This window comes from Rhodococcus sp. 15-725-2-2b, from assembly GCF_002259075.1.
Classification (GTDB): domain Bacteria; phylum Actinomycetota; class Actinomycetes; order Mycobacteriales; family Mycobacteriaceae; genus Rhodococcoides.
On record NZ_NPFL01000006.1, the window covers coordinates 173,015 to 230,685 of the forward strand.

Annotated in this window: 53 protein-coding genes (2 of these 53 running past the window's edge); 28 read left to right on the forward strand and 25 right to left on the reverse strand. The window is 64.9% G+C overall.

Going from position 1 to position 57,671, the window contains the following annotated elements:
- Positions 1-816, reverse strand: the 5' portion of a protein-coding gene (locus CH306_RS06565; RefSeq protein ID WP_094646064.1) for an AI-2E family transporter. Its footprint begins 393 nt before the window's first position; only the first 816 of its 1,209 coding nucleotides appear in the window; its start codon is at positions 814-816; its stop codon lies off the left edge, out of view.
- A gap of 142 nt (positions 817-958) precedes the next feature.
- Here CH306_RS06565 and CH306_RS06570 point away from each other — a divergent pair, with 142 nt between their 5' ends.
- The 14 genes from CH306_RS06570 (at position 959) to CH306_RS06635 (ending at position 14,603) form a co-directional block, all read left to right on the forward strand.
- On the forward strand, positions 959-2,434 hold the full coding sequence (locus CH306_RS06570; protein ID WP_045200526.1) for an adenylate/guanylate cyclase domain-containing protein: 1,476 nt from the start codon (positions 959-961) through the stop codon (positions 2,432-2,434).
- 9 nt (positions 2,435-2,443) lie between these two features.
- Positions 2,444-3,574 carry a lysylphosphatidylglycerol synthase transmembrane domain-containing protein gene (locus tag CH306_RS06575; RefSeq protein WP_094646065.1) on the forward strand — a complete coding sequence of 377 codons (1,131 nt, stop codon included), beginning with the start codon at positions 2,444-2,446 and terminating at the stop codon, positions 3,572-3,574.
- A gap of 106 nt (positions 3,575-3,680) precedes the next feature.
- A complete protein-coding gene (locus CH306_RS06580; RefSeq protein ID WP_032396667.1) occupies positions 3,681-4,232 on the forward strand; it encodes a YceI family protein in 552 nt (183 codons plus the stop codon).
- 148 nt (positions 4,233-4,380) lie between these two features.
- Positions 4,381-4,764 carry a DUF3054 domain-containing protein gene (locus CH306_RS06585; RefSeq protein WP_176459091.1) on the forward strand — a complete coding sequence of 128 codons (384 nt, stop codon included), beginning with the start codon at positions 4,381-4,383 and terminating at the stop codon, positions 4,762-4,764.
- Positions 4,765-4,914: 150 nt separating this feature from the next.
- Complete coding sequence (gene nhaA, locus CH306_RS06590; protein WP_045197296.1) at positions 4,915-6,231, forward strand: Na+/H+ antiporter NhaA; 1,317 nt, start codon at positions 4,915-4,917, stop codon at positions 6,229-6,231.
- Between the two features lie 43 nt (positions 6,232-6,274).
- The gene (locus CH306_RS06595) at positions 6,275-7,372 is read left to right on the forward strand and encodes a serine hydrolase domain-containing protein (RefSeq protein ID WP_218829665.1); all 1,098 of its coding nucleotides are present in this window, start codon (positions 6,275-6,277) and stop codon (positions 7,370-7,372) included.
- Positions 7,373-7,487: 115 nt separating this feature from the next.
- Entirely contained in the window at positions 7,488-8,672 is a 1,185-nt protein-coding gene (locus tag CH306_RS06600; protein ID WP_094646407.1) for an APC family permease, read from the forward strand.
- A gap of 31 nt (positions 8,673-8,703) precedes the next feature.
- Positions 8,704-9,066 (forward strand): ArsR/SmtB family transcription factor, encoded by a 363-nt coding sequence (locus tag CH306_RS06605; protein ID WP_032396671.1) that lies wholly within the window; start codon positions 8,704-8,706, stop codon positions 9,064-9,066.
- Positions 9,063-10,151 carry an ACR3 family arsenite efflux transporter gene (arsB, locus tag CH306_RS06610; RefSeq protein WP_094646067.1) on the forward strand — a complete coding sequence of 363 codons (1,089 nt, stop codon included), beginning with the start codon at positions 9,063-9,065 and terminating at the stop codon, positions 10,149-10,151. The genes CH306_RS06605 and arsB overlap by 4 nt, the downstream gene beginning before the upstream one ends.
- Positions 10,151-10,573 (forward strand): arsenate reductase ArsC, encoded by a 423-nt coding sequence (locus CH306_RS06615; RefSeq protein WP_094646068.1) that lies wholly within the window; start codon positions 10,151-10,153, stop codon positions 10,571-10,573. The genes arsB and CH306_RS06615 overlap by 1 nt, the downstream gene beginning before the upstream one ends.
- Positions 10,570-10,986, forward strand: a complete 417-nt coding sequence (locus CH306_RS06620) for an arsenate-mycothiol transferase ArsC (RefSeq protein WP_094646069.1) — start codon at positions 10,570-10,572, stop codon at positions 10,984-10,986. Before CH306_RS06615 ends, CH306_RS06620 begins: the two co-directional genes overlap by 4 nt.
- A gap of 5 nt (positions 10,987-10,991) precedes the next feature.
- Complete coding sequence (locus CH306_RS06625) at positions 10,992-12,047, forward strand: ArsO family NAD(P)H-dependent flavin-containing monooxygenase (RefSeq protein ID WP_094646070.1); 1,056 nt, start codon at positions 10,992-10,994, stop codon at positions 12,045-12,047.
- Positions 12,044-13,378 (forward strand): FAD-dependent oxidoreductase, encoded by a 1,335-nt coding sequence (locus CH306_RS06630; RefSeq protein ID WP_094646071.1) that lies wholly within the window; start codon positions 12,044-12,046, stop codon positions 13,376-13,378. The genes CH306_RS06625 and CH306_RS06630 overlap by 4 nt, the downstream gene beginning before the upstream one ends.
- Positions 13,371-14,603: an MFS transporter gene (locus tag CH306_RS06635; protein ID WP_256981071.1), complete on the forward strand. Its 1,233-nt coding sequence runs from the start codon at positions 13,371-13,373 to the stop codon at positions 14,601-14,603. Before CH306_RS06630 ends, CH306_RS06635 begins: the two co-directional genes overlap by 8 nt.
- Here the strand turns inward: CH306_RS06635 and CH306_RS06640 are convergent.
- The 3 genes from CH306_RS06640 to CH306_RS06650 all read right to left on the reverse strand — a co-directional run bounded on the left by CH306_RS06640 (position 14,588) and on the right by CH306_RS06650 (position 18,965).
- A complete protein-coding gene (locus CH306_RS06640) occupies positions 14,588-15,334 on the reverse strand; it encodes a sulfite exporter TauE/SafE family protein (RefSeq protein ID WP_032396677.1) in 747 nt (248 codons plus the stop codon). The genes CH306_RS06635 and CH306_RS06640 overlap by 16 nt on opposite strands.
- A gap of 44 nt (positions 15,335-15,378) precedes the next feature.
- Positions 15,379-17,040 (reverse strand): NTF2-like N-terminal transpeptidase domain-containing protein, encoded by a 1,662-nt coding sequence (locus tag CH306_RS06645; protein WP_179272792.1) that lies wholly within the window; start codon positions 17,038-17,040, stop codon positions 15,379-15,381.
- 95 nt (positions 17,041-17,135) lie between these two features.
- Positions 17,136-18,965 carry a penicillin-binding transpeptidase domain-containing protein gene (locus tag CH306_RS06650; RefSeq protein WP_094646073.1) on the reverse strand — a complete coding sequence of 610 codons (1,830 nt, stop codon included), beginning with the start codon at positions 18,963-18,965 and terminating at the stop codon, positions 17,136-17,138.
- A gap of 91 nt (positions 18,966-19,056) precedes the next feature.
- Here CH306_RS06650 and CH306_RS06655 point away from each other — a divergent pair, with 91 nt between their 5' ends.
- From CH306_RS06655 to CH306_RS06665, 3 genes are all read left to right on the forward strand, one after another.
- Positions 19,057-19,602: a hypothetical protein gene (locus CH306_RS06655; protein ID WP_094646074.1), complete on the forward strand. Its 546-nt coding sequence runs from the start codon at positions 19,057-19,059 to the stop codon at positions 19,600-19,602.
- 133 nt (positions 19,603-19,735) lie between these two features.
- On the forward strand, positions 19,736-21,352 hold the full coding sequence (locus CH306_RS06660) for an ABC-F family ATP-binding cassette domain-containing protein (RefSeq protein ID WP_094646075.1): 1,617 nt from the start codon (positions 19,736-19,738) through the stop codon (positions 21,350-21,352).
- A 95-nt stretch (positions 21,353-21,447) separates the two neighbouring features.
- Positions 21,448-22,233: an alpha/beta fold hydrolase gene (locus CH306_RS06665; protein ID WP_094646409.1), complete on the forward strand. Its 786-nt coding sequence runs from the start codon at positions 21,448-21,450 to the stop codon at positions 22,231-22,233.
- Positions 22,234-22,301: 68 nt separating this feature from the next.
- Here CH306_RS06665 and CH306_RS06670 read toward each other — a convergent pair whose 3' ends face one another.
- The gene (locus tag CH306_RS06670; protein WP_371828379.1) at positions 22,302-24,017 is read right to left on the reverse strand and encodes an AMP-binding protein; all 1,716 of its coding nucleotides are present in this window, start codon (positions 24,015-24,017) and stop codon (positions 22,302-22,304) included.
- 77 nt (positions 24,018-24,094) lie between these two features.
- On the opposite strand from CH306_RS06670, the gene CH306_RS06675 reads away from it, so the two are divergent.
- Positions 24,095-24,568, forward strand: coding sequence for a DUF3995 domain-containing protein (locus CH306_RS06675; protein ID WP_094646076.1), 474 nt, complete (start codon positions 24,095-24,097; stop codon positions 24,566-24,568).
- Here the strand turns inward: CH306_RS06675 and CH306_RS06680 are convergent.
- The 5 genes from CH306_RS06680 to CH306_RS06700 are packed head-to-tail and all read right to left on the reverse strand — an operon-like array spanning position 24,565 to position 29,894.
- Positions 24,565-25,671: an ABC transporter ATP-binding protein gene (locus tag CH306_RS06680; protein WP_032396682.1), complete on the reverse strand. Its 1,107-nt coding sequence runs from the start codon at positions 25,669-25,671 to the stop codon at positions 24,565-24,567. The genes CH306_RS06675 and CH306_RS06680 overlap by 4 nt on opposite strands.
- 11 nt (positions 25,672-25,682) lie before the next feature.
- On the reverse strand, positions 25,683-26,567 hold the full coding sequence (locus CH306_RS06685) for a carbohydrate ABC transporter permease (RefSeq protein ID WP_094646077.1): 885 nt from the start codon (positions 26,565-26,567) through the stop codon (positions 25,683-25,685).
- Entirely contained in the window at positions 26,567-27,517 is a 951-nt protein-coding gene (locus CH306_RS06690) for a carbohydrate ABC transporter permease (protein WP_045197339.1), read from the reverse strand. The genes CH306_RS06685 and CH306_RS06690 overlap by 1 nt, the downstream gene beginning before the upstream one ends.
- Positions 27,514-28,866 (reverse strand): ABC transporter substrate-binding protein, encoded by a 1,353-nt coding sequence (locus CH306_RS06695; protein ID WP_441344292.1) that lies wholly within the window; start codon positions 28,864-28,866, stop codon positions 27,514-27,516. The genes CH306_RS06690 and CH306_RS06695 overlap by 4 nt, the downstream gene beginning before the upstream one ends.
- Positions 28,863-29,894 (reverse strand): sugar-binding transcriptional regulator, encoded by a 1,032-nt coding sequence (locus CH306_RS06700; protein ID WP_045197341.1) that lies wholly within the window; start codon positions 29,892-29,894, stop codon positions 28,863-28,865. The genes CH306_RS06695 and CH306_RS06700 overlap by 4 nt, the downstream gene beginning before the upstream one ends.
- A 117-nt stretch (positions 29,895-30,011) precedes the next feature.
- Between CH306_RS06700 and CH306_RS06705 the strand changes: the two genes are divergently transcribed.
- On the forward strand, positions 30,012-31,034 hold the full coding sequence (locus CH306_RS06705) for an NAD(P)-dependent alcohol dehydrogenase (RefSeq protein WP_094646078.1): 1,023 nt from the start codon (positions 30,012-30,014) through the stop codon (positions 31,032-31,034).
- Positions 31,031-32,506, forward strand: coding sequence for a mannitol dehydrogenase family protein (locus CH306_RS06710; protein WP_094646079.1), 1,476 nt, complete (start codon positions 31,031-31,033; stop codon positions 32,504-32,506). Before CH306_RS06705 ends, CH306_RS06710 begins: the two co-directional genes overlap by 4 nt.
- Here the strand turns inward: CH306_RS06710 and CH306_RS06715 are convergent.
- The 6 genes from CH306_RS06715 to CH306_RS06740 form a co-directional block, all read right to left on the reverse strand.
- Entirely contained in the window at positions 32,490-33,155 is a 666-nt protein-coding gene (locus CH306_RS06715) for a potassium channel family protein (RefSeq protein WP_032396689.1), read from the reverse strand. The genes CH306_RS06710 and CH306_RS06715 overlap by 17 nt on opposite strands.
- Entirely contained in the window at positions 33,148-34,461 is a 1,314-nt protein-coding gene (locus CH306_RS06720) for a TrkH family potassium uptake protein (RefSeq protein WP_094646080.1), read from the reverse strand. The genes CH306_RS06715 and CH306_RS06720 overlap by 8 nt, the downstream gene beginning before the upstream one ends.
- A gap of 150 nt (positions 34,462-34,611) precedes the next feature.
- Positions 34,612-35,811 carry an L-talarate/galactarate dehydratase gene (locus CH306_RS06725; protein ID WP_094646081.1) on the reverse strand — a complete coding sequence of 400 codons (1,200 nt, stop codon included), beginning with the start codon at positions 35,809-35,811 and terminating at the stop codon, positions 34,612-34,614.
- A 72-nt stretch (positions 35,812-35,883) separates the two neighbouring features.
- The gene (locus tag CH306_RS06730) at positions 35,884-36,837 is read right to left on the reverse strand and encodes a 2-hydroxyacid dehydrogenase (protein WP_094646410.1); all 954 of its coding nucleotides are present in this window, start codon (positions 36,835-36,837) and stop codon (positions 35,884-35,886) included.
- On the reverse strand, positions 36,834-38,180 hold the full coding sequence (locus CH306_RS06735) for an enolase C-terminal domain-like protein (protein ID WP_094646082.1): 1,347 nt from the start codon (positions 38,178-38,180) through the stop codon (positions 36,834-36,836). Before CH306_RS06735 ends, CH306_RS06730 begins: the two co-directional genes overlap by 4 nt.
- Positions 38,181-38,212: 32 nt before the next feature.
- Positions 38,213-39,556, reverse strand: coding sequence for an MFS transporter (locus CH306_RS06740; RefSeq protein ID WP_094646411.1), 1,344 nt, complete (start codon positions 39,554-39,556; stop codon positions 38,213-38,215).
- Between the two features lie 342 nt (positions 39,557-39,898).
- Here CH306_RS06740 and CH306_RS06745 point away from each other — a divergent pair, with 342 nt between their 5' ends.
- The 4 genes from CH306_RS06745 (at position 39,899) to CH306_RS06760 (ending at position 44,743) form a co-directional block, all read left to right on the forward strand.
- Positions 39,899-41,497 (forward strand): aldehyde dehydrogenase (NADP(+)), encoded by a 1,599-nt coding sequence (locus tag CH306_RS06745; RefSeq protein ID WP_094646083.1) that lies wholly within the window; start codon positions 39,899-39,901, stop codon positions 41,495-41,497.
- Between the two features lie 32 nt (positions 41,498-41,529).
- Positions 41,530-42,456 carry a 5-dehydro-4-deoxyglucarate dehydratase gene (locus CH306_RS06750; RefSeq protein WP_045197355.1) on the forward strand — a complete coding sequence of 309 codons (927 nt, stop codon included), beginning with the start codon at positions 41,530-41,532 and terminating at the stop codon, positions 42,454-42,456.
- Positions 42,456-43,724, forward strand: coding sequence for a glucarate dehydratase family protein (locus CH306_RS06755; protein WP_094646084.1), 1,269 nt, complete (start codon positions 42,456-42,458; stop codon positions 43,722-43,724). The genes CH306_RS06750 and CH306_RS06755 overlap by 1 nt, the downstream gene beginning before the upstream one ends.
- 104 nt (positions 43,725-43,828) lie before the next feature.
- The gene (locus CH306_RS06760; protein ID WP_143544424.1) at positions 43,829-44,743 is read left to right on the forward strand and encodes a GGDEF domain-containing protein; all 915 of its coding nucleotides are present in this window, start codon (positions 43,829-43,831) and stop codon (positions 44,741-44,743) included.
- Between the two features lies 1 nt (position 44,744).
- On the opposite strand, the gene CH306_RS06765 is transcribed toward CH306_RS06760, so the two are convergent.
- On the reverse strand, positions 44,745-45,293 hold the full coding sequence (locus CH306_RS06765; RefSeq protein WP_094630589.1) for a TetR/AcrR family transcriptional regulator: 549 nt from the start codon (positions 45,291-45,293) through the stop codon (positions 44,745-44,747).
- 83 nt (positions 45,294-45,376) lie between these two features.
- On the opposite strand from CH306_RS06765, the gene CH306_RS06770 reads away from it, so the two are divergent.
- Positions 45,377-46,303 carry an alpha/beta hydrolase gene (locus CH306_RS06770; RefSeq protein WP_094646086.1) on the forward strand — a complete coding sequence of 309 codons (927 nt, stop codon included), beginning with the start codon at positions 45,377-45,379 and terminating at the stop codon, positions 46,301-46,303.
- A 2-nt stretch (positions 46,304-46,305) separates the two neighbouring features.
- Here CH306_RS06770 and CH306_RS06775 read toward each other — a convergent pair whose 3' ends face one another.
- The 4 genes from CH306_RS06775 to CH306_RS06790 form a co-directional block, all read right to left on the reverse strand.
- Positions 46,306-46,971 carry a TetR/AcrR family transcriptional regulator gene (locus tag CH306_RS06775; RefSeq protein WP_094646087.1) on the reverse strand — a complete coding sequence of 222 codons (666 nt, stop codon included), beginning with the start codon at positions 46,969-46,971 and terminating at the stop codon, positions 46,306-46,308.
- The gene (locus CH306_RS06780) at positions 46,968-47,813 is read right to left on the reverse strand and encodes an SDR family NAD(P)-dependent oxidoreductase (RefSeq protein ID WP_094646088.1); all 846 of its coding nucleotides are present in this window, start codon (positions 47,811-47,813) and stop codon (positions 46,968-46,970) included. The genes CH306_RS06775 and CH306_RS06780 overlap by 4 nt, the downstream gene beginning before the upstream one ends.
- The gene (locus CH306_RS06785) at positions 47,810-49,300 is read right to left on the reverse strand and encodes a flavin-containing monooxygenase (protein ID WP_094646089.1); all 1,491 of its coding nucleotides are present in this window, start codon (positions 49,298-49,300) and stop codon (positions 47,810-47,812) included. Before CH306_RS06785 ends, CH306_RS06780 begins: the two co-directional genes overlap by 4 nt.
- Before the next feature lie 103 nt (positions 49,301-49,403).
- The gene (locus tag CH306_RS06790) at positions 49,404-49,952 is read right to left on the reverse strand and encodes a dihydrofolate reductase family protein (RefSeq protein ID WP_094646090.1); all 549 of its coding nucleotides are present in this window, start codon (positions 49,950-49,952) and stop codon (positions 49,404-49,406) included.
- Positions 49,953-50,093: 141 nt separating this feature from the next.
- Here CH306_RS06790 and CH306_RS06795 point away from each other — a divergent pair, with 141 nt between their 5' ends.
- Entirely contained in the window at positions 50,094-51,803 is a 1,710-nt protein-coding gene (locus tag CH306_RS06795; protein ID WP_045197367.1) for a ribonuclease J, read from the forward strand.
- Between the two features lie 214 nt (positions 51,804-52,017).
- Entirely contained in the window at positions 52,018-53,274 is a 1,257-nt protein-coding gene (locus tag CH306_RS06800; RefSeq protein ID WP_094646091.1) for a lipase family protein, read from the forward strand.
- Between the two features lie 8 nt (positions 53,275-53,282).
- Here CH306_RS06800 and CH306_RS06805 read toward each other — a convergent pair whose 3' ends face one another.
- Both CH306_RS06805 and CH306_RS06810 read right to left on the reverse strand, forming a co-directional pair.
- Positions 53,283-53,690, reverse strand: coding sequence for a MerR family transcriptional regulator (locus CH306_RS06805; protein WP_094646092.1), 408 nt, complete (start codon positions 53,688-53,690; stop codon positions 53,283-53,285).
- Positions 53,691-53,724: 34 nt separating this feature from the next.
- Positions 53,725-55,233, reverse strand: a complete 1,509-nt coding sequence (locus CH306_RS06810; RefSeq protein ID WP_256981073.1) for a SulP family inorganic anion transporter — start codon at positions 55,231-55,233, stop codon at positions 53,725-53,727.
- Between the two features lie 172 nt (positions 55,234-55,405).
- On the opposite strand from CH306_RS06810, the gene CH306_RS06815 reads away from it, so the two are divergent.
- Positions 55,406-56,299: a LysR substrate-binding domain-containing protein gene (locus tag CH306_RS06815; protein ID WP_032396712.1), complete on the forward strand. Its 894-nt coding sequence runs from the start codon at positions 55,406-55,408 to the stop codon at positions 56,297-56,299.
- A gap of 176 nt (positions 56,300-56,475) precedes the next feature.
- Here CH306_RS06815 and CH306_RS06820 read toward each other — a convergent pair whose 3' ends face one another.
- Positions 56,476-56,871 carry a universal stress protein gene (locus CH306_RS06820; RefSeq protein WP_094646094.1) on the reverse strand — a complete coding sequence of 132 codons (396 nt, stop codon included), beginning with the start codon at positions 56,869-56,871 and terminating at the stop codon, positions 56,476-56,478.
- On the reverse strand, positions 56,868-57,671 hold the 3' portion of the coding sequence (locus CH306_RS06825; protein WP_082073834.1) for a 2-hydroxyacid dehydrogenase. 192 nt of this gene lie beyond the right edge of the window; only the last 804 of its 996 coding nucleotides appear in the window; its start codon lies beyond the right edge, outside the window; the stop codon is at positions 56,868-56,870. The genes CH306_RS06820 and CH306_RS06825 overlap by 4 nt, the downstream gene beginning before the upstream one ends.

Below are 57,671 nucleotides of genomic sequence, written 5' to 3' on the forward strand. Positions count from 1 at the left end.
CACCGCGGTGATCAGGCCCTTGGTGACCAGTGCGATGAACACCGCGACGAATCCGGTCAGCACCGCACCGATGATGGGGATGAATGCTCCGATGAACACCAACGAGGCCAATGGAAGAGCCAGTGGCACACCGAGAATGGCCAGACCGGCACCGATCCCGACGGCATCGGCGGCTGCGACGGCAACCGTCGCCCTGACGTATCCCACCAGGGACCCGAAGCCCTGGATGCCGGCGGTGCGGATTCTTCTGCGGGCCGCGGTCGGCGCCAGTCGGGTGACGAACTGCCAGATCTGATCGCCGCCGTACAGGAAGAAGATGAGGGTGAACAGTGTCAGCAGTGCGCCGGTGAGAATTTCACCGATCACCGCTGCGGTCGTCAGGGCTCCGCTCGTAACGGCTTCCTGATTATCCTGAATGACCTTGACGAGGCTGTCGGTGGCCTGCCTGATCTGATCCTCGCTGATGTGCAAGGGACCGTTGCTGAGCCATTCTTCGATGCCGTTGATGGACTGGGTGAACTGGTCACCCACCTGCGGCAGGCCTTCGATGAACTGCTCGACGATGAAGGTCATGATCCCGGCGACTACGCCGATGCTGGCGATGATCACGACGATCACCGCGACGGCACGTGGCACTCCGCGTCGGTGCATCCAATCGACGACGGGAACGAGCATCGCCGACGCCAGGAGCGCCAGGCCCAACGGAATGACGACGGTGCTGAGCTTGGCCACCACCAGGCAGAACGTGATGAATCCGGCAAACAGGACAAGCAGTCGCCACGTCCATTCCGCGCTGACCCGCACCAGCGGATGCACCGAATCCGCAGCCGAAGTGGGGCCCGGGGACGCCCCCGTACCTTGCGCCCGCAACTCGTCGGTGCTCACCCGCTAAATTTAACCCGTGCTGGCATCTTTCCGAGCGGTCTCGCTCACCCTGAAGAGTCGCTGGCCGCTCTATATGCTCTCGATGCTCATCGCCAATGTCTTCGGTGCGGTCCTCGTGTTCGCCTTCGTGCGATACGGCCTGCCCATCCCCGAATCGCAATCGATCGTCGCCGACCGCGTGCGCAACGTGTACATCTTCGGGGCGTACCTACTGGTGGCCCTGGTCGTCAGCCTGATCTATGCGTACTTCCTCCTGCGGTCGGTGATCAGGTGGCAGCTCCGCGGCGGCCCACCCACCCGCAAGGAACAGATGACGACGCTGCACGCGCCGTTGCGTCAGGCGATCGTGCACCTCATCCTCTGGATCATCGGCGGCATCATCTTCGTGCTGCTGACCATCGCGGAGATGCCGTCGCTGTCCATCGCCGTCATCGTCACCGTCGGTATGGCCGCCACCGTGACGTTCGGATTCACGTACATGCTCGGCGAACGGATCCTGCGACCGGTCGCAGCACTGGCGTTGAGCGAGGGCCGATTCGACCGCACCATGACGCCCGGCGTCGGCACCCGCATGGCCATGACGTGGGGACTGGGCACCTTGATGCCCGTCATCGGCATCATCCTGCTGTGCGCCACGCAGATCACCACCGATCTGGTGTTCTCTCCCAACGCGCTCGCGGTGGCCATCATCCTGCTCAGCGTGCTGGCGATCGTGCAGGCGTTCGTGCTCTCGATGCTCACCGCGAGCCAGATCTCCGACCCGATCAGCCAGCTGCACCGCGCAATCGAGCGCGTTCAGCGCGGCGAGACCGACGTCGAGGTCGACGTGTTCGACGGCTCCGAGATCGGACGCCTACAGGTGGGCTTCAACCGAATGATGGAGGAATCGGCCGAACGACGCGTCCTGCGAGAGCTGTTCGGCCAACACGTCGGTGAGGACGTGGCGCGTCGGGCATTGCAGTTCGGAACCGAACTCGGCGGCGAGACACGATTCGTCGCAGTGCTGTTCGTCGACATGGTCGGCTCCACGGCCACCGCCTCCGAGCGCCCACCGGGCGAGGTCGTGGTGCTGCTCAACGAGTTCTTCCGAGTGGTCGTCGACGTCGTGGGACGTCATCACGGCTTCGTCAACAAATTCATGGGCGACGCGGCCCTCGCGATCTTCGGTGCCCCACTCGATCGTCCCGACGCCCCGACCGCCGCGCTCGCCGCCGCGCGCGAACTCAGATTCGCGCTCGACGAGATCACCGGCCTCGACATCGGCATCGGTGTATCCGCGGGTCTGGCCGTCGCCGGAAACATCGGTGCGTCGGAGCGCTTCGAGTACACGGTCATCGGAGACCCGGTCAACGAGGCCTCGCGACTCACCGAGCTCGCCAAACTGCGTCCCGGACGCGTCCTGGCGTCGACCTCGGCCCTGTACTTCGCCGACGACGAGGAACAGGAACAGTGGGAGCTGGGAGACCAGGTGCAACTGCGTGGTCGACGACGGGCCACCCACCTGGCCTGGCCGGTGGACTATCCCGATTCCTCATCGCGCGACAGTTAGTCTGACAGGGTGCCCGACCCCAGCTCCACCCGCGGACCCGCAGTGCGGCGTCCGCGAAACCGACTGCGGTGGGTCAAGTGGATCGCCGGAATCGCCCTGGTGGCGCTCCTGGTCGGCGAGGCAATCTATCTGTGGCCGCGGCTGCACGAATCCTGGACAGCCGTCCGCGAGATCCACTGGGGTTGGCTGGCGGCCTGCATAGTCGCTCAAGCGGTGTCGCTGAGCGCTTTCGGCAGGGTGCAGAAGCAGTTGCTCGACGCAGGCGGAGTGAAGGTGCGTCAGCGCAAGTCCGTGGCGGTCATCTACGGCAGTACCGCGATGGCGCTCACCCTGCCCGCAGGCCAGGTGTTCTCCACGGCGTTCACCTATCGCGAGACACGCCGCTGGGGAGCGAGCCCGGTCGTTGCGTCCTGGCAGTTGGCGATCTCCGGCGTCATCGCCGCGGCAGGACTGGCCGTGCTCGGCGTTGCGGGCGGACTGGTGGTCGGCAGCTCGTTCAACACGTTCACCGTGGTGCTTCCGATCGCAGGCGTCATCGCCATCGTCGCCGCCGTTCGCTACATCTCCGATCACCCCGAGTCGATCAAGACCGTCGCGCGCTGGGGACTGCGGAGATACAACGCGTTCCGCAACCACGAGCTCGACGCGGGTGCCGAGGGGATCGACAAGATCATCGGCCAGATCCAGTCCGTTCAGCTCGGCAAACGCGACGGGGCGCTCACCCTCTCGTGGTCGGCCGTGCATCGACTCGGCGACGTCGCCTGCCTGGCGTTCGCGTGCTTCGCCGTCGGCGCAGATCCGCGACTGTCCGGTTTGCTCATCGCTTTCGCGGCGGGCAAAGCCGTCGGATCCGTTCCCCTCGCACCCGGTGGCCTCGTCGTCGTCGACGCCACCCTCATCGCGTTCCTCACCAGCGCTGCCTCGATCAGCGCATCGCAGGCCGTCGCCTCGGCCCTGGTGTACCGCGGCGTGAGTTTCATCCTCGTCGCCATCGTCGGGTGGATCGTGTTTCTCGTGCTGTTCCGCAAGCACCAGCACGCCGATCTCGAGTTCGACATCGCACTCGAGCAGCAGGAGACCGCCGAGCTGCGACGTACCGAGGACATCCGCGACGCCAAGGGCGATCCGGAGACCGCGTAGCGTCACGAGCTGTGTTGTCCGTCACCTTCTGTTCACTCGGAATATATACGGACCCTGGTCCGCTTGTGTACTATCAGCATTGAAACTTCAACCCTTAGGAGTCCCCATGACCACCGCGATCGCACTTCCCGAGCTCACCGCAGGCACCTGGGTCATCGACCCGGCGCACTCCACCGTTGGATTCACCGTCCGCCACCTGGTGGTCAGCAAGGTCCGTGGCCGTTTCCAGACCTTCAGCGGCACCATCACCGTTGCCGAGGACGGCACGCCGTCGGTCGACGCCGAAATCGACGTGGCGTCCATCACCACCGACAACGAGCAGCGCGACGGCCACCTCAAGACCGCCGACTTCTTCGAGGTCGAGAAGTTCCCCACCGCGACGTTCAAGTCCACCTCGGTCAAGGCCGACGGCGGAGACTTCGTCGTCACGGGCGACTTCACCCTCCACGGCGTCACCAACTCCATCGATCTCAAGCTCGAGTTCAACGGCGTCAACGCAGGCATGGGCAACGGACCGGTCGCCGGCTTCGAGGCCAGCACCGTCATCAACCGCAAGGACTTCGGCATCAGCATCGACATGCCCCTCGAAGGCGGTGGCGCTGTCGTCGGCGACAAGATCACGCTGAACCTCGAAATCGAGGCCGGACTGCAGGCGTAAGTCCGCCTCGCTTCGTCCCCCTCTTCCGGATCAATGCGACTTCGTTGCAGTCCACGCGACTGACACCCACATCGATCCGCACCGGTTGGTCCCCCGAACGGCCCGCACCGCATTCGTCGGTGCGGGCCGTTCGCTGTCGGTGTCTACAGTGGTGCGCGTGAAGTTTCGTTCCCCAGTAGTTGCTGCCGTCATCGACCTGCTCATGGTCGTGCTGTTCGCCGCGATCGGTCGGCGCAGTCACGCCGAGGCCACCGCACTGTCCGGCCTGTTCCACACCGCCTGGCCGTTCGTCGTCGGTGCCGCCATCGGCTGGATCATCGCGTTCGCCTTGTACCGCAACAAGTTCGACGCTTTCCTCATCGTCCCGACGGGCATCGTCGTGTGGGTGATGACGGTCGCGGTGGGCATGGTGTTGCGTGCGGTGACCGGGCAGGGAACAGCCGGATCGTTCATCGTCGTCGCAACGCTGTCCACCGCAGTTCTGCTGCTGGGTTGGCGAGCGCTGGCGAAGTTCGTGCCGAGCGTTCGTTGACTGCAGAGTTCGTCGAGAACGGCCTCGGCGCGATAGGATGATCCACGGTGCGCCGGGAAGTCTGGTCGGCAACAACTCTGTGCTGCGTACCCACTGCCTGACATTCGGTCGGTTCGCAGCTCGACGAAGCTACCGAAAGGCGTTCTCACCGTGACAGATTCATCGACTCCACCCACACGATTGCCGCTGTTCTCCCGCGGCTCCTGGTCCGAGGCCGACCGCGTCGCGCAGATCCTTCGCAAGGAGACCGTCGGTGGAGCACTGCTTCTCGTCGCCACCCTCGTCGCACTGATCTGGGCCAACTCGCCCTGGTCCGCGGCATACGACTCGCTGATGAGCACCCGGGTCGGCCCCTCGGCGCTCCATCTCGATCTGACGCTCTCGACGTGGGCCGCCGACGGGCTGCTGGCCATCTTCTTCTTCGTCGTCGGACTCGAGCTCAAGCGAGAATTCGTCGCAGGCGACCTGCGCGATCCGGCACGCGCCGCGTTACCGGTGGCTGCGGCGGTCGGCGGAATGGCAGTTCCTGCAGTCATTTTCGTCCTGATCAACCTCGGCACCGGAGACGGAGCTCTGCTCGGCTGGGCCATCCCGACGGCAACCGACATCGCGTTCGCCGTCGCCGTTCTCGCCGTGATCAGCACCCACCTGCCGACTGCATTGCGAACCTTTCTGCTGACTCTGGCCGTGGTCGACGACCTGCTGGCCGTCAGCGTCATCGCAATCTTCTACACCGACGACATCAACTTCGTCGCGCTCGGCCTGACGCTGATTCCGCTCGCGCTGTTCGCCGTGGCCGTACAGATGCGCGTTCGCTCCTGGTGGATCCTGATCCCACTGGCTGTCGTGACGTGGGTTCTCATGCACGAGTCCGGCGTTCACGCCACCGTCGCGGGCGTGCTGCTCGGCTTCGCTGTTCCGGTCATGCGCAGCAAGGCCAACGGTGGCCCCGAAGCAGGCCCCGGACTCGCCGAGCACTTCGAGCACAAGATCCGGCCCATCTCCGCGGGCATCGCGGTTCCCCTGTTCGCATTCTGTGCGGCCGGTGTGACCGTCGGCGGATTCTCCGGCCTGCGAAGCGCTCTCACCGATCCGATCGCCATCGGCATCATCGCCGGCCTCGTCATCGGCAAGGCCGTCGGCATCTTCGGCACCACCTACCTCGTCTCGCGGTTCACTCGGGCCACACTGGATGCCGGACTGAAATGGCTCGACGTCCTGGGCGTCTCGATGCTCGCGGGTATCGGATTCACCGTCTCGCTGCTGATCGGCGACCTTGCCTTCGGCGAAGGAACCGAGCGCGACGACCACGTCAAGGTCGGCGTCCTGACCGGTTCGATCATCGCGGCATCGTTGGCCGCCATCATCCTGCGCAGCCGCAACAAGGCCTACCGGGACTTCCACATCGAAGAAACCCGCGACGACGACCACGACGGCATCCCGGACGTGTACCAGAACCGGAAGTAGCGACCGTTGGAATCCCGACCGCTCCGGTGACACGATGAGTTCCGTGAGCGGAACCGTGCGAGAGCTGTTGACCCGGCACATCGAGGACGGGCTGATGCCGGGGGCAACAGCGTTACTGGGTGGCCCTGACGCAGAACCCGTCGCGGTCGGATCATCGGCGGTCGGCGGCCCACCGATGGCAGTCGACGCCATCGTCCGGATCCAGTCGATGACCAAGATCGTCACCAGCGTGGCCGCCCTGCGTCTCGTGGAGGCGGGCCGACTGACGCTGGACGACGATGTCGTGCCCTGGCTTCCCGAACTCGCCGGCCTGCCGGTGCTCACCCGCCCCGACGCTGCACTCGACGACACCGTCGCTCGAGAGGGACCGATCACGTTGCGGCACTTGCTGACCAACACCAGTGGGTACGGAATTCAGATGGGAGACACCCCGCTGGCCCGGGCCATGAGGGACAACGACACCGAAGCAGGCCCCGCGCCGTCTCCGCTCGGCGCGGACGAGTGGTTGGCACGCATGACCGAACTTCCTCTGGCGTTCCAGCCCGGTACCGGGTGGCGCTACCACCACGGCTTCGCGATCCTCGGCATCCTCGTCTCTCGCATCGTCGGCCGGTCTCTGCAGGACCACCTCCGGGACGACCTGTTCACGCCACTCGACATGCCCGACACCGGGCTGTGGGTACCGACCGACCGATGCCACCGCCTGACGGCGGCCTACCGGTTGGAGAACGGGTCCTTGATCGAAACCGAACCCGCCGCAGGCGGGCCCTACGCGGGACCGCCCCCTGTCGACGTCAGTCACGGCGAGCTGGTGTCGACGGCGACCGATTTTCACCGCTTCCTTCGTGCGATCGAGACGTCGGTGTCGACCGAGCACCTGGAGCTGATGACACACGACCAGGTGCCTGCGTCGATCAAGACCGACGAGAGTTTCTACCCCGGCTTCTGGCCGGGAACGGGGTGGGGATTCGGCGTCTCGGTCGTCACCGACGGTGACCATCTCGGCCGGTACGGCTGGTCCGGCGGGCAGGGCACCGACTTCTTCGTCGACCCGGACGGGACCATCGGCATCCTGCTGACGCAGACCGAATTGTGCGAGGCCTCCTTCGCGCTGCTGTCGGAGTTCCAGGAACTGCGCTGAGTCGATTCGCAGCGCCTACAGTTGTCGCCGTGAGCGAGAACCGGCTTCGGGCGTGACACAGCCGCTGGCCCGTCGCCTCGGTCTTGTCGACGCCGTCGTCATCGGTGTCGGTTCGATGGTCGGGGCCGGGGTGTTCGCGTCGTTCGCTCCCGCATCGGCCGTCGCAGGGGCGGGCCTGCTCATCGGTTTGGCCGTCGCTGCGGTCGTCGCATTCTGCAACGCCACCTCCTCGGCCCAGCTGGCCGCGCAGTATCCGACGTCGGGCGGCACGTACGTCTACGGCCGTGAGCGGCTCGGCGAGTGGCCGGGCTTTGCGGCCGGGTGGACGTTCGTGATCGGTAAGACCGCGAGTTCGGCGGCCATGGCTTTGGTGTTCGCAGCCTATGTCGCACCTGCCGGTTACACCGAACTCGTTGCGATACTTGCCATCACAGCGCTCACCACGGTGAACTGCTTCGGCATCACCCGCACGGCCGTGCTGACGAAGATCTTGGTCACCGCCGTCCTCACCGTCCTCGTCATCGCAGTGGTCCTCGGCCTCACCGGCTCGTCCGTTCCCGCCGTCGACGGACTCGGCTCGTTCACCGAGAACGGGTGGTACGGCATTCTGCAGTCGGCGGGACTGCTGTTCTTCGCCTTCGCGGGCTATGCGCGCATCGCGACCCTCGGCGAGGAGGTCGTCCGACCCGAACGGACCATCCCACGCGCCATCGTCTCCGCGCTCGGTATCGCATTGCTGGTCTACACGCTCGTTGCGGTGACGTTGTTGACGGTTCTCGGCCCCGAACTCCTGGCCTCGTCGTCTGCCCCATTGGTCGATCTCGCGGTGGCGTCGGGACATTCGTGGGCGTCGCCGGTGATGCGGATCGGTGCCGGCCTGGCTGCGCTGGGGGCATTGCTCGCGTTGATCGCCGGTATCGGCCGCACCTCCCTGGCGATGGCCCGCCATCGCGACCTGCCGTCGTATCTGGCCGCAGTCCACCCGCGGTACTCGGTGCCGCATCGCGCCGAGATCACCCTGGCTGTGATCGTCTGCGTGCTGGTCCTGACAGTGGATCTGCGTGACGCCATCGGCTTCTCGTCGTTCGGGGTCTTGCTCTACTACTTGGTGGCCAATCTGAGCGCGTTCACCCAGGATGCCGAGCATCGCCGCTACCCACGCGCCCTCCAGGTCATCGGCAGCATCGGATGCGTGGTGCTGATCGCCACGTTGCCGGTGCCGTCGATCGTCGTCGGAACCGGCGTGGTCGCGCTCGGTGTCGGGTACCGCCTTCTTCGGGTTCGGCAACTGTTCACTTGACGCCTGATTCGGTAGACGTCAATATAGACGGATGTCGAATCAAGACCTTCCCGTCGACGGCGAATGCTGCTCGCCGCTGATCCGTGAGCCCCTCACCGCGGACTGGGCAGGAGATCTCGCCCGCATGTTCAAAGCACTGGGAGATCCCGTGCGGCTTCGCCTTCTCAGCCTCGTCGCCAGCCATGCAGGCGGCGAAGCATGTGTCTGCGACATCTCCCCCGCATTCGACCTCTCCCAACCCACCATCTCGCACCACCTCAAGGTGTTGCGCGAAGCCGGCCTGCTCGACTGCGAACGCCGCGGCACCTGGGTCTACTACTCGGTGATTCCCGCTGCGCTGCAGCAACTTTCCGCCGTGCTGAACGCTGCAGAGTCCACGGAGGTCATGGCATGAGTACGAAAACCGATACTGCCGTGGTCGGCAAGCTCTCCACCCTCGACCGGTTCCTGCCCGTGTGGATCGGCGTGGCCATGGTCGTGGGTCTGCTCCTGGGACGCATGATCCCCGGGCTGAACGACACGCTGTCGGCCATCTCGATCGACGGGGTGTCACTTCCGATCGCCATCGGACTGCTGATCATGATGTACCCGGTACTGGCCAAGGTTCGCTACGACCGCCTCGATACCGTCACCGGAGACAAGCGCCTGCTGATCGGCTCGTTGGTGCTCAACTGGGTCCTCGGTCCGGCCCTGATGTTCACTCTCGCATGGTTTTTCCTTCCCGACCTGCCCGAATACCGAACCGGCCTGATCATCGTCGGCCTCGCTCGATGCATCGCGATGGTCATCATCTGGAACGACCTCGCCTGCGGCGACCGAGAAGCCGCCGCGGTTCTGGTCGCGATCAACTCGGTGTTCCAGGTGTTCATGTTCGCGGTCCTCGGATGGTTCTACCTCTCGGTTCTGCCCGGCTGGCTGGGCCTGGACCAGACGACCATCGAGGCGTCGCCGTGGCAGATCGCCAAGTCGGTCCTCATCTTCCTCGGAATCCCGTTGATAGCGGGATTCGCGTCTCGCTTCTTCGGCGAACGCGCCAAGGGCCGCGAATGGTACGAGGAGAAGTTCATCCCCAGGATCGCCCCGTGGGCGCTCTACGGCCTGCTGTTCACCATCGTCGTTCTCTTTGCGCTGCAGGGTGATCAGATCACGTCACAGCCGTTCGACGTGGTGCGTATCGCGCTGCCACTGCTCGTGTACTTCGCGGTGATGTGGGGCGGCGGCTACGCTCTCGGTGCTGCGATGGGTCTGGGCTACGAACGCACCACCACCCTCGCGTTCACCGCAGCAGGCAACAACTTCGAGCTGGCGATCGCCGTCGCCATCGCGACCTACGGGGCGACATCCGGGCAAGCCCTCGCCGGAGTCGTCGGACCACTCATCGAGGTACCAGTGCTGGTCGGCCTCGTCTACGTCTCGCTCGCACTGCGCAAACGCTTCTCCCCCGCCGTGTCCACGACCACGTCCCCGAAGGAATTCTGATGTCCGCCACCCCCAGCGTTCTGTTCGTCTGTGTTCACAACGCCGGCCGATCTCAGATGGCCGCCGGATTTCTGACTCATCTCGCCGGCGACGCCGTCGAAGTGCGTTCCGCCGGAAGCGCTCCCGCGGACACCGTCAACTCCGCAGCGGTCGAGGCCATGGCCGAGGTCGGCATCGACATCTCGTCCCAGTCCCCGAAGATTCTGACCCCGGAAGCCGTCGAGACATCCGACGTCGTGATCACTATGGGCTGCGGTGACGCGTGCCCGGTGTTCCCCGGAGTGAGCTACCGCGATTGGGCACTGGCCGACCCGGCAGGCAAAGGCGTCGAGGCGGTCCGGCCGATTCGCGACGAGATCAGGAGCCGCATCGAAGACCTGATCGCCGAACTGGTTCCGGCCAAGCAGAGTTCGGTGTCATGACGACACCGAGCGTGCTGTTCGTCTGCGTCAAGAACGGCGGCAAGTCTCAGATGGCCGCCGGTCTGATGCGCAAGGCGGCGGGCGATTCGGTGGAGGTGCACTCGGCCGGCACGAAACCGGGTGGCGCCGTCAACGCGCTGTCGGCCGAGTCTCTCCTCGAAGTCGGCGTCGAATTGTCGGGCGAAGCGCCCAAGCCGATCGATCCCGATCTGCTCGCCCGTATGAACTATGTCGTCACCCTCGGCAGCGAGGCACACGTGGAACCAGTGGACGGACCGACGTTCGAGAACTGGAACACCGACGAGCCGTCCGAGCGCGGTATCGACGGCATCGAACGCATGCGTATCGTCCGTGACGACATTGCCGCTCGGGTCGAGGAACTCGCATCTCGCATGCGCGGCACCGACGCTTGACTCGAATGAAGTACGACGTGGTGGTGATCGGCGGCGGTCAGGCAGGACTGGCCGCCGGCTACTACCTGCGACGAGCCGGGCTCGACTTCGTCGTTCTCGACGACCAGACGCATGCCGGAGGGTCCTGGCAGGAATACTGGCCGTCGCTGCACCTGTTCTCGCCGGCGGAGTACTCGAGACTTCCCGGCTGGCCGATGCCTCCGTGGCACAACGGCTTTCCTCCGGCATCGCACGTCGTGGATTACCTGCGGGCATACGAGAAGAAGTACGAGTTGCCGGTGCGCAGGCCCGTCGAGGTGACGTCGGTGCATCGGACGACCGACGGCTATCGGGTCGATACCGACGGTGACTCCTACTGCGCCACAACGATCGTCAATGCCACCGGGACATGGTCGCGACCGTTCTGGCCCAGCTACCCCGGTATGCGGCAGTTCGCGGGCACGCAACTGCACGCTGCCGACTACCGTGCGCCCGATTCCTTCTCCGGCATGCGTGTGGGCATCGTCGGTGGAGGGAACTCGGCTGCGCAGATTCTGGCCGAGATCTCCGCCGTCGCCGACACCGCGTGGTTCACCAACCGCGAGCCCAGGTTTCTCCCCGACGATGTGGACGGCCGAGTGCTGTTCGATGTCGCCAGCGATCGGGCTCGCGCTCTTGCCGAGGGCGCAGCGGATTCCGGCGGGGTCGCTGGTCTGGGAGACATCGTGATGGTCCCGCCGGTGCGAGATGCCCGCGATCGTGGAGTTCTGCATGCCAGGCCGATGTTCACCGCGCTCACCTCCGACGGTGTCACCGACGGGCACACCACAGAGCGGCTGGATGCGATCGTCTGGTGCACCGGGTTCCGCCCTGCTCTGCATCACCTGCGGCCACTGCACCTGCACGCCGACGGGTCGGGAATCGTGTTGGACGGCAACCATGTTCGAGGTGAACCGAGCCTGATTCTTCTCGGCTACGGCGACTGGACCGGCCCGGCGTCGGCAACGCTCGTCGGTGTCGGCCGCACAGCGCGTGCAGCCGTGGACACCATCGTCAACAGCAGAAAGGTGGATCAGTCATGAACACGTACCCCGTAGTAGTGGTCGGCGCAGGGCCCATCGGTCTCGCCGCCGCGGCGCATCTGACCGAAACCGGTTCCCGGGTAGTCGTTCTCGAACGCGGAAAGTCTGCCGGATCGGCAGTGTCCGAGTGGAATCACGTTCGACTGTTCTCTCCGTGGTCCGAGGTCGTCGACCCCGCGGCCGTCCGGCTGCTCGAACCCACCGGCTGGACCGCGCCGGACGGCGACACCTACGCCACCGGACGCGAATGGGTGGAGCGGTATCTCGCGCCCCTGGCCGCCGTTCTCGGCGATGTGGTCCGAACCGACTCCGAGGTGGTCGGCGTCGCTCGCCGCGGACGCGACCGGGTGGTCGACGCCGGCCGCGACACCGAGCCGCTGTCGGTGCACATCCGCCACTCCGACGGTAGCGAGGAACGCATCCTCGCCCGCGCGGTCGTCGACGCGTCCGGCACCTGGGGATCACCCAATCCACTGGGCAGCGAGGGACTCCCGGCCATCGGCGAGAAGACCGCCGCAGACCGGATCGACTACCGTGTTCCCGACCTGACCGACCCGGCCACTCGATCCACGTTCGCAGGCAAGCACATCGTCATCGCCGGCAGCGGCCATTCCGGGCTGACCGCGATCATCACCTTCGCCGAACTCGCCGCGGACGAGCCCGGTACGACGATCACCTGGGCCGTGCGTCGAGGCGTGACCGCGGAGGTCTTCGGCGGCGGGGACGCGGACGAACTTGCCGCTCGCGGCGCTCTCGGTCAGCGTGCCAAGAAGGCGGTCGACGACGGATTCCTCACCGTGGTCTCGGGCTTCCGCACCGAAACGGTTGCAGTGGAGGGTGATCGGCTCGCTCTGATCGGTGACACCGGATCGCGCATCGATGACGTCGATCGCGTCGTCGCACTCACCGGCTTCCGGCCGGACCTGTCGTGGCTGTCCGAGGTTCGCCTCGATCTCGACCCCACCCTGCAGGCACCGAAGTTCGTCGCCGAGTTGGTGGATCCGAACCTGCATTCGTGTGGATCGGTGTCACCGCACGGCGTCGAGGAACTCACCCAGCCCGAGCCGGGCCTGTACCTGGTGGGCATGAAGAGCTACGGCCGCGCGCCGACATTCCTGGCGATGACCGGATACGAGCAGGTCCGCAGCATCGCAGCCGAACTCGCCGGCGACCACGAGGGCGCACGAAAGGTCGAGCTGACGCTTCCCGACACCGGCGTCTGCGGCGGCGCGGGCCTGTTCGACGAGCCCGACGCCCCGTCGACCGGCGGTTGCTGCGGTGCCCCTGCTGCGCCGGAGTTGATCACTCTCGGCGCACCGTCGCGTGACTGACTCTGCGGCGGTGGATTCGGCGTTGCCCCTGGAAATTTCGCACCCGGGGCGACGCCGAATCCTGTCGGTTCTGTGCGTCACGGAGATCACCAGCTGGGGAATTCTGTACTACGCCTTCCCCGTTCTGTCGCCTGCGATCTCCGCGGATACCGGATGGTCGACGACGTCGATCGTGGCCGCGTTCTCGATCGGCCAGTTCGTTGCAGCATTGGTCGGAGTTCCCGTCGGTCGCATCCTGGACCGCCGCGGACCGCGCTGGGTGATGAGCGCAGGGTCGATTCTCGCGATACCCGCGCTGGTTCTCATCGCGACGTCCCCGACACTTCCGCTGTTCTTTCTCGGATGGTTCGTGGCCGGTATCGCCATGGGGGCGGTGCTGTATCCCCCTGCGTTCGCTGCACTGACACGGTGGTGGGGCACCGACCGCGTCCGAGCCCTGATGATCCTCACTCTGGCCGCGGGACTGGCCAGTACGGTCTTCGCTCCGCTGACGGCGATCCTGTCGAGCCACTCCGATTGGCGTCGAACGTATCTCGTACTCGCAGTCGTCCTACTGATCGTCACCGTTCCCGCGCACTCGATCGGGTTGCGCGGACAGTGGCCGTCGACGGGTGAGTCCGGGCACGCGCGAGCAGTACCTACTGCTGCACAGACCGTCCGTAGTCGTCCGTTCGTCATGCTCACCGCAGCGATGAGCGTCACCGGCTTCGTCGCGTTCGCCGGAATCTTCAATCTGGTTCCGCTGCTGATCGAACACGGTGCCGATACCGCTCTCGCGGCAACGGCTCTCGGTCTCGGCGGAGCCGGGCAGGTGCTCGGCCGCATCGGTTACCTTCCGTTGCAACGCTTCGCCGGTACCCGAACCAGGACCGTAGGGATCATCGCCGCAACTGCCCTGTCGACCATCCTGCTCGGCGTCGCCACCTCGGTCGTGGCGCTGATCGCCGTCGCGATCGGTGCCGGACTCGCGCGCGGACTGTTCACACTCGTCCAGGCCACCGCCATCACCGATCGCTGGGGTCCGAGCCAGTACGGGCATCTGAGCGGCATCATGTCTGCGCCGATCGTCATCGCGATGGCCTCGGCCCCCTGGGCCGGTGCCGTGCTCGCCGAATGGACCGGAAGCTACTCGGGTGCGTACGTGATTCTCGGCCTTCTGGCGCTGACCGCCGTCGGGCTCGCTGCCCTGAGCATGCCGAACACCGACCGTCAGCCGAAGGCCTGATACCCAAGCCACCCGGCGAGACCGAGCCCCAGAATCCCGACCGCAATACGCAGAATGATCGGCGAGATCACCTTGACCGTCGGTGGCCCGCAGGCACCGCCGGCGAAGCAACCGATCGCCAGCGCGAGCGCAGCCCACCAGTTCACCTGACCGGAGAACGAAAAGATGATCGCGGCAATCAGGTTCGCGATACCGAGGAAGAAGCTCTTCAGAACGCTTGCGCGCCAGAACGTATCCGCCGTGCAGATCAATGCCAGCGCGAGGAAGATGACCCCGGCCCCGGCCCCGAAGTAGCCGCCGTAGATCGCGACCGCGAACAGCGCCAGGGGATAGAGCGTCGGAAACTGCCTGCCTCCGGACAGCTTTCGGATACTCGGCTGCAGCAGTAGCGCGATGGCTGCCATAGCGACCAGGAACGGCACGACCACCTCGAACGAACCGTCCGGCGTGTTGAGCAGCAGAATCGCACCCGTGGTGCCGCCCAGCGCCGAGTAGATCGCGTAGCGAACCAACTGCTTACCGTCCTTGGCCAGCTCGGCCGAGGAGCTCACCGTCGCTCCGACACCGGCCGCGACCAACGCAACAGTGTTCGTCACGTTCGCCGATACCGCAGGCAAACCCACTGCGAGCAGAGCAGGGTAGGACACGAGCGATGCGAGCCCGGTGACGAACCCGATGAGCCCGGCGAAGAACCCGGCCACCACCAGAAGTCCGAAATCGAGCACAGTCACCGAATGAAACTACCGCGCCTAACTATCTGGCCTGAACCTCAGGCTCATTCGACGGGGTTCGCCATCTCCTGCAGCAACCGGCTCGTCATCCGCACTGCCTGGTCACCACCGTCCGCGTCCTCGATGTACACCGAGAATGCGACGTCACCACTGGTGGCGAGGACGAAGCGGTCGTCGCCACTGTCCCCGGCGAATCCCTGCACACCGTCGAACGTGTCGAGACCGCTACTGCTCGACGAGTCGGCGAGTATGCCGCGCAACCGGTTTACCGCATCCGACCCCATTGCCTTGGACTCTCGATCGGCGACTGCGGTCTGCCCCGCGACGATCGCCGGAGTCGGAGCGCTGCCCCGAGAGATCGCGGCTGCCATCTGCGCGAGTCCGAACGGAGTCACGGTCGCCTCGTCACCGGAGGCAGTGGACACGGTCCTGATGCCGTCGATCGCACTGCGGCTCGCGGCGGGAGATCCTGTGTGGGCGTCGAGTCCCGGCATCGAGTAGTTGATACCGAGACCCAAGCCGGCAGCTGCGTCTTCGGCACTGTCGTCGCCGCGATCGGACTGCACGGCCCGCACGAGCTCAGACGCGGTGCCTGCCGGGTAGGAGCCCCCGAACACCACGTCGCCCTGCTCGTTGGCGTAACTGTTCTGTGCCGCAGCGAGAATCGCGCCGGTCGAGGTGGACACGGCGACGATCGACGCCGACGATCCCGCCATGACGACCGTATTCTCGGCTGCCAACTGGATACGCGGATCGAGTGTCGCGTGCAGGTCCGGCCCGCCCGGTCCTTGGAATCCGACGCGGCGTTCGCCGGTTCCGTCGACGGTGTAGGTGTCGACGGCCCAGCCTGCGGTGGCGTCGCGCCCTTCCTGCCATGCGGCGCGCAGCGAATCCAGCACGGGAGAGGTGATCCGACGATCGTCGACGATCAGTTTGGGTTGCGGCGAGACCACGACGCCCGGCACGGCGCGCAGGTCGTCTTCGAGGACGGCGAAGTCGTCGTCACGCAAGGTCACGGCGGTGATCGGTGCGCCGCCAGCCGAATTCAGTTCGGCCAGCATCGATTCGGAGGTGATGAGCGGGGCGACGACGTCGATGACATCCGCTAGTTGCGCCGTGGACGTGGCCGGATCGCTCATCTGCGCCGGGTCGAGGGAGATGGCGTTGATGGTGCGCTCGCTCATCAGCACGTTGTTCGCGGCGTCGAAGATCAGCGGCGGGGCGGCGTCGGTCCGGGTGTAGCGGACCGATCCGCCCGAGGTGAGGTCGGGGACGAGGGTGGCCGGATCCCACGCGATGCGCCAACCCACGCTGAGCTTCTTGGTCGAGCCCTGTGCGCTGTACTTCCAGTCCTTGCCCTCACCGAAGTTCCAGGCGGACGCCAGGGTGAAGAATCCACTCTCGTCCGAGAGGTCCATGTACTGGGTCAGGTCGAAGTCACCGGTGGACGTGCCACCGGCCGACAAGCCGTCGAACATCTGGTTCAGCGCGGCCGTCGCGGCGTTCGGGTAGGTCGTCATCGCGGCAGCGGCCGCGACATCGCGGTTGTCCAGGGCGTCGACGAACTTCGAGACCAGCACCTCGGCCTCGCTCGGCGGGCGATCGACCATCCAGAACACTGCCGAGACCGTCAACGTCGCCGATGCTGCAACGGCGACGAGGTAGCGACCGCGGACCTTGCGCGGGCCACGACGGGCACGACTCATAGAACTCATGAGTCACAATATTCACTGTAGTCACACGAGTAACAAGCACGGGATTCATACGAGCCGGTCACGATTGAGACTCGGCCGCAGCCGATTCACCGCAGAAAACGACCCGCAGCCTCGATGGCCGGGCCCGAACTGCCCGCGTCGTTCACGAACACCGCGAACGCGAGATCGCCCGAGATCCCGACGAACCAACCGTGGGCGCCTTCGTTGTTGGCACCGAACTCCGCGGTGCCGGTCTTGCCGAGCAACCCGGGGATGTCATTGAGAGCCGTCGCTGTGCCGCCGGTGATCGTCTCGCGCATCATGGTCTTGATCTGCTCGGTGACCTGCGGGTTCACCGCTGCCGGCTGCATGTTGCCCACGCCCGGCTCTCCGACGACGACCGTAGGCGGCAGCAATCCGTTGTTCGCGATCGACGACGCGACCAGCGCCATTCCGAACGGCGACGCGGTCACCTGCCCCTGACCGATGGCGGACTCCACGCGCTGCGCCGGGGTGTCGGCCGACGGGACCGAGCCGGTGACGGTCGTCAGACCGGGGGTGACGTAGTCGACGCCGAGGCCGTACTGCGCGGCCGCGTCGGTCAGTCCGTTCGGCGGGAGTGCCACACCGAGGCGGCCCATCGTCGTGTTGCAGGACTTGGCGAAGGCGGTGTGGAGCGGCACGTCGCCGAGATCGAAGTTGTCGTCGTTCGGGATCTGCCTGCCTTCGATGTTCTCCGTCGCCGGGCACGGCAGCACGGTATCGGGGGTGACGGCACCGGACTGCAGTGCAGCCGAGGTGGTCACCGTCTTGAACGTCGACCCCGGCGGGTACAGGCCGGTCAGCGCGATCGGGCCCTCGGCATCGGCGGCGGCATTCTGCGCCACTGCCAGAACCGCCCCCGTCGACGGCCGAAGCGCGACGATGGCCGCCTGCTGCGGCAGCGACGCAAGGGCATTCTCGGCTTTGAGTTGCAGTGCCGAATCCAGGGTGGTCGCAATATCGTCGCCGGTTCCGGCATCGCGTCCCGCCAGCGGAGTGACGGTGCCGTCCGCTGCAACAGCCTGTACAGCCCATCCACGATTGGCCGCCTGCTCCTGCTCCCACAGCGTCGTGAGGTCGTTGAGGACCGGCGACACGAGGTTGCGGTCGGTGGCGAGCAACCGCGTCTGCGGGGCCAGGGTGACTCCGGGGACGGTCGCGAGCTGAGCACCGATGGGGTCGATGTCCGCCTGACGAAGCAACACGATGGTGGCCGAATTACCCTGCGCTGCAGCCACAGTCGAGGTGACGTACTCGGCGGTGATACCCGGGACGACGGATCCGACGAGGTTCGCGACAGCCACGGGATCGGCCGTAGCATCGACGTTGACCAGGGTGACCACCTGCTGCGACATCAGCTCGACGCCGTTGCCGTCGAAGATGCGCGGCGCGACGAGCGCGTCGGTCGGAGTGAAGCGCACCGACGAGTCGGCCGTCAGGCCCGGCACCAACATCGTTGGATCCCACGTGATCTTCCAACCCTGCTCGGTCTCCGCCGCGGTCGCAGAGGTCGTGTAGTTCCATTCCTTCGGCTCGCCGTCGGGTTCGGCGGTGCCGTCGGTGGTCGTCGAGAAGCGCCAACCGGCATTCAACGTGAACGTGCCGGTATCGGCGTTGGCGTCGGTGGCCTCGAAATCGGGAGTTGCCGTCACCGTTCCGCCTGCCGAAAGCCCGTCGTACAGCTCGGTGAGGGCTGCCGTCGCGCCGGCCGGATCGGTGGTCAACGCAGCCGCTTGGTCGATGTTCGCACTGTTGACCGCGGCGGCGAACTGCTCGGCGACAGTCTGCGGCTGATCGGGCCCACTCTGACCGCAGGCGGCGAGCACCAATGCCAGTACGGACACGATCGCGGCCAGAGTCGTGGGTCTTCTCGAAGTGCGCACGGGGTCGATCATGCCCCAGTGCGTACGCGAAACACTGGTGGCACGATCTCGAAAGGAGGTGTAATTATGTAATCAGTCTTACAACACAACCGAAGGAGTCCTCATGAAACCCAACGGACGCTCGTTCGGCCGCCCCGGCGGCTGGCAGCACGCAGACATTCCGGACGCCACCGACGCCGCCGACTGGTTCGGTGGCCGACTCCCGGACACCTGGTTCGACGGTGCCGCCTCGGTCGAGGTCGACCGAGAGGAGATCGTCGTCGTCGGAACATTGCCTGCAGAGCCGGACACTTCACCGGCCACCAACGAGGGTCGCATCGCACGGTTCCGAGAAACGACCCGCGGCGACCGCATGCAGATCGCCGCCGAGGCCGAGAAGCGATACGGACGCAAGGTCGCCTGGGGTGTGAGGACCGGATCCGACGTGGTCCTGTTCACCCACCTCGCGGTACCGGTCATGACCCGCCTGCGTCAGCCCGAGCGTCGCGTCCTGGACACCCTCGTCGACGCCGGCGTCGCTCGCTCCCGCGCGGACGCCCTCGCGTGGGCCGTCAAGCTGGTCGGAGAACACACCCAGGAGTGGTTGGACGAGCTCCGCGGCGCCATGGAGACGGTCGACGATCTACGCAAGAAGGGTCCGACGATCTAATTCGATTGCGCGCTCGCGGGGTTCGGGGTTAGCGTGGATCCTGCCCTGCTGCCCACAGATTCGGAGAGGCCATTGCTCTTCCAAAGGTCCTAGACGCCTGCAGATCGTCCGCATGCACACCTTTGGAGCGCCCATGCCTCACTCATCCTCCCTTTCTGTCTCGAACCTGACGTTCTCCTGGCCCGACGGCGACCCCGTGTTCGACGCCTTGTCGGCCATCTTTACCAGCGGCACAACAGGTCTCGTCGGTTCCAACGGCGCGGGGAAGTCGACCTTACTGAGGTTGCTCGCCGGGGAATTGGTACCGCAACGAGGTTCCATCACGATGCCGGGCGTCTTGGGCTACCTGCGACAGGACATCACACTGGACCCCGATCTACCCGTGGATCGGGTACTGGCCATCGATTCGGTGCGAGAAGCATTGCATCGCATCGAATCCGGTTCCGCCGACGAGGAAGACTTCGCAGTCGTCGGGTCGGCCTGGGACATCGAGGAACGCGCTCTGGCGTTGCTGGACAAGCTCGGCCTCGGCAGCGTCGTCGAGTCCCTCCACGACCTGGATCGCCGAATCGGCACCCTGTCGGGCGGCGAGGCCACGCTGCTCGCTCTCACCGCGGAGCTACTGGCCGAGCCCGACGTACTACTGCTGGACGAACCGACCAACAACCTCGATCGGGTTGCGCGACAACGGTTGTACACAGCGGTCGACGGGTATTCGGGTGTGCTGATCGTGTGCACTCACGACCTCGAACTGCTCGAACGCGTCGACTCCATCGCCGAGGTGCGGGCAGAGCGCAGTGGAGTCTCGCGGCTGCGCATGTTCGGCGGCAACTACCGGCACTATCGCTCGGTGATCGACGCCGAACAGGAGGCGGCGCGGGCAACGGTCCGCGACGCGAAGAACGACGTCCGCAAGCAGGAACGCGAATTGATCGACACCCGAATCAAACTCGACCGCCGTCTGCGGTACGGCAAGAAGATGGAAGAGCAGAAGCGCGAACCCAAGATCATCATGGGTGCGCGAAAACGCGCCGCACAGGAATCGGCCGGAAAGCTACGCGGTACCCACACCGATCGCGTCGACGACGCCAGATCGTCGCTCTCGGCCGCCGAGGACCTCGTGCGCGACGACCGCGAGATACGCGTCGACCTCCCGGCAACGAAAGTCCATCCCGGACAGGTCGTTCTGACCCACGACGAGCTCACTGTCGTCGGTCCCGAACGCATCGCTCTGGTCGGGCCGAACGGCAGCGGCAAGACCACACTGCTACGGGCTCTGGACGCCACCGGAGCCGAGGTTCCGTGGAAGTACCTACCGCAGCGACTCGACATCTTCGACGAGACTCGCACCGTCGCCGACAACGTCGCAGACGTCGCGCCACAGGCCACCGCCGAACGAATCCGAGGCCAACTCGCGCGCTTCCTGTTCCGCGGATCCGACGCCGACGCCGTCGTCGCGACCCTCTCCGGAGGAGAGCGACTGCGCGCCGCACTGGCACGAATTCTGCTGGCAGAGCCCGCTCCGAAACTACTGATGCTCGACGAGCCAACCAACAACCTCGACATCACCAGCCGACAACACCTCATCGACGCACTCGAGACATTCGAAGGTGCACTGATCGTCGCAAGCCACGATCGACCGTTCCTCGACGCCATCGGCCCGACCCGCACCATCGACCTCACCCCAACCGTCGAGTCACCCGAAGAAGCGCCCACCAGAGAAGCGCCCACCCGTGAGGAGTCAATGTGACGTTCAGTGGCCTTTTCGGGGGTCAATGTCACATTGAGTGGACCGGAGTGGAGCCTGCGGAGCGACCCACAGGCGCAGTGGGCAAGAATCGCGGGGTGGAGTACGCCTCGAATGCAGACGATGGGACACGGATTGCGTACACGGTGGTGGGGTCAGGCCCACCCCTGTTGATGGTGCACGGCAGTTTTCTGACGCACACGATCTGGCGGACGTTCGGGTATGTGAAGGCGCTGCGCGGCAGTCGGCAGTTGATTCTGATCGACAGTCGCGGGCACGGCCGCAGCGACAAGCCCCATACTCCCGACGCGTATGCGATGAGCATCATCGTCGGCGATCTGACTGCGGTGCTCGACGCAGTGGGTGTCGACACCGTCGACTATCTCGGCTATTCGTTCGGGGCCCGGGCTGGCTTGGCGTTGACCGCGGCGAGGCCCGAACGAGTGCGATCACTGGCCGTGGGCGGCGGTAGTCACGGCGCTCAGGCCGGAGCGTTCGATCGCCTGTTCTTCCCGGGATGCGCGGATGTGTTGGAGCACAGTGGCATGGACGGGTTCCTCGAGGCGTGGAACAACCACCGCATGTTCCCGATCGATCCCGGTACGCGAGCGGTGTTCTCCGCCAACGACGCTCAGGCAATGGCCGCGTACATCCGAGCCAATGACGCCGATCCCGGACTACCGGACGAGACGCTGCAGCACTTCACCCAGCCGTCGCTGTTCTACGTCGGCTCGCAGGACGGCACCCGGCTCGACGACACGCGCGCTGCCGCAGCGTTGGTACCGAACTCCGAATTGCATGTCATCCGCGGGTTCGATCATGCGACGACGATGGCGGCCTCCGCAGAAGTGCTCGGCGTCCTCGAACGGTTCTGGGGCAGGTGACCTGAGCGTCCACAATTCGCCTCGAGAATCGGGATCCCGTCTCCGCAGGCAAATTGTGGACAGTCACATCACCTCTTCAGCGCAGGAAACTGGTCGTCGCGCCACTCGGTCTCCAGCGGACCCACGGCCGCATCCTCACGAGCGCGCAATTCCACACGGCGGATCTTGCCGGAGATCGTTTTCGGTAGCTCGAAGAATTCGATGCGACGCACGCGCAGGAACGGAGCCAGGTGCTCGCGTGCGTATTTCAAGATCTCGAATGCGGTGTCCTCGTTGGGTTCCCAGCCCGACGCCAATGCCACGTATGCCTTGGGAACGGCCAGTCGCGTCTCGTCGGGGGCGGGCACCACTGCTGCCTCGGCAACGGCGGGGTGTTCGATGAGTACGCTTTCGAGCTCGAACGGGGAGATCTTGTAATCCGAGGCCTTGAACACGTCATCGGTGCGGCCGACGTAGGTGATGTACCCCTCGGAGTCCCGTGATGCGACGTCGCCGGTGTGGTAGTAACCGTCGGCCATGACGGCGGCATTGCGTTCGGGGTCACCGAGGTAGCCGGTCATCAGGTTGAACGGGTGCTGGGCCAGGTCGAGGCAGATCTCGCCCTCGTCGGCGAGTTCGCCGGTGGTGGGGTCGACGATCACCACCGGGACGCCCGGCAACGGCCTACCCATGGAGCCGGACTTGAGTACCGCACCAGGCGTGTTGGCCACCAGTGCAGTGGTTTCCGTCTGCCCGAACCCGTCGCGGATACTCAGGCCCCACTCCTGCTGGACCCGCGAGATCACCTCGGGATTGAGCGGTTCACCGGCTCCGATCGCCTCGCGGAGCGAGCCGCCGCCGCCGGCGAGATCGGCCTGAATCAGCATGCGCCACACGGTCGGTGGTGCGCAGAACGTCGTCACCTCGGCGCGCCGGATCTGCTCGAGCAGTGCTTTCGCGTCGAACTTGCCGTAGTTGTAGATGAAGATGGTCGCCTCGGCGATCCACGGGGCGAAGAAGCAACTCCACGCGTGCTTGGCCCACCCCGGGGAGCTGATGTTCAGGTGCACATCTCCCGGGCGCAGCCCGAGGAAGTACATGGTGCTCAGATGCCCTACGGGATAGGAGATCTGAGTGTGCTCGACGAGTTTGGGCTTGCTGGTGGTGCCGGAGGTGAAGTACATCAGCAGTCGGTCGGTGGGAGCGGTCACCGACTCGAACGATCGAGCTTCGACATCACGGGCCCCGGAATAGTCGACCCAACCGTCGGAGGCGGAGGTGGCGATACGCAGGTAGTCGCCGGGGACGTCGTCGAATTTGCCGGTGTCCGAGGGGTTCACGATCACTGCTCGCGCATTGCCGCGTACCACGCGGTCGGTCAGGTCCGAGGATCCGATGGCCGTGGTGGTCGGCATCAACACAGCGCCCAGCTTCATGACCGCGAGCATCGCTTCCCACAACTCCACCTGATTGCCGAGCATCAGGATCACCGAGTCACCGCGGCCGATTCCCTGCTGTTCGAGCCACCGAGCAACCTGGTCGGAGCGACGAGCGATGTCGTCGAAGCTGTACTTGGCCTCGCTGCCGTCCTCCTCGACTATCCACAGCGCGGTGCCGTCGTTGCCTCGTGCGATCGCGTCGAACCAGTCGATCGCCCAGTTGAACGTCTCACCGAACGACGGCCACTCGAAAGTGTCGACGGCGCGGTCGTACTCGCCGTAGGCGTCGAGCAGTAGATCGCGAGCGTTCCTGAATGCCGTGTATGCCGATTCGGCCATGTTTCCTCCTGCGCGTGTGATGCCCATCACCGTCACGGTAGGTGAGATGAACAATTGCTCGCTACCCCTGAACGGGGGTGGCAACTCGGCTAGCCTCGACCACCGTGGCCATCGGATACTTCGCGATCGCAGGTGCACTGGGGACAGTCCACGCAGCATTTTCCGGCTATTGGGCCGCAGGTGGACGGTGGATGCTCGATACCGTCGGTGCCTTCGCCACGGAGTGGGTCGACAGCGACCCGGCGGCAGCGCGAACGGCACTGCTGGTGCTCGCGTTGGTCAAACTCGGCGCGGCGATTCTTCCGGCCCTGGCGTACATGAACCGGCCGCGCCTGGCAGCACAGAACCGGACCAGGATGCCGTCGTTGATCCTCGGCATCTCCTGGCCCGGCTCGGTGCTGCTGATCCTCTGGGGCGGGGCGTCGTTCGTCGGCGCGGTGATCGGCTTGATCGCATCGGACGAGAATCGAAGTGTCAAGTACGGGCACTTGTTCTTCGACGGCATCTTCCTGCTCTGGGGTGCCGCGCTTCTGACGGCACTGATCCTCGCGCGAAAGACCGCGTACCAGCCGCGTTAGATGCGCTCCCCCGTCTCGGGGTGGAAGAGGTGGATCGCACCGTCGAGGCGTGTCAGGCCGATGCTCTCGCCGATTCTCGCCGGGGCACGTACTGCCGAACGCGCCACCAACGACACCGGTCCCCCGTCGAGCCCCTTGACCTTCGGGTCGTCGAGGTGTGCGTAGACGTAGGACTCGCTGCCCAACTCCTCGATGAGATCGACCTTTCCTTCGAATCCTTCACCGCCACCGTGCACGATGCCGAGATTCTCGGGCCGCATTCCGATGGTGACCTCGTCGATTCCCAGGCTCGCGAGCTTGGTCAGTTCGTCGCGCTCGAGCGGGAGCAGGAACTTGCCGATCTGCACGCCGCCCGAGCCGATGGGTACCGTCATCAGGTTCATCGCCGGGGAGCCGATGAATCCTGCGACGAACGCGTTGACGGGGTTGTCGTACAGGTCTGTGGGAGAGGCGAACTGCTGCAGTTTGCCGCCGCGCAGGACGGCGACGCGATCGCCCATCGTCATGGCCTCGACCTGATCGTGGGTGACGTAGACCGTCGTGGTGCCGAGTCTGCGCTGCAGCGCCGCGATCTGCGTACGCGTCTGCACCCGTAGCTTGGCGTCGAGGTTGGACAGCGGCTCGTCCATGCAGAACACCTGCGGTTCGCGAACGATTGCGCGGCCCATGGCAACTCGCTGACGCTGGCCGCCCGAGAGCTTGCCGGGCTTGCGGTCGAGGTACTCAGTGAGATCGAGCAGACGGGCCGCTTCCGCGACGCGTGCCTGACGCTTCTCGAGGCTCACTCCGCGCATCTTGAGCGCGAAGCCCATGTTCTCCCCGACGGTCTTGTTGGGGTAGAGCGCGTAGTTCTGGAAGACCATGGCGATGTCGCGGTCCTTGGACGGAACGCCCACCATGTTCTTGCCGCCGATTTCGATTGCGCCACCGTCGATCTCTTCGAGACCGGCGAGCATGCGCAGGGCGGTGGACTTGCCGGAGCCGGACGGTCCGACCAGGACGACGAACTCGCCGTCCTCGATCTCGAGGTCGAGGGAATCGACGGCGAGCGAATCGGCACCTTCGTAGACGCAGGATGCCTTCTTGTACTTGATTGCAGCCATGAGACTTTCTCCTATTTGATGGCGCCGAAGGACAGACCGCGCACGAGCTTGTTCTGCGCGAACCATCCGGCAAGGACGACGGGGAGTGCTGCGAACGTCGCAGCGGCGGACAGCTGGGCCCAGTACAGGCCCTGGCCGGTGATGAATCCGACGAGGTACACCGGAATCGTCTGGGCCTGAACGGCAGTGAGGTTGACGGCGAAGAAGAACTCGTTCCACGAGAAGATCACGCAGATCAACGACGTCGCCGCGATACCGGGAGAGACGAGCGGCAGGATCACCTCGCGTACCGAGGTCCACAGCGACGCACCGTCCATGCTGGCGGCCTCGAGCAGTTCGGCCGGCACCTCCATGAAGAACGAACGCATCATCCATACGGCGATCGGAAGATTCATCGCGGTGTAGAGGACCACCAGGGCCCAGATGTTGTCGAGCATGCCGATGTCACCGACGATGACGTACAGCGGAACGATGACGGCCACGACGGGCAGCATCTTGGTGGAGATGAAGAAGAACAGCACGTCCTGGGTCTTCTTGACCGGCCGCATCGACAGCGCAAACGCCGCTGGAACACCCAGCAGCAGAACCAGAATCGTCGACACGATCGTCGCGAACGCCGAGTTCAGCAGGGTGGTGCCGATGCCGCTCTCGAGGACACCTCGGTACTGATCGAGGGTGGGGGTGAAGATCAGCTTCGGCGGGTTGGAGTAGGCGTCGGCCTCCTGCTTGAAGCCGGTGATGACCATCCAGAGCACCGGGAAGAAGAAGGCGATGCCGGCCACCCAGGCGACGAACGACCAGACCGTGCCCGGGCCCCACTTGCTCTTCTTGCGGATCTCCTGGCCGTCGGAGGTCTGTGTGACGGCCTTGTTCTTGCTCGTGGTTGCCGTGCTCATCACGCCGCCTCCTCGTTTGCGCTGAAGCTCTTGAAGATCAGTCTCAGCGCCAGAGTGCTGAGGATGATGGTCGCCACCACGGTGACGACACCCATGGCCGCGGCCTGACCGATGTCGAATCCGAGGAAGGCCCGTTGGTAGATGTAGAACGGCAGGTTGGCCGACGCGACTCCCGGTCCACCGGAGGTCATCATGTAGACGGCGTCGAAGGTGTTGACGAGGTAGATGGCACCGAGAACCGTGCCCAGTTCGATGAACCGGCGCAGGTGCGGCAACGTCAACTCGCGGAAGAGTTTGAACGGGCCCGCCCCGTCGACGCGTGCGGCCTCGGCGATGTCCTTGGGCATGGACTGCAGCCCGGCGAGGATGAGCAGCATCATGAACGGCGTCCACTGCCACACCAGGTTCGTCATGACCGCGGCCAGCGGGAACCGCGAGACCCAGTCGATCTCGCCGACCCCGAACGGGCTCAGCGCGAAATTGATCAGACCGAAGACGGGATCGAACATCGTCGTCTTCCAGATCAGCGCACCGGCGACCGGGGTGACGAGGAACGGGGTGATCAGCAGCGTGCGAATGAGGCTGCGCCCGATGAACTTTCGATCGAGCAGCAACGCCAGGGCCAGACCGAGCACCACCGAGATGATCACCGTTCCGACGATCATGATCACGGTGTTCATCGCGACCTCGCGGAACTGACTGTCGCGGAAGACGTCGATGTAGTTGTTCAGACCGTTGAACTCACGCGAACCGGGACGAACGAGGTTCCAGGACTGCGTCGAGTAGTACAGCGTGAACAGGAACGGAATCTGGGTGACGATGATGGCGAACACCAAGGCGGGCAACAGCGGTCCGCGCCGACGCCACCCCTCGGCCTTGGAGATCGTCCTCGGTCTCGGTACGAACTTCTCCGGTCCGGCCGGAGCCGTCCGTTCTTCGGTGGTGGTCATCCCTGGTCCTCCTGGTAGGTCCTGCCGACCACTTCGGCGTATTGCTGCGCTTGATCGAGAGCGTCGTCGACACTGATCTGCCCGGCGACTGCGGCACTGATCTGTTGACTGACCCGGGTACCGAGGTCCTGGAACTCCGGAATGGTCAGGAATTGGACTCCGGTGTACGGAACCGGATCCACGGTGGGGTTGTTCGGGTCGGCACTGTCGATGGAGTCGAGGGTCAGCTGACCGTAGGCCGCCGACGCCTCCGCGTACTCGGGAATCTCGTAGGTCGACAGGCGACTACCGGGAGGCACCCGCTCCCAACCGAGTTCGTTACCGACCTTGTTCAGGTACTCCTTGCTGGTCATCCACGAGACGAACTTCCACGCGTCGTCGGGAGCCTCGCTGGTCTTGGGGATTCCGAGGGCCCAGGAGTACAACCAACCGTTGTCGCCCTTGGCCGCCGACGGGGCCTTGGCGTAACCGATCTGCCCGACGACATTGCTCGACGACGGGTCCTCGAGTACCGAGACGGCCGAGGTGGCGTCGTACCACATTGCGGTGTTGCCCTGCGAGAGTTGCGTTCCGCACTCGCTGAAGCCACTGGTGGCCGCGCCGGCCTGACCGTGCTCACGCACGGTGTCGACGTAGAACTGCACGGCTTCTCGTACCTCGGGACTGTTCAACTGAGCGTTCCAGTTCTCGTCGTACCAGCGGCCGCCGAACGCGTTGATGACGGTGTTGAGCGGCGCGAGCACCTCACCCCAACCGGGCTTGCCGCGCAGGCAGATTCCGGAGAGGCCGGGGCTGTCGAGTGCCGCGGCGGCATCGGCCACCTGCTGCCACGTCGGCTCCTCCGGCATCGTGATGCCTGCGGCCTCCATGAGATCCTTGCGGTACATCAGGAACGACGACTCACCGTAGAACGGCACGGAGTACATGCTGCCCTCGTACGACAGCGACTCCTTCAACGTCGGGATGAAGTCGTCCTCGTCGTACCCCGGCGTGGCGTCCGCGTACTCGGAAAGGTTGGTCAGCCAACCGTTCTCGGCCCACTGCGGGGTCTCGAAGTTGCTGATCATCACCACGTCGAACTCGCCGCCACCGGTCGCGACCGAGGCCGTGATCTTGGCACGGGCCTCGTTCTCCGACAGCGACACGAACTTCAGGTTGATGCCAGGGTTTTCCGCCTCGAACTCCGGAGCAAGCGAGATGGCGTCGGACATCTGCGAATTCGAGACGATCGCAACGGTGATCGTCGTACCGTCACCGTCACCACCGAACGAGCCGGCACCGGCACATCCGGACAGAACCAAGGTCGTCGCGAGCGAGCCCGCGACAACCACTTTCGGTAATACCCTCACTGAAATACCTTTCCATTGGAGGTCGCCGTTGCTGGAGCTTGCGCAACGAGCCAACGTGCACTTTCGATATCGGTGACCAGGATCGAGGCCAGGCCACCCCGCAGAGCACCGAGCAACGCTTCGTGTTTGCGCTGTCCGCCGGTGACGAGCACAGCCCGATCGCAGGCCCTGATGGCGTCGAGTCCCACCGAGACGGTTCGGCCGGGAAGCGATCCTCCGGTGTCGTTGCCTTCGGCGTCGTAGAACCGGCCGCCGATCTCACCGACCGCACCGAGTCGACGCAGTTCGTCGAGCACCTCGAGGTCGATGAAGCTGCCCTCGAACAACGTGGTGGACGTGGAAACGGGACCGATGCCGTACATCATCACATCGGCATCGGTCCCGGCCTTGAGGGCGCGTGAGATCACCGAATCCTGCTCCAACGCAACAACCGTCGCCTGATCTGCGTACAGCGGCGCATTGAGCCTGATGGGTGTCGCCTGCAGGTACGCAGCACACCGCCCGAGCGTGTATTCGACGCCGGTCTGGTAGTCGGCCGAGGTGATGGAACCGTCGAGTTGCACCACCGCAGCACATTTGGTGGATCGCGTCTTCAAAGAGCTCGCAACCGCCACCGTCTCGGGTCCCCAGGTGAAGCCGAGAACGTCCTGATCCTTGAGGCGACGCGAGAGCAAGGTTGCAGCCGCGCGACCCAGGGACCCGTAGCCGGCATCGGTGCCGTCGATGACGTCCGATACGACGAGCACCTCGGTCAACCCGAACTGCGCCTCGAGTTCCCGTTCGAGTTCGGCGTGGACGGTGCCCTGGAGATCGTCGGGAACGTTGATCTCGATCGTCACCAGACCCTGGGTGCGAGCCCGTGCAACGAGCCGGCCTGCTGTCGGGCGCGAGACGCCGAGCTTGACGGCGATCTCGGCCTGAGTCGCGCCTTCGAGGTGGTACATGGTTGCGGCGCGCAGAGCCAGGCGTAGATCCTCTCCGGACCGCGAAGGCTTCGCTCCCCCGGTGCCGGACGTCGATCCGTCCATGTCCGCCTCCCTGAAATGTGAGCAGATGCTCAACTCGTGTTCATCTGCTCACTAAGCTAACATTAAGGTGTGATCTACACAACACCCCCTCGCCACCAGCGACCCGTGCCACAATCCATGCAGGCCAGCGTCCTGACCGGAGTGCAGGAGATACGACTCGAAGAACGGCCCGTCCCCACGCCCGCGCACGACGAGGTCCTCGTGCAGGTCACGGCAGTCGGAGTGTGCGGTTCCGACGCGCACTACTACCGCGAAGGACACATCGGCGACTACGTCGTCGACGGTCCGCTCGTACTCGGGCACGAAGCAGCGGGCGTCATCGTGGCCGTGGGCTCCGAGGTCTCCGACACCCGCGTCGGGCAGCGCGTGTCCATCGAGCCGCAGCGCCCCGATCCCACCAGCGCACCGTCCCGGGCAGGCCGCTACAACCTGTGCCCGGCCATGGAGTTCTTCGCGACGCCGCCCATCGACGGTGCGCTCGCGGAGTACGTGCTGATCCAGTCGACCTTCGCCCACGACGTCCCCGACGACATCTCCGACGAGGCCGCAGCTCTCTTCGAGCCACTGTCGGTCGGCATCGCGTCGGCCCAGAAGGCACGCATCTCCGCGGGCTCGAGCGTGCTCATCGCGGGCGCAGGTCCCGTCGGGCTCGTCACCGCGCAGGTCGCGCGCGCATTCGGTGCCACCGAGGTCATCGTCACCGACATCGACGCTTCGCGCCGCGCCAACGCGGAGAGGTTCGGCGCGACGCGCGTACTCGACCCCGCCGCCGAGGACGTGCGCGCACTGACGGTCGACGCTTTCATCGACGCATCCGGTGCGGCCCGAGCCGTGGTCGACGGCATCCACGCCGTACGACCCGCAGGCACGGTCGTCCTCGTCGGCATGGGCGGGTCGGACTACCCGCTGCCGATCTCGCGGATCCAGAACCGAGAACTGCTGCTCACCGGCGTCTTTCGCTACGCCAACACATGGCCGATCGCACGAGCGCTGGTGGCGTCGGGCATGGTGGATCTCGACGCGATGGTGACGGCGAGGTTCGGACTCGATGGCGTCGAGGATGCATTGAACGCCGACAGGCAACCCGGAAGCATCAAAGCCGTAGTGATTCCAGGACTTTCGAAGGAGACCAACGCATGAAGTTGAACTCGCAGAACCTCGCCGACTTCATCGAGGACGTCGCTGTCCCGACGTACGACCGATCCGAGGTGACGGTGGGCATCGTGCATTTCGGTGTCGGTGGCTTCCATCGAGCGCACCAGGCGATGTACGTCGACCGCCTGCTGCAGCAGGGACAGGCGCTGGACTGGGGAATCTGCGGCGTCGGGGTACTGCCCGGTGACCGACGAATGAACGACGTCATGCACGCACAGGACTGCCTGTACACGTTGGCGCTCAAGCATTCCGACGGCACGTGGGATACCCGTGTCATCGGTTCCATCGTCGAGTATCTCTTCGCGCCGGACGACGCCGAGGCCGTGATCGAGAAGATGGCCGCCGAAACGACCAAGATCGTCTCGCTCACCATCACCGAGGGTGGCTACAACTTCTCCGCAACGACGGGCGAGTTCGACGCGGACAATCCCGCAATCGTTGCCGACCTTGCCGAGGGCGCTGTACCCGCAACGACATTCGGGCTCGTCACCGAGGCGTTGGCGCGACGCAAGGAACGCGGCATGACGCCCTTCACCATCATGTCCTGCGACAACATCGAGGGCAACGGCCATATGGCGCAGTCGACGTTCACGACGTTCGCGCGACTGAAGGATCCGGCGTTGGCCGACTGGATCCAGGCAGAAGGCGCGTTCCCCAATTCGATGGTAGATCGCATCACACCGGTCACGACACCGGAAGTGACCGAACAGCTTTCGCTGCGGTACGCCATCGACGACCAGTGGCCCGTCGCGGGCGAGCCGTTCACGCAGTGGGTGCTCGAGGACAACTTCACCCTCGGCCGTCCGCCGCTGGAAGACGTGGGCGTGCAGGTGGTCGAGGACGTCACCCCCTACGAGCTGATGAAGCTGCGGTTGCTCAATGCCAGTCATCAGGCGCTCGCGTACTTCGGTTACCTCAGTGGCTATCGCCTCGTCCACGACGTGTGCCAGGATTCGCTGTTCTCGGAGTTCCTGCTCGCCTACATGGACGAGGAGGCAACCCCGACGCTGCAGCCGGTCCCCGGCATCGATCTGACCGACTACAAGAGGACGCTGATCGAGCGGTTCTCCAATCCCGAGATCCGCGATACCGTCGCGCGCCTGTGTGCCGAGTCCTCGGACCGAATTCCCAAGTGGCTCTTGCCTGTCATCCGCAAGAATCTCGAGACCGGCGGTGAGATCGCCCGCTCCACCGCAGTGGTGGCCAGTTGGGCTCGCTACGCCGAGGCCGTCGACGAGTCCGGCGAGCCCATCGAGATCGTCGACCAGTTGAAGGATTCACTGGTGCCGATCGCGCAGAGTCAGCGCGAGAACCCCACGGCCTTCATCGCGAACCGCGCAGTGTTCGGGGATCTGATCGACAACGAGCGCTTCGTCGCCGAGTACACGAAACAACTGTCGTCTCTGCAGGAGCAGGGCGCGCGAGCGACACTGGAATCACTCAGGTCGACTCACTGAATCGCTCGGCGTCTCGGACCTGACCGGAGACGATGACGGTATCGCCTGCGCCGATCACCGTGTCTGCCGTGGCGTAGGTGAATCCTTCGCCCTGACGCTTGACCGCGACGACGGTGACACGGTGCTTGGTTCGTATCCCGCTCTCGCCCAATTTCTTTCCGATGATGGAAGCGGGCGGAGAGGTCTTGATCATGGCGAAACCGTCGTCGAATTCGATGTAGTCCATCATTCGGCCGCGGACCAGGTGGGCGACGCGCTTGCCCATGTCGTGCTCGGGCCTGACCACGTGGTGCACGCCGATCTGGGTGAGAATCTTGGCGTGCGCGTTGCTGAGCGCTTTGGCCCAGATGGTCGGCAGCGACAGATTCACCAGTGCCGATGCGGTGAGCAGGCTGGCTTCGAGATTGGACCCGATGCCCACGACGGCACGGTCGTATTCGTGCACCGACAACTGCCGAAGAGACTCCTCGTCGGTGGTATCGGCCACCACAGCGTGAGTCAAACGGTCTGCCACGCGTTGTACAACGGCGTCGTCACTGTCGACGCCGAGCACCTCGACCCCCTGGTCCATCAGTTCCAGGGCGAGCGACTTACCGAAGCGGCCGAGACCGAGAACGACAACGACGTCGGAGGATGGTTTCCTAGCCAATGAACGGCCTTTCCGTGGGGAGCGTGTAGCGCCGGCCGCGGTCGCGGGCGGCCAGAGCGCTGACCAGGGTGATGGAACCGATACGACCCAGATACATCAAGGCGATCAGAATCACCTGACCCCAGCCGGGCAATTGTGCGGTGATTCCGGTGGACAGGCCTACCGTCGCGAACGCCGACACGACCTCGAACAGCAGGACGTCGAGGTCGAAGTTCGTGCCGGCGAGCAATGCGACGACCGGCAGCATGACCAATGCGACCCCGATCAGCGCGACGGTCAGTGCCTGTCGCTGCACTCGCGCGTCGATCCGACGATCGAACACCGTCACCTCACGATCACCGCGGATCTCGGCGAGGATGACGAACAGCAGGAGGGCGAACGTGGTGACCTTGATGCCGCCCGCTGTGCCGCCGCTGCCACCGCCGATGAACATCAGGACGTCGGTGACGAGCAAGGTCGCGTTGTCGACGTCGGCGTAGTCGACACTGTTGAACCCTGCGGTGCGGGGCATGACGCCCTGGAACGTCGCGACCAGCATCTTGTCCCGGAGCCCGAATTCGCCCAGGGTTCTGGACCACTCGAAGAGCAGCACGACTGCCGGTCCGAGAATCAACAGAATCCCGGTGACGGTCAGCGTCATGCGAGTGTGCAGCGACCAACGCCGGCCGGTCCGACGCCCCAGAGCACGCGAGCGAACCCGGCGGGCGATCTCGAAGAGAACCGGAAATCCGATGCCGCCCAACACGACCGCGATCAACAACGGGACACAGATCCACGGATCGGTGGCGAACCCGATCATGTTGTCGCTGAACAGGGCGAAGCCGGCATTGTTGAACGCGGAGACCGCGTGAAAGGTCCCCAGCCACAGTGCGCGACCGAGAGGCTCGTCGTACCCGATGACGAAGCGCGCCGCCAGGGCGATCGCGACGACACTCTCGATGATCAGACTGGTACGGAACACACCGACAACGACGCTACGAACGTCGCCCAGCCCCGATGTACGAACCTCTGCGGCTGCATTGAGCCTGCCGCGAAGTCCTATTCGGTCGGCCAGAACCAGACCGACCAGGGACGCGATCGTCATGATCCCGAAACCACCGATCTGGATCAGACCCAGGATCACGCCCTGCCCGAAACCCGACCAGTACACCGGGGTGTCCACCACGATCAGACCCGTCAGACTGACAGCCGAGGTGGACGTGAACAACGCCTGCAGAAAACCGGTCTCGCTGCCGGGGACGGTGGCCGCCGGCAGTATCAGCACACCCGCACCCAACGCGATGGCGAGCGCGAATCCCGTGGCCATGACCCGGACCGGCGTGGGCCGGAAGATCGCGGACCAACGCGATGCCTGGTGAGCGTCTGTCACCCAGGAGACAGTACCGGTGGGACGAGCCGCTTCGCGGCACGTGCACGAAACTTCGTAGCAGGGGTCGAGTTTCCGCTCACCTGCGCGTCAGCGCACCACTGCCTTCGCGACGGTCCACGAACGACCCTGCTCGCTGAGCGTGAAGCCCAGACCCGGGCGTGCGGACAGATGCATGCGTCCGTCCCGGGTCTCGAGGTGCTCGTCGAACAGTGGGTCGAGCCAGTCGAAGTGCTCCACCCAGGTCTGCAGGGGGTACACCGCCGCGAGGTGCAGGTGGATCTCCATCGCGAAGTGCGGTGCCAGTTGCAGGTTGTGGTGCTCGGCCAGCGAGGCCAGTTTGAGGAACTGAGTGATTCCGCCGATGCGGGGTGCGTCGGGCTGCAGGATGTCCACCGAACCGGCCTCGATGAGGCGGACGTGCTCGCCGACGCTGGCCAGCATCTCGCCCGTCGCGACCGAGGTGTCGAGGCTGCGGGCGAGTTGCGCATGCCCTTCGGCGTCGTAGGCATCGAGGGGCTCCTCGATCCAGACGAGGTCGAACTGCTCCAGGATTCGCCCCATACGTTGCGCTGTCGGCCGATCCCACTGCTGGTTGGCGTCGACCATCAGCGGAACATCGTCGCCGAGAAACTCACGCACCGCAGTGACGCGGGCGATGTCGGTACGCCAATCCGGCTGTCCCACCTTCAGTTTGATACCCCCGATGCCGTTCGCCAGCGACGTGGCAGCGTTCTCCATGACCTCCTCGATGGGAGTGTGCAGGAACCCGCCCGAGGTGTTGTACGTCTGCACCGAATCTCGTGACGACCCGATCAGCTTGGCCAGCGGCAACCCGGCGCGCTTGGCTTTGAGATCCCACAGTGCGATGTCGATCGCGGCGATCGCCTGCGTGGCAACGCCACTGCGGCCCACCGAGGCTCCGGCCCACACCAGCTTGGTCCAGATCTTGCCGATGTCGTTCGGGTCCTCTCCGATGAGAACCGGGGCGATCTCCTGGGCATGCGCGAACTGGGCGGGTCCGCCGGCGCGCTTGGAGTATCCGAAACCGATTCCCTCATGCCCCTGTTCGGTACGAATCTCGGCGAACAGGAAGACCACCTCGGTCATCGCCTTCTGCCGACCGGTGAGCACCTTGGCGTCGCTGATCGGATTCTTCAGTGGTAGCACGATCGAGGACAGCGTCACCTCCGCGATGCGGTCGATGCTCGCGGCTCCGGGGGCCAGCGCCGTGATCGCTGCATTCGGGGCAGAGAGTCCGCTGGTGGGCTTGTCGACGTCTACGGTCATCTGCAACTCCTGAAATCGTCGATTACGTTGCTTCACAGCCTATTTCGACCCGCAATACACGTCCAACACCGTTTACCGGCGGATCGATGCCGCCAGTGCATCGATGTTCGACGCGATATCTCCGACCCGGCCCACGAACGTATGATGCGTGACGCCCGACGAGTGGGGTGTCATCAGCACGTTGTCGAGATCGCGGAAAGGCAACGAGCTCGGCTCTCCCACCCCGTCGGGACCCGGGTAGCGGTACCAGACATCGATCGCGGCCGCGGCAATCCGTTTGCGTGACAACGCGTCGAACAGCGACTGTTCCTGCACCAGGGGACCACGACCGACATTGACGAGTACCCCGTCGGTGCCGAGCCTTCCCAGTTCGTCGGCACCGATCATGCCGCGGGTGTGCTCGTTCAGCGGTGCAGAGACCACGAGGACATCCGCGAAGTCGGCCAGCTTCCCCAGATCATCTGTCGTGGAGTGCCACTCGAGACCCTCGTCCGGTGCGTGTCCACTACCGGTGACCGCTGCCCCCACCGCCCCGTAGGTCCGGAACAACTGCCACGTCCGCCTACCGATGTGCCCGAAACCGACGAATCCGATACGAGCACCGCTCAGCGAGAGAGGTTGCGCGATTCTCGGGTCGTAGACCGAGGTGGCGAACACTCCCGAGCGGAGTGCGCGGTCCTGCTGCAGGAACTGTCGCCGCAGCATCACCGTCGCCGATACGACGTACTCGGCGATCGACTGCTCGTGGTGAAAGGTGTTGCACACCTGCACATCGCGCCCCAATCCGGAGCGGTCGACATTGTCCGTTCCCGCGCCGGCAACGTGCACCATCCGCAGCCTCGGCGCGGCGGCACCCATGGCCGCACTGAACTTGCCGCCGACGTACACGTCCGCATCGACAAGCTCCTCGACGACGCGACTCTCGTCGAACGGAACACACCAGACGACCTCGGTGCCGATGGGTAGCCCGGCCTCGAACTGCTCACGATGCGGCAGCACATTCCGATCGCCGACGACGATCTTCATCGCACCAGAGCCGGTCGCTTGCTGTCGAACGTCCATCCCTCGATCAGGTACTGCATGCCGATGGCGTCGTCGCGGGCACCGAGCCCCTCCTTCTGGTACAGCTCGTGTGCCGCGTCGATCCGTTCGAAGTCGAGTTCCACTCCGAGGCCGGGCTTGTCGGGGACGGTGAGGTAGCCGTACTCGATGGTGAATGGCTCCTTGGTGACTCGTTGCCCGTCCTGCCAGATCCAGTGCGTATCGATGGCAGTGATCGTCCCGGGAGCGGCCGCGGCGACGTGGGTGAACATGGCCAGTGAAACGTCGAAGTGGTTGTTGGAGTGCGAACCCCACGTCAGACCCCACGCATCGCACAGCTGCGCTACGCGGACAGAACCAGCCATCGTCCAGAAGTGCGGGTCGGCCAACGGAATGTCCACGGCACCGGACCGGATGGTGTGGCCCATCTCGCGCCAGTCGGTGGCGATCATGTTGGTCGCTGTCTGTAGCCCGGTGGCGCGCTTGAACTCCGTCATCACCTCACGTCCGGAGAAGCCGCCCTCGGGTCCCACGGGATCCTCGGCGTAGGCGAGCACATCGCGCAGTCCGCGGCAGGTCTCGATCGCATCCTTCAGCAACCACCCGCCGTTGGGATCCAACGTGATTCGCGCTTCCGGGAAGCGTTCGGCCAATGCACGTACCGCAGCGGCTTCCTCGGCCGCCGGCAGCGCTCCACCCTTGAGCTTGAAGTCCTGGAATCCGTACCGCGCCTGCGCGGCCTCGGCGAGGCGCACGATCGACTCGGGATCCATGGCCTCCTCGTGCCGGATACGCATCCAGTCGTCGGCTCCGGCGGCCTCGTCGGCGGCGCCGCGGTAGGCGAGGTCGGTCTTGTTCCGGTCGGCGACGAAGAACAGGTAGCCCAGAGCCTGCACCTTCTCGCGCTGCTGCCCGTCCCCCAAAAGTGCTGCGACACTGACACCGAGGTGCTGTCCGAGCAGATCCAACAGCGCCGATTCCACTGCGGTCACCGCATGGATCGCAATCCGCAGATCGAACGTCTGCGCCCCGCGGCCACCGGAATCCCGATCGGCGAACGCGCGACGCATCTCGGCGAGAATCGCGTTGTAGTGGCCGACGCCCTTGCCCTCGACCAGCACGCGCGCATCCTCGAGAGTCTGCCGAATCGCCTCTCCTCCCGGCACTTCGCCGACGCCGGTGCGCCCGTCCGAGTCGGTGAGCACCACCAGATTGCGAGTGAAGTACGGTGCATGCGCACCGCTGAGATTGAGCAGCATGTCGTCGTGGCCCGCGATGGGTATGACGCGCATCTCGCTCACGACGGGGGTGCTGTTCTTGGAGTTCATGATCGGACCCTCTCGGCCGGTGATGTCGAATGCTATTTGGTCAGGGTGACGGGCGCGTCCCGGCCCTCGGTCTCGGCCACCACCCCGCGCGGCTTCTTGATGAGCAGAACGGACAGCGCGGCGAGAGCAGACGCGCCGGCCAGCGCATAGAGACCCCAGGTCACCGAACCTGTTGCTTCCTGGATCAATCCGAAGCCGAACGGTGCGACGAAGCCGCCGAGGTTGCCTACCGAGTTGATGACGGCGATAGCGGCCGCGAGCACCATCGGATGCAGAGTCGACTGCGGGAACGACCAGAACAGTGGGCTGGCGCTCTTGAATCCCATGGCTGCGATGCACAGGAAGATCAGCGCAATCCACGGTGACGCCACTGCGGCCGCCAACGTACCCACAGCCGCGGTGAGCAGCGCGATGATCAACAGTGGTCGACGGTTTCCGGTGCGGTCGCCGATCTTGGACATGTAGTACATGGCGAACACGGCGCAGATCCACGGCAGCGACGACAGTAGGCCGACGGTGATGTCGTTGGTTCCGTCGATGCGCCGGACGATGGACGGGAGCCAGAAAGTGTTGGCGTAGATCGACAGCTGGATCGCGAAGTAGATCCAGATGAAGAGCAGCAGCTTGGGATCGAGCAACATCTTCCAGCGCGACCGGCCGTCGCCCATGCCGGAGGTACGCGCCTTCTCTGCTTCCTCGACGGCGATGGCAGCGTTCAGATCGTGCTTCTCGTCATCGGTCAGCCACTTCGCGTCCTTGACGTGCGAGTCGATGAGGAAATAGGCGATGATGCCGACCACCACGGACAGCAGACCTTCGATGCCGAACAGGTACTGCCAGCCGCGGGCTCCGAAGAGGCCGTCGAGCGAGAGCAGCGGACCCGACAGTGGGCCGGAGATCGCAGCGGCAACCGAGGATCCGGCGACGAACAGTGCTGTGGCACGGCCGCGGTGGCTGTTGGGCAACCACTTGGCGAAGTAGAAGATGATGGCCGGGAAGAATCCGGCCTCGGCCGCGCCGAGCAGGAACCGCAGGATGTAGAACATCTCGGGACCGTTGACGAAGGCCATGGCGAACGAGATGGTGCCCCAACTGACCATGATGCGGGTCAGCCAGATCTTGGCACCGAACTTCTCCATCATCACGTTGCTCGGAAGCTCGAAGAGCGCGTACGCGATGAAGAAGACGCCTGCTCCGAATCCGTATGCCGCAGCACCGATACCGACGTCGGCTTCCAGGTACTCACGGGCGTATCCGATATTCGATCGGTTCAGCTGATTGCAGATCAGCATGATGATGAACAACGGGACGACTCGACGAAATATCTTCGCAACGGCAGAGTCGACGGCCGGTGTCGGCGGGAGAGTGATCGGCATCGATCGCTCCGTTCTGTAGCTCGAGCGGTTTCCCGCGACCAGTGCGCGAGTGTGACCGGCACAGGCATGGATCGACCCAGTGATTGGGCTCACATGAAACAGTAGGACCGAGGATCGATGCATGTCCAAGACCATCTGCGCATCGACCGATGCAGTAGAGGTATCGGCAACTCCAGCCGGTGCTCATCGGGCCTGGCAGCAACATCGATACCGAGACTGAATCAAATACGACTTTTTTCGACTTGGACATGTATCGATCAGCCTTCTAGCGTGGTGATCTATGAGCCAGGTCACGCCCTGGTGTCAGCGCACGTACCGCACCACAGCCCTAGGAGTCACCCCATGACAGCGTCGACGACACAGTCCACCCACCTCACCGGCCGGATGATCATCGCCGGCGTCCCGGTCTTCGGTGCCGGCACGCAGATTCACGGAGTCGACCCCAGCACCGGCGAGGATCTCGAACCCGCATACGGGCACGGAGACAATGCCGACGTCGAGAGGGCCTGTGCCGCAGCGGCCGAAGCGTTCGCCGACTACCGGGCCACGTCCTCGGAGACTCGAGCTCAGTTCCTCGAGACCATCGCCGACAACATCGCCGCTCTCGGCGACACTCTGATCGAGCGCACCGTTGCCGAGTCAGGACTCCCGTTGGCCCGCATCACCGGCGAGGTCGGCCGCACCACCGGACAGCTACGCCTGTTCGCTTCCGTTCTGCGCGAGGGTAGTTGGAACGGTGCCCGCATCGATCCGGCACTGCCCGAGCGCACGCCACTGCCCCGCCCCGACATCCGCCAGCGGCAGATTCCGTTGGGCCCGGTTGCAGTGTTCGGGGCCAGCAACTTCCCGCTCGCCTTCTCCGTCGCCGGCGGCGACACCGCTTCTGCCCTAGCGGCTGGATGCCCGGTAGTGGTCAAGGCACACGATGCCCATCCCGGAACGTCCGAGCTGGTCGGTCGAGCAATCGCCGACGCTGTGGCCTCCACCGGAATGCCCTCGGGCACATTCTCACTCCTGTTCGGCTCCGGCCGCGGACTCGGTACCGCTCTGGTGACCGATCCGCGCATCAAGGCCGTCGGATTCACCGGATCCCGTTCGGGTGGAACGGCCCTCGTGGCCGCGGCGGCCGGTCGTCGCGAGCCCATCCCGGTGTACGCGGAGATGAGTTCCATCAACCCGGTGTTCGTCATGGACGGCGCGCTCGCCTCCCGCGGGGCCGAACTCGGCCGCGCCTTCGTCGCATCGCTCACGATGGGCTCGGGGCAGTTCTGCACCAACCCCGGCCTCGTGATCGCCGTCGACGGCCCGGGCCTGCAGTCCTTCACCGACGCGGCCACCACGGCGGTGCAGGAATCGACCCCCACCACGATGTTGACCCCGAACATCGCGTCGAGTTACGCGGACGGTGTCGCCACGCTGTCCGGTTCGGTCACCGAGATCGCCCGTGGTACCGAAACGGACGCTCCGAATGCCTGCCGCGCAGCACTGTTCGACACCGACGCCGACACGTTCCTCACCTCCGAGGCCGCGCAGGCCGAGGTCTTCGGCGCGTCGAGCCTCATCGTTCGCTGCACCGATGCACAGCAGGTCCGGGACGTCGCCGCGCTGCTCGAAGGCCAGCTGACCGCGACCGTGCACGCCGACGAGTCCGATCATGCCGAGGCAGGCAAGCTCCTGTCGGTTCTCGAACTCAAGGCCGGGCGCATCCTGTTCGACGGATGGCCCACCGGCGTCGAGGTCGGCCACGCGATGGTGCACGGCGGCCCCTTCCCCGCCACGTCCAACTCCCGCACGACATCGGTCGGATCGCTCGCCATCGAACGCTTCCTGCGTCCTGTTTCCTACCAGGACGTACCGACTTCGTTGCTGCCCAGCGCAATTGCCGACGGCAATCCCGACGGGATCTTCCGCCGCATCGACGGCCGGCTCACCCAAGACTGATCCACCCCACCCACATTCTCGAGGAGATCCCCATGCTCGACGGCGTCCTGTTCTTCCCCGTCACCCCGTTCACCGCTTCCGGCGAGGTCGATTACGACCTGCTGGCCGCTCATATCGCGAAGGGGGTCGACGCCGGACCCGGTGGAGTGTTCATCGCCTGCGGCACCGGCGAATTCCACGCCCTCGAAACCGAGGAGTTCGGCAAGATCGTGCGCACCGCAGTCGACGTCGTCGCGGGTCGCGTGCCGGTCTACGCCGGTGCAGGCGGATCCGTCGCCCAGGCAAAGGCATTCGCGGCGAGCGCGAAGTCGAACGGTGCTGACGGCATTCTGCTGCTCCCGCCCTACCTGGTGACGATGCCGCAGGCCGGTCTGGTCAATTACACCAAGGCCGTTGCCGGTGCATCGGATCTGCCGCTGATCGTCTACAACCGCGGCAACGCCCGCTTCACCGAGGACTCGGCAGTCGAAGTGGCGCAGCTGCCTACTGTCGTCGGATTCAAGGACGGCACGGGAGATCTCGATCAGGTCGGCCGCATCGTCCGCGCGGTGCTGGACGCGCTGGAACCGTCGGGCAAGTCTTTCCAGTTCTTCAACGGTCTGCCCACCGCGGAGGTCTCGCAGCAGGCGTACCGCGCGATCGGGGTCACGCTGTACTCGTCCGCGACGTTCGCGTTCGCACCCGAACTGGCCCTGGCGTTCTATCGTTCGCTCGACAGCGGCAACGACGAGCTCACTGCCGCACTGCTTCGCGAGTTCTTCCACCCGCTGGTTCGCCTGCGCGACAAGGTTCCCGGCTACGCCGTCTCTCTCATCAAGGCGGGCGTGACGATGGAAGGGATCGAGGCAGGCCCGGTTCGTCCGCCACTGGTGGACATCAGTGCCCCGCACCTCGAGGAACTGACCGCGATCGTCGCCGCCGGCCGGGCCGTGTTGGCCGACGAGCTCGCGGTGCACTGATGCAGGATCCGGTCCTGATCACCGGCGCTCGGATCACCCCGATCGCCTTCGTCGATCCTCCGTTGCTCAACACCGTCGGCGTGCACCAGCCCTACGCACTGCGCGCGATCATTCAGCTCGACACCGATGCCGGTGTCGTCGGCCTCGGTGAGACCTACGCCGACACTGCGCATCTCGCCCGACTCGACGCGGCCGCGCAGGCCATCACCGGCCTGGATGTGTTCGCACTCAACGCCGTTCGAGACGCTGTCGACACCGTACTGGGGACGCTGTCGATCACCGGCGGAGACGGCGTGGCAGGAATGATCACCACGGCCAGCACCACCGACCGAGTGTTCTCACCGTTCGAGATCGCCTGCCTGGACGTGCAGGGGAAAGTGCTCGGTCGGCCGGTGTCGGATCTGCTCGGCGGGAAGGTTCGCGATTCGGTTCCGTTCAGTGCGTATCTGTTCTACAAGTGGGCAGCGCATCCCGGTGGACAGCCGGACGAGTGGGGCGAGGCAGTCGACCCGGCCGGTCTGGTACGGCAGGCCCGAAAGATGATCGACAAGTACGGCTTCGAGGCCATCAAGGTCAAGGGTGGTGTCTTTCCGCCCGATGAGGAGATAGCCGGAATCAAGGCACTACGGGAAGCGTTCCCCGAGCTGCCGCTTCGGCTCGACCCCAACGCGGCGTGGACGGTCGACACGTCCATCCGCGTCGCGGCCGAACTCGACGGCATCGTCCAATATCTGGAAGACCCGACTCCGGGGCTGGAGGGTATGGCAGAAGTCGCGCGGGAGGCGAAGATGCCACTGGCTACCAACATGTGCGTCGTCGCATTCGATCACCTGAAGCCGGCCGTACAGAAGGACTCGGTTCAGGTGGTGCTGTCCGACCACCACTACTGGGGAGGTCTGCAGCGTTCGAGGCTGCTCGCCGGAATCTGCGAGACCTTCGAGATGGGCTTGTCGATGCACTCCAACAGCCACCTCGGCATCAGCCTGGCCGCGATGGTGCACCTCGCTGCGGCAACGCCCAACCTCACCTACGCCTGCGACACTCACTGGCCGTGGAAGGACGAGGATGTCATCGTTCCGGGTGTCCTGAACTTCGTCGACGGGGCAGTGGCCGTTCCCACGGCCCCGGGTCTGGGCATCGAGATCGACGAGGATGCTCTGGCGGCGCTGCATCAGCAGTACCTCGATTGCGGAATCCGGGATCGCGACGACACCGGATACATGCAGAGCATCGATCCGAGCTTCCAGAACACCTGCCCGCGCTGGTAAAGCGAGTCCCTGCACCCGCACAGCGCTAAACTCGCCCGAGGTCGTGGGGATCTGTGCGAGAGGTTCGTCCTGTGAACAGTGGCTGGCAGTATTCCCCTGCCTCGGTGGCTCGTACGTCCGGCGTCAACTGTCTGGTCAGCGGCCTTGTCGGTGTCACCTCGATCGCGACAGAAGGTCCTCTGGCCGCTCCGATCCTGCTCGCCCTTGCGGTGTCGTGGTGCGGACTGGGCGTGTACATGATCGCCGCGGCACCGGTGCTCTCCCGTCGCCTGTATCTGATGATGCACCTGTCGGGACTGACCAGTATCGCGCTGTTCTGCACCGCAGCGGGCGGGCACACCGTCGCACTGTCCGGAATCTTTCTGCAACTGCTGCTGGTGACGCCCGCCTTCATCGTGCTTCCTCATCGCGTCGCACGTCGGACGACCGTGCTCAATGCGCTCTACATCGCGTATCTGGGCATCGTGGTGGGAGAGATCGATCCTGCGCTGGTGATCAACGCCGAGCTCGTGTTGATCGCGATCGCCATTTCTGCGGCGTGGGTACAGAGCGTGGCGTCGAACTCCGAGATCGACCACCTCACCGGGCTCTCGAATCAGCGACGGCTCAGCCGTGAACTGGATGCGCGGCCCGGCACCAGAGGCAGTTCGAGAATCGATGCGATCGCTGTCGTGGACATCGATCGGTTCAAGGTGATCAACGACGACTTCGGGCACGCGGCAGGCGATCACGCACTCGAGCTCGTCTCGTCCGCTCTCCGCACGTGCCTGCCTCGGCAGTACCTGCTCAGCCGCTCCGGCGGCGACGAGTTCACGGTGCTGTGCACGTCGGGCTCGGTCGCCGAGTTGAGCACCGCCGTCGACTGCGTCCGGGCCGAGCTGCCGTCGGATCTGACGATCTCGGTGGGAGTGGCGGGTAGGCAGGGCACCGAGTCCGCCCGCACCACTCTCGGCCGAGCCGATCGGGCGCTGTACGAATCGAAGAACCTCGGCCGAAATCGCACGACCGTCCACGACTAGGTCAGCTCGAAGCACCGACCTTGCGGAACAGCAGATCGATCATCGTCCGTTTCGATGCCTCGTCCTGCGGGTGTGTCAACATGGCCTCGATGACGAAGACGATCATGCGGGTCGCCGGCTCGATGTCGGTGTCGGCGACCCCGTCGTTGCGCAGTTCGACGGCGATCCACTGCTCCCACAGCGCATGGAAGTCGTTGTGCCACTTGTCTATACAGGCCGATACCGAGGTGCGCGAGTGGACCGTGTCGACCAGTCGGTGATATTTCTCCAGCTCGTCCACGACCCAGAGAACCTGCTCGGTCACCGACTTGTCGGCGAGGGCAACGAACCGGCTCAGCGCGTCGGCATGGATCTGGTCCAGCACGCCGACCAGTAGCTCGTCCTTGTCACCGAAGTACCAATAGATCGTATTGGTCGTCACTCCGGCAGCGGTGGCGATCCGCCCCATCGGGGTGTGCTCGTAACCGTCGTCGACGAACAGCGACCGAGCTGCGTTCACGATCTCGGAACGCTTCTCGGCGCGATCGACGGGTCGACGGTTGCGCGGCATTCCGCGATCCTATCTTGATCGGCATTCAAGAGGCTGCTAGCTTCTTGAATGCCGATCAAGAATCCGAAAAAGGGACGACCGACATGAGTGCCGACAACCAGACCGGATACACCCGAACCGACGAATGGTTCGACTCGGAAGGGGTCCGTTGCGCCGTCGCGGTGTACCGACCCGCCGAATCCAGCGGGGATACCCCTGCCGTCGTCATGGCCCACGGCTTCGGCACCCCACGCGTCATTCGCCTCTTCGCCTACGCAGAGGTCTTCGCCCGCGCCGGTTACACCGTTCTCGTCTTCGACTACCGGCACTTCGGTGACAGCGACGGGGAGCCGCGACAGCTGCTCGACATCGGCAAGCAACTCGTCGACTGGCGCAACGCCGTCGCCTACGCACGAACACTCGAGGGCGTCGACTCGGATCGCATCGTCGGTTGGGGTACTTCCTTCGCAGGCGGACACGTGCTCACTCGGGCCGGCGCAGGCGAGAACTTCGCGGCCGTCATCGCCCAGATCCCACACGTGGACGGAATCGCGGCCGTGCGCGCGACCGGGCTTCGGCGCACTCTCCAGCTGGCCCCGTCAGCGGTGATCGACCGGATCCGCGCTTTGCGCGGACGATCACCCCGATACGTGGACTCGGTCGGCAATCCCGGTGATCTGGCTGTCATGACCTCACCCGACGCCGTTCCCGGACGCGACCGACTCCTCCTCGAATCCGGCCTGAGCGAGGGCGACTACCCGGAAAACGTTGCCGCACGGATACTCCTGCGCATCGGGCTGTACTCACCCGGCCGCACCGCGTCGTCCATCAGATGCCCGGTGCTGTTGCAGATCATGTCCGACGACGTGGTCACACCGGCGTACGTCACCGTGAAGGTCGCAGCGAGAATTCCCGACGCCACCGTGCACATCCACAAGGGCGGACACTTCGATCCCTATGTGCAACCGCTGTTTCCGGTCATCGTCGACGAGCAGCTCGCGTTCCTGAAAAGGGTTGTGCCGGCGCAGTAGAGCTACTGCTCGGCAGGGTCGGCGTTCGTCAACGGCGCGACGATGTTGGCGAGCATGGTCGCGATGGTGGCGACGACGATGCGCCGTTCCGCGGCGTAACCGCTCTGGTACCAGGTCATCGCGGTGTGGCTGATTCCGCCGATCGCGGCGGTGGCGAGCAGGTCGATATCCACATCGGGCCCCGACTCCACGTCGCCCGCGAACGTGCGGAGGTAGCCGAGCAACAGCGTCCCGAACTGCTGCATCACCGTCAGATACGTCTGCTCGACGCGCGGACTGACCCCGAGCACCTCCATCCACACCACCCGGGCCAGGTGCGGGTCCTCGACGACCCGAAAGAAGGGATCGAGCAACTGTTCGGCGGCGGCCCTGAGGTCGCCGTCGGAATCGATCTCCGCCATCGTGTCGGACACCGAATCAGTGAGGTGTGCAATGCATTCGGCGTAGACCGCGAGCAGGAGATCCTCGGTCCTGTCGAAGTACTGATAGAAGTGCCGGTCGGCGATCTTGGCCTCGCGGCACAGTCCGCGCACGGTGGCCGCTCGGTATCCGACGCTGCCGAACACCCGCAGTCCGGCATCCAGCAGTTGCCGCCGCCTTCGGTCGTCGCGGTCGACGGCACTCTCACCGCCGTAGGCCCGCCCGGGAGCATCGGACACTGCGCTCATGACCGTCGGGCATCCAGTTCGGCAGTCAGACGGATCAATTCGGCGTCCCGCTCCATCGCGGCGTCCATGATCGGGTTCACGATGCCGCGCAGTATCGAGATCGGAATCCAGCGACCAGGTACGGCAATGCGCGCAGCTCTTCGTCCGATCCCTCGAACGGCCACCCGGGCGAGCTTGTCCGGGGTGATCGGGCGGAGTAGCGGCGTGGGGAAGGCGCGGTCGATCATGGCTGTCGCGACGTCGTCGCCGCCGAATGCGACCTCGGCGATCGGCGTCGCGACCCATCCCGGATACAGCACTCCCGCTGTCGCTTTCGTGCCCGCAAGTTCCGCGCGCAGAGCACGCCCGAGCTGTTCGACCGCTGCCTTCGATGCCGCGTACGGTGCATTCGCCAGGCCGTTGAGGTACGCGTACGTGGACGAGGTGATCAATACGTAGCCGCCTGACTCGACGATGTGTGGGAGGGCGGCACGCACCGTGTTCCACACGCCGATCAGGTTGACGCCGATGACGCGCTCGAAAACTCCGTCTTCGACGGACCGTATGGTCGATGCCTGTGCACCGCTGGAGATTCCGGCGTTGGCCATAACGATGTCAAGCGTGCCGAAGGTCTCGATCGCGGTGGCGACGGCCGCGTCGAGCTGCTCCCGCACGGTGACGTCGGCGTAGGCGATCGCCACGCGCTGGTTGCCAAGTTTCGCCGCCACCGATTCGAGGTCGGTCGATTTCATGTCGACGAGGACGATCGACGCACCGCGTCGATGCAGCGCCGACGCAACGGCGGAACCGATGCCGCCTGCTGCTCCCGTGATCAGCGCTACCTGGCCCGAGTGATCCTTCATGCCGACACCTCGTTTTTCGCGGTCGCCTCGGTGGGCGAGAAGTGAATGTGGTGTTCCTGCGGACGAAATCGCTTGGCCCACCGGCGGAAGGTGAAGCTGAAGCCGGGGAACATCGCCACGACGTGCCCGGATTTGGATTGATACCAGCTGTGGCAGCCGCCGTCCTTCCAGACGGTGCCCTCCATCTCGCGGTGAATCTTGTCGGTGTAGGCCTGTTCTGCATCTGCAGTGACCTCGATCGCCAGTGCCCCACTGTGCCTGACGGCGTCGATCGCCCGCACGATGTACTCCATCTGCGCCTCGATGAGGAAGATGGCGGAGGTGTGGCCGATACCGGTGTTCGGTCCGGTGACGACGAAGAGATTGGGAAAGCCGGGAATCGTGGTGCCGAGGTAGGCGCGCGGGTACGGATCCCAGACCTCGGACAGGGCCCGGCCGTCGCGGCCGATCACCGGGTACGAGATGACGCCGTCGGTGGCGTCGTATCCGGTGGACCACACGAGGAGATCGACGTCGACGTGTTCGCCGGTGGTGGTGACGATTCCGGTTTCGGTGATCTCGGCGATACCGTCGTTCCTGTCGTGCAGAGTGACGTTCGATTTCCCGAGTGCCGGATAGAGCGTGTTGGACAGCAGCACTCGTTTGCAACCGATGGTGAAGTCCGGGGTGACCTTGGTCCGAAGTTCGGTGTCCGGAACCTGAGACTCGATGTGTTTCAGAGCAGTTCGCTGGGCTACGGCTTTGAGCATTCGCCGCGAGTACTTGAACCCGATGATGCGGGTCTCGAGGGTCCAGTAGATGCCGGCGCGAACCGCCCTTCGAATCGGTTCGATGCGCAACAGCTTTCGCTGGATCGCCGTGAATTCACGATCGTGGCGCGGCATCACCCAGTGCGGGGTGCGCTGAAAGACGTGTAGCTGCTCCACGTCGGGTTGGATCGCGGGGATCACCTGTGCGGCGCTGGCACCGCTGCCTACGATCGCCACTCTCTTGCCGGCGTGGTCGTACTCGGTGTGCCAATCGTTGGTGTGGAACTGGGTGCCCTGGAACTTCTCTCTCCCGGGGAACGGCGGTACGACGGGTGTACTGAGTGGTCCCGACGCGTTGACGACGAACTTCGCCGCGTAGTCACCCCGCGAGGTGATGATGGTCCAGTGGTCTCCCGCCCATTCGATCTTCCTGACGTCGGTGTCGACATGCGTACGAGCCGGCAGACCGTTCGATTCGAGCACGTGGTCGGTGTATCGCTCCAGTTCCTCGCGTTCGGCGAACATGCGCGACCACTCGAACGGCTCGGAGGCGATCGAGTACAGCGGACTCTGCACGTCGACGGCTGCGCCCGGGTAGCGGTTCTGCTTCCACGTGCCGCCGAGGAAAGGACGCCTCTCGAGAATGACGAAGTCGTCGATCCCGCGATCGAGCAGAGCTTTGGCTGCGCACTGGCCACCGAAGCCGCTGCCGATGATGACCACACTGTGCATCTGCATATCGACTGACCCCTCCCACGGGCGCGGCATCCGATGACGCGCGTCATCACTTTAAAGTGATGACGCGTGATTCCGCAATGGAATCGAGTCGACCCGCCAGAGGTCAACGACGGGTCGCGTACCGCACCAAGGACGCCCCCGACGGAAATGCTCTGCACTCCAGGAGGCGCAACCACTGCGACGGAGTTCCGTCGAACAATCGTTCGCCGTGCCCGCGCACGTAAGGGAACTGGAACAAGCGGTATTCGTCCACGAGGTCCAACGCGATCAACTCCCGACACAGGGTGATACTCCCCGTGCAGACGATGTCCGATCCGCTCGAATTCTTGATCCTCGTGACCTCGTCGATCAGTCGGCCGGACAGCACGGTCGAGTTCACCCACCCGGGGTCTGTCAGCGTCGAGGACACGACGTACTTCGCAACGCGGTTCAGGTGATCGGTCACACCGGTTGTGTCATCGGTTTTCGGACCCCAGTAGTCGCGCATACTCTCGAAGGTCGAGCGCCCCACCAAGAATCCATCCGACTCGTCTCTCTGCGCGGCCAGCGCCGCGTCGAGCTCGGGGTCCCCGCCTGCACGAGCGAACCAGTCGTCGGTCGCCTCGATGACTCCATCGACAGTGATGTTCTGTGTGATCACCAGTGAGCGCATGCTCGACGTATACCACCCCAACCGCTCGTCCGAATCACGATCGCCCGAAAAAGGTCGAAGACTGCGCCTCCGCGCGTGCGCAACCGTTGGTCTGCGGACCGGGGTCGACGCAGGTCGAGACCCACCCGTAGCGTTGGACGCATGTCGCGATCACCACGTAACCGGAAATCCCCCGCCGCTCCGAGAAAGCGAGCCTCTTCCGCACTCCAGGCCGGGCACCTTCGCGTGATCGCAACCGGCGGTCTGGGCGAGATCGGCCGGAACATGACCGTGTTCGAGTTCGACGGAAAACTGCTCATCGTCGACTGTGGTGTGTTGTTCCCCGAGGAGCACCAGCCCGGCGTCGACGTCATCCTGCCCGACTGGAGTTGCATCCGGGACCGCCTCGACGACGTCGTGGCGATCGTCCTGACGCACGGGCACGAGGACCACATCGGCGGCGTCCCGTACCTGCTGCGCGAGCGCGGTGACATTCCCGTCATCGCGTCGCGGCTGACGCTGCATTTCCTGGCCGCCAAGTTCGACGAGTTCAAGGTCTCGACGACGCTGATCGAGGTCGAAGCGGGGCAGACACGTCAGGAAGGTCCGTTCGAGCTCGAGTTCGTCGCCGTCAACCATTCGATCCCCGACGGCCTCGCCATCGCCATCCGTACCGACGCAGGCCTGGTGCTGCACACCGGCGACTTCAAGATGGATCAGTTCCCGCTCGACGGTCGCATCACCGATCTCCGTAGCTTCGCGCGCCTCGGCGAGGAAGGGCTCGATCTTCTCCTCGTCGACTCGACCAACGCCGAGGTTCCCGGGTTCATGGTCTCCGAACGCGATCTGGTCCCGGCCATCGAGAAGGTGTTCCGCGAAACGTCGGGACGCGTGATCGTCTCAAGCTTCGCCAGTCACGTCCACCGCATTCAGCAGGTGCTCGACGCCGCGCATGCGCAGGGCCGCAAGGTCGCGTTCGTGGGGCGATCGATGGTGCGCAACATGAAGATCGCGACCGATCTGAGCTACCTCGACGTACCCGACGGGCTCGTGGTCGATCTGCCGAAGCTCAACCGGCTTCCGGCGCACAAGATCACGCTGATCTGCACCGGATCGCAGGGCGAGCCCCTCGCCGCGCTCTCGCGGATGGCGTCGGGCGAACACCAGATCAAGGTGGGCGACGGCGACACCGTACTGATGGCCAGCAGCTTGATCCCCGGTAACGAGAACGCGATCTACCGCGTCATCAACGGTCTCGTCGAGAAGGGTGCACGCGTGGTGCACAAGGGAAATGCCAAGGTGCACGTCTCCGGCCACGCCAGCGCGGGCGAGCTCGTCTACTGCTACAACATCCTCGAACCCGCCAATGTGCTTCCCGTCCACGGTGAAGCGCGACACCTGCGCGCCAATGCCGATCTCGCGATCAGGACCGGCGTACCGCGTGATCGTGTGCTGATCGCCGAGAACGGAAGCGTCATCGACCTGTTCGACGGCGTCGCACAGATCACCGGAAGTGTCCCCATCGAACTGATCTACGTCGACGGCAGTGCCGTCGGTGGGGTGACCGAGGATTCGTTGGCCGAGCGCCGGCTGCTCGCCAACGAGGGCGTCCTGACCGTCATCGCCATCGTCGATCCCGATACCGGCCTGCTGGTCGACGACGTCGACTTCATCGGACGCGGATTCGCGCACGAGGCCAACGCTTTCGACTCGTTGGCCAAGGCGATCGGCAAGACCCTCACCCGCGAGAGCGACGTGAACGTGGCCTCCCGCGAGCACATCGAAAAGCGCATCGTGCAGGAGTCGGCGCGCTGGGCCAAGCAGACCCTGGGCCGTCAGCCCCTCATCGTTCCGGTCGTCGTCGACGGCTAGAGCACGTCTTCTCGGTGACGAGGTGAGTGACCACAAGAAGCCGCGCGTGGAACGGCTTCTGCCCGGTACGCCAGGGTCGGCCTGTCGTGCCGGGTCGCCGGTCCCCTCGCCCGATCCGAGCAAATTGTGCGTTCGGCCCCTGTGGATGGTTCCTGCCCCTAGAGTCGTGTGAATAGCTCCGGTAACGATCCGGAACGTCGACCGGGGGGTCTCGATGGGGAAGTACGCGAAGTTCGGCCGTCGGTATGCGGCGGTGGTCGCTGCGGTGTCACTGGTGGTGTCGGGCGGGCAATGGTCGGCGGCTGCCGATCCACTCGGCGATTTCCAGAATCCACCGCGCACCGCCGAATCGATCGCCGCGACACCGCTCGACGATCCGTGGGTCGTTCCGCCGCCCGGATACGAAACAGCTACTCCCGGAACAGTTCTACGGACCCGCAGCGTCACCGTCGGACCACTTGCCACCCCGGTCACCACCACTCAACTGCTGGTCGCCTCGACCGACGCGAAGGACCGCCCCGCTGCCATCGTCACCAGCGTCATCGTCCCGACCGCGCCCTGGACCTCGCCCGGTCCGCGCCCTGTTGTCGCCTACAACATGGCCATCGATTCGCTCGGTGCCACGTGCGAGCCATCGTGGACCATGCAACGCGGCATCGCTCCGGAATTGGCACCCGTGCAACTGCTTCTGGCGCGGGGCTACGCCGTCGTCGTCACCGACCATCAGGGGCCGCGCCATGCATACGCCGTCGGACCGATGGCGGCACATGCCGTACTCGACGGTCTGCGCGGAGCGGTCACGACCGCCGCGATCGGCCTCGATCCGACTGCGCCCCTGGGTATTACGGGCTACTCGGGCGGGGCGATCGCATCGGGCTGGGCCGTGCAGGAGGCTCCGGCCTACGCCCCCGAACTGAACATCGTCGGCGCAGCGTTCGGCGGAACGCCCACCGACTTCGCGCTGCTACGTCAGTCCATGAACGGCAACGCAGCGTCTGCGGTGTTCCTCGCGGCAGCGATGGGCGTTGCGCGCGAGTACCCCGAGATGCTCTCGCTCTACAACGACGACGGGTGGCGGCTCGCACAGGCGTCGAAGGACTTGTGCATCGTCGGGATCGCTCCGTTCGGAATCGTTGCTCCGATCCGCATCGAGTCACTGTCCATCACTCCCGATGCGTTCAATTCACCGCTGGCGCTCGCGGTTGCCGATCGGAATCGGTTGGGAGACGGCGGAACTCCGACGGCACCGGTGTTCATGTATCACGGACAGCAGGAGTTCTGGATTCCGAAGGAAGGTCCGGAGGCCGTGTTCGACAAGTGGTGTTCACGCGGAGCCGACGTCCGCCTCGAGGAATACCTGGGTGAACACAGCATCGTGGCCGGCACCGGAGCTCCCGCTGCGTTCGCGTGGTTGGACGACCGCCTCGCGGGAATTCCGGTTCGACCCGGATGCAGTAGCTTCGGCCGCTAGGGCCGAACCTACTCGCTCCGCACTACTGCTCCGCGAGTCGACAGCACCTCGGTCAGTTCCTCTGCGTAGGCGAGCTGCCGCCGCAGCGTGCGGCAGCTGTCCTCGGCCTTGGTATGACATTCACGAACGAAGGCCGCGGCCGACGACCTCGCGTCGTCGGCCGCGTTCTCGTCTCCGAGGATGTCGAGGGATTCCAGGAGCTGTTTCATCTCGGCCAGGGTGAAGTCGAGCGGCTTCATCCGGCGGATTACGAGCAGACGCTCGACGTCGGTCTCGGTGTACAGCCGAAAACCACCGGCCGAGCGGGCAGAGGGGGTGACCAGGCCGACGTCGTCGTAATGACGAACCGTGCGGATGGACAGCTCGGTGCGTTGAGCCACCTGTCCGATCTGCATGTGTGTGCCGTCGTCTGCCATAAGCCGCCTCTCCTCGCCCGAGCGTCCACCCTAGTCAGTGCTCGCCGCCCAGGTTTCCACTGAGACGATCGTGCCGCTCGACCGATGGCGCGTTCATACCGACGATCTCCACCGTCTTGCCCTTCGCCGCGTACTTGGTGGTGATGGCGTCGAGAGTCGCCACGGTCGAGGCGTCCCAGATGTGCGACTCGGACATGTCGATGACGACGTTCTTCGGATCTCCGACGTAGTCGAACTGATAGATCAGATCGTTGCTCGACGCGAAGAACAGCTCGCCCTTCACCGCGTAGACGCGCGTGTCCTCGTCCGGATGAGCCACATCGACCACCTCGGTCAGGTGCGCAACCCTCCTGGCGAACAGCACCATCGCGGTGACGACACCGACGACGACGCCGTAGGCCAGGTTGTGGGTGACCACGGTGACAGCGACCGTGACAACCATGACGAGAGTTTCGCTCTTGGGCATGCGCCGCAACGTCTTCGGGTGAATGCTGTGCCAGTCGAAGGTGCCGACCGACACCATGATCATCACGGCGACCAGCGCGGCCATCGGAATGAGCGCGACGATGTCACCGAGCCCGACCACCAGGATCAGCAGGAAGGTGCCGGCGAGGAACGTCGAGATACGGGTTCGAGCACCGGAGACCTTGACGTTGATCATGGTCTGGCCGATCATCGCGCAGCCGCCCATACCGCCGGTGAACCCGGTGACCAGATTCGCCACACCCTGACCCCATCCCTCACGAGTCTTGTCGGAGTGCGAATCGGTGATGTCGTCGACGAGCTTGGCCGTCATCAGCGATTCGAGCAGACCGACAAGGGCGATGGCCAGTGCGAACGGCGCGATGATCGACAGCGTGTCGAACGTGAACGGCACGTCCGGTATCAGGAACGACGGCAGCGAGGACGGCAGCTCGCCCTCGTCGCCCACGTCCGGGACGGCCAGCGCGAAGACGAGAGTGACGGCGGTGAGTATCACGATCGCGATCAGAGGTGCAGGCACGACGGAGGTGAGCTTCGGTAGGAAGAACATGACGAGCAGTCCGACCGCGACCATCGGGTACACCAACCACGGCACCCCGATCAGGTACGGCACCTGCGAGGTGAAGATCAGGATCGCCAGCGCGTTGACGAATCCGACCATGACGCTGCGCGGGATGAACCGCATGAGTTTGGCGACACCGAGGACGCTCAACACGATCTGCAGGACGCCGCCGAGGATCACCGCGGCGATGAGGTAGTCGAGGCCGTATTCACGGGCCACCGGGGCGACAACCAGGGCGATCGCCCCGGTGGCCGCAGAGATCATCGCCGGTCGGCCACCGACGATGGAGATGGTGACGGCCATCGTGAACGACGCGAACAGCCCGACGCGCGGATCGACACCGGCGATGATCGAGAACGAAATGGCCTCCGGGATCAACGCCAGCGCCACCACCAGCCCAGCGAGAACCTCGGTTTTCAGTCGCCTCGGTGAGCGCAACGCACCCAGCACCGAGACGTCTTCGACGGCGGTGGCAGGCACCTGGGCAGCTCGAGACACGACAACTCCGTTCGATGGGTGCGAGGGACTGCGACAGGTTCGGCGTCCGCTCCGGCGGCAACTCTACTCTTACCGGAGAGAAGGTTGTCAATCGTCGGGGTTTCGACGAGGTGCGCTAGATTCATACGAGAAACACGCCGAAACTCCCCAGCGCGATGCAAGGAATGAATGGATGTTCTCGCTCAACAGGCTGTCCTGCTTCATCGCTGTCGCCGAGGAGTTGCACTTCGGCCGGGCTGCCGAGCGGCTGCACATGACACAACCGCCGCTGAGCAGGCAGATTCAACAGCTCGAGAGCGAAGTGGGAGTGCAGCTCATCGACCGCACGAGCCGGTCGGTCACCCTGACCGCCGCGGGCCTGGCGTTCCTTCCCGAGGCTCGACGCATCCTCGACCTCGCCGAGGGCGCATTGCTGACGGTGCGACGTGTGCCCACCGGAGACCTGGGGACCGTGGTCGTCGGATTCACCGGCGCATCGGCGCACGCGGTGCTGCCGCAGTTGCTCGACGCCGCACGCGACAAACTTCCCGACGTGAAACTTGTTCTGCGCGAGATGGTCTCGTCGGTGCAGATGGAATCCTTGGCCGTCGGCGATCTGGATCTCGGATTGGCCAGGCCACCACTCAAGCGGCCGGGTATCGCATCGCGGCCGGTGCTGCACGAGTCGTTGATCGCCGCCATGCCCCACGACCACCCTCTTGCCGAGAAGGCCGAACTGACGGTGGAGGACTTCGACGAGCAGCCGATCATCATGTACTCACCCGTCGATGCGCGGTACTTCCACGAACTGCTGATCAGCACGTTCACCATCGTCGGCGTCACCCCGCGCTACGTGCAGTACGTGACCCAGGTCCACACCATGCTGGTCCTCGTCCGCTCGGGCATCGGATTGGCACTGGTGCCGGAGTCCGCGTCGACCATGCGTCCGAAAGGTGTTGTGTTTCGGCCGGTTCGGACCGTCAAGGAACGGCCTGTCGAGCTCGACGCAGCCTGGCGGCCGGACAACGACAACCCGGCGCTGCACCGTTTCATGACCGATGTACTGCCGACGCGGGAGTGGTCGTGATGCGCCGCTGATCGAGTTGCCGAGCGTGCCCGAAACCGCAAGTGAGCGCCCTTTTCACCGACTGCGCGCCCCCGATCAGCTAATAGCGGGGGCGCGCAGTCGATAAAAGCGGTGTGAGGTCCCCGTTTGCGTGATCGATGTGATTCGACACGGCAGGACCCGCCGATGACGCGCATTCAGCGCGGCAACCCCACCGGCGGCTTGACGGCCGTCACCGGGCAGTGGGCCTCGAGCAGGACACGCTGAGAGATGCTGCCCATGAACAATTTTCCGACGGGTGATCGACGCCGGATGCCGATGACGACGAGCTGAGCCTGCTCGTCGAACGAGAGGTCGATCAGATTGTCGGCATGCGAGCGGCCTGCTTCGTTGTCGTGAATCTTCGTCGTGACACCGAGCGCCGACGCCTCCTCGCGAGCCGATTCGACGGTGGCAGCGAAGTCCGCCTCGCCTGCGCTGTCGTTCTCGGCCACGATGAGCAAGTCCGTTTCGCGCATGAGTGCCTCACGAAATGCGAAGGGCAGTGTGCCTTTTCCTTCGATGGTCGGCGAGTAGCCGACGACGACGGTCACTTCGTCACCGGTGTGACGAGGGTGCCGTCGGCCAGGAAGCGATCGAGGTTCTCGAGCGTGAGCGCTTCCATCGCGGCGCGGGTCTCCACCGTTGCGCTACCCACGTGCGGCAGCAGCACCACGTTGTCCATCGCCACCAGAGCGTCGGGCACGTTCGGTTCGTGGGCAAAGACGTCCAGGCCGGCACCGGCGAGCTGCCCCGCTGCAAGCAACTCGATCAGCGCTTCCTCGTCGACGACGCTTCCGCGCGCCACGTTGATCAAATACCCCTGCGGCCCCAGCGCTTCGAGCACAGCTCGGTCGACCAGATGCGCAGTTCCCGAGCCGCCGGACGCGGCGATGATCAGCACGTCGACGTTCTCTGCGAGCGCTCTCGGGCCGGCAGCGTAGACATACGGCGAACCGTCGATCTCGTTACGATTGTGGTACGAGATCTCGCAGCGAAACCCTCTGAGCCGATCGGCAATTGCCGAACCGATGCGGCCGAGTCCGATGATTCCGACGCGCGTGCCGGTGACCTGACGCGTCAGTGGCGTGTTGCCCTCGGCGGGCCAGCGGCCGGCACGCACGAATCGCTCGGCGGACGAGAGCCCGCGCACGGTATCGATCAGCAAGCCGACAGCCAGGTCCGCCACGCAATCGGTCAGCACGTCGGGGGTGTTGCTCACGGCGATTCCGCGTTCGGCTGCGGCGTCGACGTCGGTGGTGTCGTAGCCGACACCGAAGTTGACGACGGCTCCGAGCTGGGGCAACCGGTCCATCAGCGCAGCATCGACTCCGGTCCGGCCGGAGGTGACGAC

Bases quoted from the DNA above. Each gene is read 5' to 3' on its own strand.
- CH306_RS06765 (WP_094630589.1), bottom strand. From the start codon at position 45,293: ATGCCGCGCAACCGTCGACCCGTCGATCGCGCCGAGAAGCGTTCCGAG.
- CH306_RS06625 (WP_094646070.1), top strand. From the start codon at position 10,992: ATGAAGTACGACGTGGTGGTGATCGGCGGCGGTCAGGCAGGACTGGCC.
- CH306_RS06655 (WP_094646074.1), top strand. From the start codon at position 19,057: ATGAAACCCAACGGACGCTCGTTCGGCCGCCCCGGCGGCTGGCAGCAC.
- CH306_RS06570 (WP_045200526.1), top strand. From the start codon at position 959: ATGCTCTCGATGCTCATCGCCAATGTCTTCGGTGCGGTCCTCGTGTTC.
- arsB (WP_094646067.1), top strand. From the start codon at position 9,063: ATGAGTACGAAAACCGATACTGCCGTGGTCGGCAAGCTCTCCACCCTC.
- CH306_RS06750 (WP_045197355.1), top strand. From the start codon at position 41,530: ATGCTCGACGGCGTCCTGTTCTTCCCCGTCACCCCGTTCACCGCTTCC.
- CH306_RS06745 (WP_094646083.1), top strand. From the start codon at position 39,899: ATGACAGCGTCGACGACACAGTCCACCCACCTCACCGGCCGGATGATC.
- CH306_RS06690 (WP_045197339.1), bottom strand. From the start codon at position 27,517: ATGACCACCACCGAAGAACGGACGGCTCCGGCCGGACCGGAGAAGTTC.
- CH306_RS06780 (WP_094646088.1), bottom strand. From the start codon at position 47,813: ATGAAGGATCACTCGGGCCAGGTAGCGCTGATCACGGGAGCAGCAGGC.
- CH306_RS06580 (WP_032396667.1), top strand. From the start codon at position 3,681: ATGACCACCGCGATCGCACTTCCCGAGCTCACCGCAGGCACCTGGGTC.
- CH306_RS06670 (WP_371828379.1), bottom strand. From the start codon at position 24,017: ATGGGCATCACACGCGCAGGAGGAAACATGGCCGAATCGGCATACACG.
- CH306_RS06650 (WP_094646073.1), bottom strand. From the start codon at position 18,965: ATGATCGACCCCGTGCGCACTTCGAGAAGACCCACGACTCTGGCCGCG.
- CH306_RS06795 (WP_045197367.1), top strand. From the start codon at position 50,094: ATGTCGCGATCACCACGTAACCGGAAATCCCCCGCCGCTCCGAGAAAG.
- CH306_RS06630 (WP_094646071.1), top strand. From the start codon at position 12,044: ATGAACACGTACCCCGTAGTAGTGGTCGGCGCAGGGCCCATCGGTCTC.
- CH306_RS06790 (WP_094646090.1), bottom strand. From the start codon at position 49,952: ATGCGCTCACTGGTGATCACACAGAACATCACTGTCGATGGAGTCATC.
- CH306_RS06685 (WP_094646077.1), bottom strand. From the start codon at position 26,567: ATGAGCACGGCAACCACGAGCAAGAACAAGGCCGTCACACAGACCTCC.
- CH306_RS06615 (WP_094646068.1), top strand. From the start codon at position 10,151: ATGTCCGCCACCCCCAGCGTTCTGTTCGTCTGTGTTCACAACGCCGGC.
- CH306_RS06620 (WP_094646069.1), top strand. From the start codon at position 10,570: ATGACGACACCGAGCGTGCTGTTCGTCTGCGTCAAGAACGGCGGCAAG.
- CH306_RS06600 (WP_094646407.1), top strand. From the start codon at position 7,488: ATGGTCGGGGCCGGGGTGTTCGCGTCGTTCGCTCCCGCATCGGCCGTC.
- CH306_RS06700 (WP_045197341.1), bottom strand. From the start codon at position 29,894: ATGGACGGATCGACGTCCGGCACCGGGGGAGCGAAGCCTTCGCGGTCC.
- CH306_RS06660 (WP_094646075.1), top strand. From the start codon at position 19,736: ATGCCTCACTCATCCTCCCTTTCTGTCTCGAACCTGACGTTCTCCTGG.
- CH306_RS06800 (WP_094646091.1), top strand. From the start codon at position 52,018: ATGGGGAAGTACGCGAAGTTCGGCCGTCGGTATGCGGCGGTGGTCGCT.
- CH306_RS06605 (WP_032396671.1), top strand. From the start codon at position 8,704: ATGTCGAATCAAGACCTTCCCGTCGACGGCGAATGCTGCTCGCCGCTG.
- CH306_RS06645 (WP_179272792.1), bottom strand. From the start codon at position 17,040: ATGAGTCGTGCCCGTCGTGGCCCGCGCAAGGTCCGCGGTCGCTACCTC.
- CH306_RS06740 (WP_094646411.1), bottom strand. From the start codon at position 39,556: ATGCCGATCACTCTCCCGCCGACACCGGCCGTCGACTCTGCCGTTGCG.
- CH306_RS06735 (WP_094646082.1), bottom strand. From the start codon at position 38,180: ATGAACTCCAAGAACAGCACCCCCGTCGTGAGCGAGATGCGCGTCATA.
- CH306_RS06805 (WP_094646092.1), bottom strand. From the start codon at position 53,690: ATGGCAGACGACGGCACACACATGCAGATCGGACAGGTGGCTCAACGC.
- CH306_RS06775 (WP_094646087.1), bottom strand. From the start codon at position 46,971: ATGAGCGCAGTGTCCGATGCTCCCGGGCGGGCCTACGGCGGTGAGAGT.
- CH306_RS06725 (WP_094646081.1), bottom strand. From the start codon at position 35,811: ATGACCGTAGACGTCGACAAGCCCACCAGCGGACTCTCTGCCCCGAAT.
- CH306_RS06770 (WP_094646086.1), top strand. From the start codon at position 45,377: ATGAGTGCCGACAACCAGACCGGATACACCCGAACCGACGAATGGTTC.
- CH306_RS06720 (WP_094646080.1), bottom strand. From the start codon at position 34,461: ATGGCCACGGGATTCGCGCTCGCCATCGCGTTGGGTGCGGGTGTGCTG.
- CH306_RS06710 (WP_094646079.1), top strand. From the start codon at position 31,031: ATGAAGTTGAACTCGCAGAACCTCGCCGACTTCATCGAGGACGTCGCT.
- CH306_RS06680 (WP_032396682.1), bottom strand. From the start codon at position 25,671: ATGGCTGCAATCAAGTACAAGAAGGCATCCTGCGTCTACGAAGGTGCC.
- CH306_RS06815 (WP_032396712.1), top strand. From the start codon at position 55,406: ATGTTCTCGCTCAACAGGCTGTCCTGCTTCATCGCTGTCGCCGAGGAG.
- CH306_RS06755 (WP_094646084.1), top strand. From the start codon at position 42,456: ATGCAGGATCCGGTCCTGATCACCGGCGCTCGGATCACCCCGATCGCC.
- CH306_RS06785 (WP_094646089.1), bottom strand. From the start codon at position 49,300: ATGCAGATGCACAGTGTGGTCATCATCGGCAGCGGCTTCGGTGGCCAG.
- CH306_RS06705 (WP_094646078.1), top strand. From the start codon at position 30,012: ATGCAGGCCAGCGTCCTGACCGGAGTGCAGGAGATACGACTCGAAGAA.
- CH306_RS06730 (WP_094646410.1), bottom strand. From the start codon at position 36,837: ATGAAGATCGTCGTCGGCGATCGGAATGTGCTGCCGCATCGTGAGCAG.